Origin of the sequence: Rahnella victoriana, assembly GCF_004330295.1 — a bacterium.
GTDB classification, from domain to species: Bacteria; Pseudomonadota; Gammaproteobacteria; order Enterobacterales; family Enterobacteriaceae; genus Rahnella; species Rahnella victoriana.
The window spans coordinates 57,435-115,105 of record NZ_SJOJ01000018.1 but is presented as its reverse complement, the minus strand read 5'-3'; the positions used below and the strand labels follow the sequence as shown (position 1 = coordinate 115,105).

The window sequence follows — 57,671 nt, the reverse complement described above, 5'->3', positions numbered from 1 at the left end:
GGTGCAGGGATAAATAATCCAGCTATGGAGTCTGTGAGCAGTCAGGGTCCAATCCCAAAAGGTTATTATCGTATAACAGGAGCACATAATACCGTTACGCCTGTCACCATTATATTGGAACCTATTTTGGGGACCAATACATATGGGCGAGACCTGTTCAGAATCCATGGCGGTTCAAGGGGGGGCGGACGCAATGCATCGAATGGTTGCATCATCATTGATGGCGTAAGTAATCGTGAACAAATCATGAATAGCGGTGACACGATTCTGGTGGTCAGATGATGAAAATTTTACTGTCTTTTTTATTAATGTTTTCATTTTCGGCAGCCGCCACGATGCAAAAAACTTCCATGCAGTTAACTTATCAGATAAAAAATCAGGGTGCTCAGGCAGTTATCGCTGATTTATACAAAGATGGTGAATCCCAATGGCAGTATGTGTTGACTAAAATAGGCAGTGGCGAACAAAACTGGTTGGATGTGGCCGAATTATTAGCGCCCGGTAGTGATGCTGATTCAGCGGAGTCGCTTGCTACTGCCGCTGCCACGGCAATTCCACATAATCCCGCAGGTGTGCTATCCCTTCTTAAAGGCGGGGCTTTACCCTTCAGTACCGATAATGTATGTGCTTTACCCTTTTATAGCATCAAAGAACCGGAATTTAACCAATATGTCGTTGATGCAATTCAGGCTCTTTATAAGGTTCCGAACAGCAAAGCGTGTATCGATACTATTGTAAATACTATCGGACAATCAAATGGATTTGTAGAGGACAATTAATATGGGCATTCCTGTTTATATGTTTTTGTATGATGATGGCGGCAATATTATTAAGGGTGGCGTTGACATTCGAGGCCGTGAATACAGTGTGGAAGTGTTAGGACTGCATCACAGTGTACATATACCAACCGATAACCATAACGGTAAGTTCACCGGAACCTGCCAGCACCTCCCATTCCTGATAGAAAAAGAAATCGATTCATCTTCTCCCTATCTCTACAAAGCGCTTTCTACAGGGCAAACGCTTAAGCGTGTGGAACTGAAATATTATCGAATCAACGATGCAGGGCAAGAGGTGGTATATTTTACTATTCTGCTGGAAAACGTGAGAGTCGTTAACCTGATGCCCGTGATGTTTGATATCAAAGATGCCTCGAAAGAAAGATTTAATCATATGGAAATCGCAGAATTCCGTTATGAGAAAATCACCTGGAAGTATGTGGATGGTAATATCCAATACGCAGATGCCTGGAACGAAAGGGCGACGGCATAGCCACAGCACAGCCGATGATGTAAAAAAATCTCACTAAAAAAGGCACATTTTTGTGCCTTTTGTTTTTTGAATTTCTGTAGAGTAGTGCGGCTTGTTATTGCGGGTCGCCGTTGAGCAGGGCGGAGACGCCCTGACGGTAGCGTTGTTCCAGCGTTTCGCGGCTGGTAGCATCGACGTCGAGGTTGCGCAGACGTCCGTCCAGAATGCCGTATACCCAGCCGTGCAGCGTGACTTTCTGGCCGCGTTTCCAGGCCGATTGCATCACCGTGGAGTGACCGAGGTTATACACTTGCTCGACCACATTCAGTTCGCACAATTTATCGAGACGTTTTTCTGGCGACAGTTCGCCCAGCAGGGAGCTGTGTTTGTACCAGATGTCCCGGATATGCAACAACCAGTTATTGATCAAACCCAGTTCAGGGTTTTCAACCGCCGCCTGCACACCGCCACAGCCGTAGTGACCGCAGATAATCACGTGTTCAACTTCCAGCACGTCGATAGCATATTGCACCACGGACAGGCAGTTAAGGTCGGTATGGATGACCAGGTTGGCAACGTTACGGTGAACGAACAGTTCGCCCGGCTCAAGCCCTGTCAGGCGCTCGGCGGGAACACGGCTGTCAGAACAGCCAATCCACAGGAAACGGGGTTTTTGAGATTGGGAAAGCCGCTCAAAGAAACCAGGATCTTCATCAATCATGGTTTTGGACCAGGCTGCGTTATTGCTGATGAGTCTTTCTATGTCGTTCATTGAGGTTAATAGCCTGTATTACGAGCTGACTGCGATGGAGTAATATAGGGCAATGCCCCGACTTTTCAAACTGATTCGGCATCTCCGTCTACTCATTCTTACAACAGGGTTTTCACAAGAAGGTACGCTCCCTTTATGAATTATGCATTGGAACTGGAAAAGTTAACCAAAACTTACGCCGGTGGTGTACAGGCTTTGCGTGGAATCGATCTGCGCGTCGAAGCCGGCGATTTTTATGCCCTGCTTGGGCCGAACGGTGCGGGTAAATCCACCACCATTGGCATCATCAGTTCACTGGTCAATAAAACCGCCGGTAAAGTGCAGGTGTTTGGTTACGACATCGATAAAGATATCGTCAACGCCAAACGTCAGCTCGGGCTGGTGCCGCAGGAATTTAACTTCAACCCGTTTGAAACCGTCATGCAGGTGGTCGTCAATCAGGCCGGATATTACGGCGTGCCGCGTCCGCTGGCGTTGCAACGTGCCGAAAAATACCTGACGCAGCTGGATCTGTGGGGCAAACGCAACGAGCGTTCGCGCATGTTGTCCGGCGGGATGAAGCGCCGTCTGATGATCGCCCGTGCGCTGATGCACGAGCCAAAACTGCTGATCCTTGATGAGCCAACGGCGGGTGTGGATATCGAACTGCGCCGCTCGATGTGGGGCTTCCTGAAAGAGCTGAACGCGCAGGGCACCACCATCATTCTGACCACGCACTACCTGGAAGAAGCGGAAATGCTGTGCCGTAATATCGGCATCATTCAGGGCGGTGAACTGGTGGAAAACACCAGCATGAAAGCGCTGCTGTCGAAGCTGAAATCGGAAACCTTCATTCTGGATTTAGGTGCGAAAAGCCCGCTGCCGGTGCTGGAAGGCTATCGCAGCCAACTGACGGATACCTCAACGCTGGAAGTAGAAGTAATGCGCGAGCAGGGGCTGAACTCCCTGTTCAGCCAGCTGAGTAAGCAGGGTGTGCAGGTATTGAGTATGCGTAACAAGGCGAACCGTCTGGAAGAGCTGTTTGTCACGCTGGTGAACGGCAGTGAGGAAAAGAAATAATGTCGCAATTGTATTGGGTGGCACTTAAAAGTATCTGGATGAAAGAGATCAACCGGTTTGGCCGTATCTGGATCCAAACGCTGGTTCCGCCGGTGATCACCATGACCTTGTATTTCATCATCTTCGGGAATCTGATCGGTTCCCAGATTGGCAGCATGCACGGTTTCACCTACATGCAGTTTATCGTGCCGGGTCTGATCATGATGGCGGTGATCACTAACTCCTACGCCAACGTCGCTTCATCGTTCTTCAGCGCCAAATTTCAGCGCAACATTGAAGAACTGCTGGTCGCGCCGGTGCCAACGCATGTGGTGATCGCCGGTTATGTCGGCGGCGGTGTGGCGCGCGGGATCTGCGTGGGGATCCTGGTCACGGCGATCTCGCTGTTCTTCGTGCCGCTGGTGATCCACTCCTGGTGGATCATTGCGCTGACGCTTCTGCTGACCGCGATCCTGTTCTCGCTCGGCGGTCTGCTGAACGCGGTGTTTGCGACCACGTTTGACGACATCAGCCTGATCCCGACCTTTGTGCTGACGCCGCTGACTTATCTGGGTGGTGTGTTCTACTCGCTGTCGCTGCTGCCGCCAATCTGGCAGGCCGTGTCCAAGCTGAACCCGATCGTCTACATGATCAGCGGTTTCCGCTACGGTTTTCTGGGGATTTCAGACGTGCCGCTGGTGTTTACCATGAGTGTACTGGTGGCGTTTATTGCGGTGTTTTATTTGCTGGCGTGGTATCTGATCGAGCGCGGCAGAGGTTTACGTAGCTGATTTTTCTGTGCTCCCTCCCCTGCGAAGGGGAGGGTTGGGGTGGGGTATTAAGGTCAAAAACTACATTCAAAGTGTGCTTTAACTCTTTGTTTTGTATTTAAAACCCCCTCCCAACCTCCCCCTTCGCAGGGGGAGGAGCAAAACCAAAATCAGTTCAGCGAAGGGGAGGCGTTTTATCAGGCCACCTGAACCGGCACGGCTTTGGCTGTGCGTTTCAGCTGGTTTTCACCCTCGAAATAAGCCACTTTCGGCTGGTGCTGGCGGGCCTGTTCATCTGACATCTGCACGTAAGAACAGATGATCAGCAGGTCGCCGACACAGGCACAGCGTGCTGCCGCGCCGTTGACCGAAATAATACGCGAACCGCGTTCTGCCGCGATGGCGTATGTCGAAAAACGCTGACCGTTATCAACGTTATAAATATCAATTGCTTCGTATTCCAGAATGCCTGAGGCATCGAGAAAGTCCTGATCGATGGCGCAGGAGCCTTCGTAATGCAAATCTGCCTGAGTGACGTGAACCCGGTGCAGTTTGCCTTGCAGCATTGTACGTACCATTGCGTATGACCCTTCGTGCGTAAAAAGTCTGGGGATCCGCCGGTCGGACGGTCTGAAAAGTCCGAAGTTTCCGGCGGCCAACATAGTTGCCCATTTGACCTGCGCTGTCTACTGCGTCAGATCAACCTCCTGATTATCAATCAGCCGCGCTTTACCCAGCCATGCCGCCATCAGGATCACCGCTGAGGTGCTGTCGACGGACAATTCCTGCAAGGTTTTCGCATCACGGATAAACAGTTCGTCCGGTGTGAAGCCCGCTTCGCGAAGCTGCTGCGCGGTTTCCTGCAACATTTCGTCGGTATGGCGTTCACCCTGGCTCAGGCGTTCCGCCAGCGCGTTCATAATTTTGTTCAGTTGCGGCGCAAGCTTACGTTCTTCGGCCGTCAGATAGCCGTTACGGGAACTGAGCGCCAGACCGTCTTTAGCGCGCACAATCGGCACGCCGACAATCTCGATGTCGTAACCCATGTCTTCCACCATGGTGCGCAACAGCGCCAGTTGCTGAAAGTCTTTCTGGCCGAAACAGGCCACCTGCGGCTGCACCAGATTGAACAGCTTGCTGACGATGGTCGAGACGCCACGGAAATGTCCCGGACGGCTCGCGCCTTCCAGAATGGTGGAAATCATCGGCACATCGACCTGCGTCTGCGTCGCCAGCCCTTTCGGGTACACTTCTGCCGGAGAAGGGGCAAACACCAGATCCACACCGCGTTTATTCAGCTTCTCGCAATCTTCCTGCAAGGTGCGCGGGTAACGTTCCAGATCATCCGGACGCTCAAACTGCATCGGGTTAACGAAAATACTCACGACCACCACGTCGCCACGCGCTTTGGCTTCTTCCACCAGCGTCATGTGGCCTTCGTGCAGGTTGCCCATCGTCGGCACCAGCGCGATGCGTTTGTTGTTCTTGCGGAAATCACGGATTTCGCGACGCAGCAGCGCCACGCTGTCAATTATCAGCACCAGCCTTCTCCCGTTTATTTAAAGGAATGTTCTTCGCCCGGATACACGCCCTGCGCGACCTGATCGACATACAAACGCACCGCGCCACGAATATCGCCCGCTTCGCTGAGGAAGTCTTTGGCGAATTTTGGCGTATGGCCGCCGGTGATGCCGAATGCGTCGTGCATCACTAAGATCTGCCCGTCAGTCACATTACCCGCGCCAATGCCGATCACCGGAATGCTCAGTTCTTCGGTCACGCGGCGCGCCAGATCCACCGGCACACACTCCAGCACCAGCAGTTGCGCCCCGGCTTCTTCCAGCATCATCGCATCTTTGATCAGCTGATTGGCCGCCACTTCGTCGCGACCCTGCACTTTATAGCCGCCGAAAATGTTCACTGACTGCGGCGTCAGCCCCAGATGGCCGCACACCGGCACGGCGCGTTCGGTCAGCATACGGACCGTGTCACACAGCCAGCTGCCGCCTTCCAGTTTGACCATATTGCCGCCCGCGCGCATCAGCACGGCGGCGCTTTCAAACGCCTGCTCCGGCGTGGCGTAACTCATGAACGGCAGGTCAGCCAGCAATAACGCCTGAGGCGCGCCACGGCGCACACAGCGGGTGTGATAAGCAATGTCTTCTACCGTGACCGGCAGCGTGGAATCCTGCCCCTGAACGACCATGCCCAGAGAATCGCCGATCAGCATCACTGAGATGCCCTGTTCCGCAAACAACTGCGCGAAACTGGCGTCGTAGGCGGTAATGGTCGCAAATTTATGTTTTTCCTGCTTCCATTGGCGAAGCTGGCTCAATGTGGTGGGTTTCATGACACGTACCTTTGAATAATTCATCGGATGAATATGATGCCGGTATTCTACTGTATGAGCAGGAAGGCAGACAGCAAGTTCGACAGGCGGCAGGGTGATCCCCGTCTTAAGAAGTGATTAAGAAGCGTCGCCTATAATGAAAAAAACGGAGGGAACCATGCGAATTCTACTGATTGAAGACGACAAAATGATCGGCGACGGCATCAGGGCCGGGCTGACAAAACTGGGTTTTACGCTCGACTGGTTTACCGACGGGCTGACCGGCAAGGCGGCGCTCGACAGTGCGCCTTACGATGCCGTGGTTCTCGATCTCAGCCTGCCGGGTATGGACGGCATGGCGTTGCTGCGCGAATGGCGGAAGGCCGGTCGCGATACGCCGGTGCTGATCCTGACCGCGCGCGATGCGCTGGAAGAGCGCGTCAGCGGATTGCAGGCTGGTGCCGATGATTATCTGTGTAAACCGTTCGCGCTGGTGGAAGTGGCCGCCCGATTGCAGGCGCTGATCCGCCGCCGTCACGGCGTGGTGACCCCGAAAGTGACCCATGGCGCGGTGGAATTCGATCCCGCGGCCCACAGTGTGACGCTTAACGGCGAGACGGTGACGCTGACGCCGCGCGAAGTGACGGTGCTGGAGCTGTTTCTCAACAACAAAGGCCGTGTGCTGGCGCGAACGCTGATTCAGGAAAAACTCTACAACTGGGACGACGAGGTCAGCAGCAACGCGGTGGAAGTGCATATCCACCATCTGCGCAGCAAACTCGGCAAAGGCTTTATCCGCACCGTGCATGGCGTGGGATATACGCTGGGCGACGCACCGGCAGGAGAACCGGCGTGAGGGAACTGAGAAACCTGAGTCTGCGCCTGCGCCTGATCCTGCTGTTTTCGGTGCTGGCGCTGCTCACCTGGCTGATCGCCAGCGGTGTGGCCTGGCATCAGACCCGCAAACACATCAACGAAGTCTTTGATACCCAGCAGATGCTGTTCGCCAAGCGACTGGCGGCCACCGGTCTGGGCGACCGCCTCAACCTGCAAAAAGATGCCGAACTGCCGGACACCAAAAAAATGGTCCGCAAAGGCTCGCGCGGTCATACCGATGACGATGCGCTGACCTTTGCCATCTTCAATCTTCAGGGGCGGATGCTGCTCAATGACGGCGAAAACGGCAAGCGCATCCGCTTTGACGGTGACACGCAGGGCTTTAGCGATGCCGGGCTGAGAGGAGACGACGATGCCTGGCGCATGGTCTGGCTGACCTCGCCGGACGGACAATATCGCGTCGCCGTCGGGCAGGAGCAGGATTACCGCAATGACATGGCATGGAGTCTGGTCAGCGGCCAGCTGACGCCGTGGCTGGCCTCGCTGCCGGTATTGTTACTGGCGCTGATTGTGATGGTGACCCTGGAACTGCGGCCGCTGCGCCGCGTGGCGGAAGGACTGCGTCAGCGTTCGCCTGAAGACGCCACGCCGATTGATGCCGCAAAGCTGCCCGGTGAAGTGTTGCCGCTGGCGAACGCGCTGAATTCCCTGTTTGACCGTACCCGTGAAATGCTGGTGCGCGAACGCCGGTTTACCTCGGACGCGGCGCATGAGCTGCGCAGCCCGCTGGCCGCCTTGCGGGTGCAGACGGAAGTGGTGCAGCTTTCCGGCGACGATGCCCTGATGCGCGAACATGCGCTGGAGAACCTGACCACCAGTATTGATCGCGCCACGCGGCTGGTGGATCAGTTGCTGACCCTGTCGCGTCTGGAAAGCTTTTCCCGACCGGAAGAACTGGAACGTATCGACTGGTCAATGCTGATCGCCCAAAGTCTGGCAGAGCAGGATCACCGCGCCCACCGTAAAGGCATCGAACTGCGGTTTGAAGATCAGGGCGTGCCGTTCCCGGTGCGCGGGCAATCGCTGCTGCTGTCGCTGATGGTGCGCAATCTGCTGGATAACGCCATCCGCTATTCTGCGGCCGGAACCTGCGTCACCGTGCGGCTGGACGGGCAGGGGATCACCGTGGAAGATCAGGGGCCGGGCATGAGTGATGAACATCTGGCGCGTCTGGGAGAGCGTTTTTACCGGCCACCGGGACAGGAGCAAACCGGCAGCGGATTAGGGATTTCGATCGTGCAACGGATCGCGCAGTTACATCATCTGAAGGTGGTTTATAAAAATAAGGCAGAGGGCGGACTGGAAGTGCGGGTAAGTCGCTGAGCGACTTACCATGTCGTCAGGCCATTCAGCGGAACGCGGGCAAGCAGGCTTTGCAGCGTTTCGCCATCCGGAAACACCAGTTCAGGTGCCAGATCGGCCAGCGGATACAGCATAAATTCGCGGTTTTTCATGTCGTAATGCGGCACCGTTAAACGCTCGGTGTTGATCACCTGATCGCCGTAAATCAGCATATCCAGATCCAGCGTCCGGGGTCCCCAGCGTTCAGCCTTGCGGACCCGGCCCTGATTTTGCTCAATCCCCTGTGTGCAATCGAGCAATTCTTCCGGCGGTAATAACGTATCCAGCGCCACGACGGCATTCAGATAGTCGGGTTGATCTTGCGGCCCCAGCGGTTTACTGCGGTAAAACGGGGATGCGGCCACAAAGCGGGTGCGCGGCAAATGTGCCAGCGCCTCCAGCGCACAGTTTACCTGGTCAAGCGGACGGGCAAGATTACTGCCCAGCGCCAGGTAAACGCGGATCATTGACCGCCGTCCTTACGCGGAGCCCGTTTACGCGGACGGCGCGTGCGTGCACGGCGTGCCGGTGCCGCGTCGTCACCGAGCGTACCGAGCATGTTTTTCTGCGAAGCCGGTGTCGCTTCCTGGAACTCGCCCCACCATTGCGCCAGACTCTGCAATTCGCGGTGTTGTTCGACTTCAGCACGCAGCACCAGTAAATCATACGCCGCGCGGAACTTAGGATGTTCCATCAGCTTATGCGCACGTTTGCCCTGACGACGTGACAGACGCAGTTGCAGCGCCCAGATGTCACGCACCAGTGTGGTAATACGTTTCGGAATCGCCAGCGTACGGCACTGCTCGTCGAGTACATCGTTCATCGCCAGTGCGAACGCGTCGTAATAAGTCAGTCCGCCTTCCTGCGCCAGTTTCTGAGCATGCTCAATCACCGGATACCACAGCATGGCCGCAAACAGGAACGCCGGATTCACGCGCTGATCGTTATGCAAACGGTGGTCGGTGTTTTTCAGCACCTGCAGCAGAATATGTTCCATCGGGCTGTCACCCTGCTCAGTAAACTGGCGGGCAATCAGCGGGAACAACGGCTGGAACAGCTGGTATTCGCAAAGCTTTTTATAGGTTTCCAGACCGTAACCGGACTGCAACAGCTTCAGCGATTCTTCAAACAGACGTGCCGGCGGGATTTCCTGTAACAGCGTCGCCAGACGTGGGATCGGCCCGGCTGTTTCCGGACTGATGGTCATGTTCAGTTTGGCTGCGAAACGCACCGCGCGCAGCATACGCACCGGATCTTCGCGGTAACGGGTTTCCGGATCACCGATCAGACGGATGATGCCATTTTCCAGATCGCGCAGACCGCCGGTGTAATCGCGCACGGTAAAGTCCGCGACACCGTAATACAGGCTGTTGATGGTGAAGTCACGGCGCTGGGCGTCGTCTTCAATGGTGCCGAAAATGTTGTCGCGCAGCAGCATACCGTTCACGGCCTGCTGGGAAACGTTTTTGTCTTCGGTTTCTTCGTGTTGTTCGTGGTGACCACGGAAAGTGGCCACTTCGATGATTTCCGGGCCAAACATCACGTGAGCCAGACGGAAACGACGACCGACCAGACGGCAGTTGCGGAACAGTTTACGTACCTGATCCGGCGTGGCGTTGGTGGTGATATCAAAGTCTTTCGGTTTTTTATCCAGCAGCAAATCACGCACGCCGCCGCCGACCAGGAAGGCTTCAAAGCCAGACTTGTTCAGACGGTACAGGACTTTCAGGGCGTTTTCGCTGATATCGCGACGAGAGATGTTGTGCTCATCGCGGGGAATAATGGTCATCGCGCGGGTTTCACCGGCGTAATCAAATGACGGGCGCGGTTTCTGCACATGTTCGACAGAAGAACGCGGGGCACGCGGTTCGTTGCGCCCGGCACGCGGATCGTTATGACGATCGCCACGGGCGTCAGTGCGTTCGCCACGCGGCTGATACGTCGAGGAACGGCGGTTGTTATTGTTGCGGCGCTCACCGCGGTTCGCATTGTCTTCCCGACGGCCGCGGTTTTCACGGCGTTGTTCGTCGTCACGACGTTCAGGATTTTTTGCCTTCACATTGCCTTCGGCCACAGGAGACGGATCACGACGGGAATTCTCCTCGCGACGGGGTTCTCCTTGAAGCGCGGCGTCGTCATGAACAGCCTTTTCTTCACGAACGACTTTATCTTCACGAACTAGCACCTTACGGCAAAAATTGGCTACTCGGGTAAAAATGGTACACCTCGATAGTGACTGAAAAAATTGGCGTGACGCAAAAACAGCGGCTAATCATAGCTCACGACAGGCGCTTTGAGAATGCCGAAGTCACATCTGCTGCGCATTAGCGCGCTGACGGGGTATCTGCGACGGCGTCCAGTGCGTTGTTGCCCAGCGTAATAATAAAGGCAAAGTGTGATCCTGCCAGTTTTCCGGCAGCGTTTGGCCTAAAAATTTCAGGGCGTTAACGATCACCGGTCGCGGATCGCCTTCGGGCAGCGCAGGCGCGTGATTTTGCTTGGAAAGCTTGTCGCCATGCTCATTAAGCGCCAGCGGCAAATGCAGATAGCCCGGCTGCGGATAACCCAGATGCTGATACAGCGACATCTGGCGCACGGTGGGTTCAATCAGATCCGCGCCGCGCACGATATGATTGACGCCCTGAAAATGGTCATCGACCACCACCGCCAGATTATAGGCAAACAGCCCGTCGCGGCGGCGGATAATAAAATCTTCTTCAGCCAGTCTGGCATTGGCCTGCAAATGTCCCTGAAAATCATCATCAAAACCGTATACCGGCAAGGTCTGGCGCAGGCGGATGGCGGCGTTTTGCGGGCTGAGGTTCAGGTCACGGCAGTGGCCGTCATAAGTGCCGCCGGTCTGCGCAATACGCTGGCGGGTGCAGGTGCAGTAATAGCTTTTCTGCTGCTGAAACAAGTCGTCGAGCACGGCGCGGTATGCGTCGTGGCGTCTGGATTGCCATACCACTTCGCCATCCCATTCCAGCCCGTAGCGTTCCAGCGTCGCCAGAATACGGTCAGCAGAGCCGGGGATTTCACGCGGCGGATCGATATCGTCAATACGCACCTGCCAGATGCCATTTTGCGCGCGGGCATGCAGATAACTGCCAAGGGCGGCGATCAGGGAACCAAAGTGCAGGTCACCGGAAGGTGAGGGAGCGAAACGGCCTGTGTAGTGTTGTGCTTGCGGCATAAGAATGGGGGACAGCGTTTAAAAGGGAACGCGGTGCATGACGCACCGCGTGGAACCCGGGACTTAGCCAGCCATCTGCTTTTCGCGGATTTCTGCCAGAGTCTTACAGTCGATACACAAATCAGCAGTCGGACGTGCTTCAAGACGGCGGATGCCAATCTCAACGCCACAGGAATCGCAGTAACCGAAATCCTCGTCTTCCACTTTTTTCAGTGTTTTTTCAATCTTTTTGATCAGCTTACGTTCACGGTCACGGTTACGCAGTTCGAGGCTGAATTCTTCTTCCTGAGCGGCACGGTCGACCGGATCAGGGAAGTTCGCAGCTTCGTCCTGCATGTGCGTAACGGTACGATCCACTTCATCCCTGAGCTGATTGCGCCATGCTTCAAGAATCTTTTTGAAGTGAGCCAGCTGAGCGTCGTTCATGTACTCTTCGCCCGGCTTCTCTTGGTATGGCTGCACCCCAGCAATAGCGAGAATGCTCAAGGACGACGTCTTACGGGTTTGGCCTTCTTGCATGATGCTTCTCCTACATAACACGCACTATGTTCATCCGCTTTTTATGCCGCATATGACTGCAACATGCAGGCTTCGAACATTTCGATCCCCAACGGGGGAAAAAATCAGGCCGCTATAAATAACAGAAGGCAACGAGGTTGGCAATTATTCCTCGCAGGTGCTTGACAAGCCTGTGAGGAAAAGCGTATTCGCGACCTGTTTTTTATGCCGCCGACAGGTTAATACAGGGTTATCCGTTCAATGATGTCGTCACCAGCGGTAATCTTTTTGTGAGGCGGATACCCTCAGCAGAAAGTTCAGCACCGTAGCACATCACTTCAACACCCTTCTTTTGAACATACGTCAGTAATTCGGTATAACGCGGATCAATATGGTGTGCTGCGGACACGCTTTCAATGCCTGAATGTAAAACAGCGAAGAAAAGTACCGCCCGCTGCCCCTGTTCTGCCATCGACTGTAATTCGCGTAAATGCTTCTGACCGCGCAGTGTGACTGCATCGGGGAAAAATCCCCCTTCCTGTTGCAGTAACGTGACAGATTTCACTTCAATATAGCAGTCAGGTTGATTTTCTGCCTGTAACATCAAGTCTATACGGCTGTTTTCCGCGCCATATTTTACCTCTGCGGTTAATTTACTGTAACCGGATAATTCCGCTATTCGCTGCTCAAGAATCGCCTCGCGCACCAGCTGATTTGCCCGCAGCGTATTGACGCAAATCCAGTGATTTTGCTGGGTTTCGGTCAGTTCCCAGCTGTGCGGATATTTGCGTTTGAGATTGTCGGAAGTGGAATACCAGACGGTGTCGCCCGGTGTGGCACAACCGGTCATTGCGCCAGTGTTGGCGCAGTGCAGGGTCAGTTCCGTGCCGTCGGGCGTGATCACATCCGCGAGAAAACGTTTGTAACGTTTGACCAGAGTGGCAGGTTGAAGCGCAGGCTCGAAGTGCATGAAAGTTTCCGTGTGAAATCTTTGAATAAAATGAAGCAACGTCAGGCGGACGACGTTTCGCCCAGCGGCCAGGATTGCAGGCAGCGGTAACGGGTACGCCCCCGCTCAAACAGGGATTCGTACAAACTGAATTCAGTGGCTTCCAGTGGCCAGCCGGGCGTGGTCGGGGGAATGGCGACCGGACGCGTCGCGCTGCGGTACAGCGACACATGCGGATGAAACGGCAGTGTACTCTGATGGCAACCGTTGCGTGCCGCGTGAGATCGCAAAACGGACGCCAGCTGCAATAAGGCGTTGGGCGCGCGCTTTGTGCCAATCCACACCACGCCGGATCCCGGCCAGTGGCCGATATCATCGAGTTGCAGGCTGAATTTCTGCCCCTGAATGCGTCCCGCCACGCGGGTCAGTGCGGCTTCTTTGATGGCGCTGACTTCCCCGAGAAACGCCAGCGTAATGTGCAGATTGGCCGCCGCGACCGGACGCCCTGTTTCAGCCGGAAACTGATCCGCACGCCATTGAATCACGTGTTTCTGCAATTTTGCAGGCAGTGATAAAGCAAAAAACAAGCGGCGTTCGGCAGACATAGCGTTTCCTGGGCAGACAAATCACGGCAACATGCCGGATGTGGGGCTAAATGCTACAATGCCCGCCGTTTAATGTTAACTCTCATGGAGAATTCATTGTCTTCTTTGCCGGTCAGCGCCGTACTCGAACCGCTTTTAGCCGCCCTGCAACAGTCACCCCAGGTCCTGCTGCTGGCACCGACCGGTGCCGGTAAATCCACCTGGTTGCCGTTGCAGTTGCTGAAACAGGCTAACCTGCCGGGCAAAATCCTGCTGCTTGAACCGCGCCGTCTGGCGGCGAAAAACGTCGCTTTCCGTCTGGCGCAGCAACAGGGGGAAACGCCGGGGCAAACGGTGGGATATCGCATGCGTGCCGAAAGCAAAACCAGCAGCGCGACCCGCCTCGAAGTGGTGACGGAAGGCATTCTCACCCGCATGGTGCAGGCGGATCCGGAACTGTCCGGCGTATCGCTGGTGATCCTCGATGAATTCCATGAGCGCAGTTTGCAGGCCGATCTGGCGCTGGCGCTGTTGCTCGACGTGCAAAATGCCCTGCGTGATGATTTGAAAATCCTGATTATGTCGGCGACGCTCGACAACCTGCGTTTGTCCTCCTTGCTGCCGGATGCGCCGGTGATCGAATCCGCAGGCCGCAGTTTTCCGGTGGACCGCCAGTACCTTTCTCTTGCCACGCACGAACGGCTGGACGAAGGCGTCGCGCGCGTGGTCAGCCGCCTGATGAGTGAAAATCACGGCTCGATGCTGCTGTTTTTACCGGGCGTGGCGGAAATCACCCGCGTGCAAAATTTACTGACCGGCAGGCTGGCGCAGGATGTCGATCTCTGCCCGCTGTACGGCGCGCTGTCGTTAGAACAGCAGCAAAAAGCCATTCAGCCTTCCCCCGCCGGACGCCGCAAAGTGGTGCTGGCGACCAACATTGCCGAAACCAGTCTGACCATCGAAGGCATCCGTCTGGTGGTCGACAGCGGTCTGGAACGCAGCGCGCAGTTTGATCCGCGCAGCGGCCTGACGCGGCTGGTGACGCAGCGCATCAGTCAGGCCTCGATGACCCAGCGCGCGGGCCGTGCCGGACGTCTGGAGCCGGGCATGTGCTGGCATTTGTTCAGCAAGGAGCAGGCGGAACGTGCCAGCGCGCAGGCGGAAGCCGAAATCCTGCAAAGCGATCTGAGCAGTTTCTGGCTGGAATTATTGCAGTGGGGCTGTCAGGATCCGGCACAACTTCAGTGGCTGGATACGCCACCGGCCGCCGCGCTGTCAGCCGCCAAAAACCTGTTACAGCAACTTGGCGCGACCGGTGCGCAGGGCAAACTCACCGCCGCCGGACAGCGTATGGCGCAACTGGGCTGTGAGCCACGGCTGGCGGCGATGCTGATATCAGCCGCTGCACAAAGCCCCGATGCGCTGGCCACGGCGGCGCTGCTCGCGGCCATGCTCGAAGAACCGCCACGCGGCGGATTGCCGGATCTGGACTACTGGTTCAGCCGTCCGCAGGGCAACTGGCAGCGGCGGGCAAAACAGCTGGCGCAGCGTACCGGTGCAAAAAGCGGTGAGCCGGATGCCTCGCTCGCGCCGTGGTTACTGGCGCGGGCATTCAGTGATCGTATTGCGCAACGCCGCGGTGAAGACGGCCGCTATTTACTGGCGAACGGACTCGGCGCCTCGCTGCCGCAGGATGACGGATTAACCCGGGCGCCGTGGCTGGTCGCGCCGCAGTTATTGCAGGGCAACAACAGCCCGGATGCCCGCATTTTGCTGGCGATGGCGCTGGACATCACACAACTGCCGTCGCGCCTGCCCGATGTCGTTAAAGAACAGACGGCGGTGGAATGGGATGAGGAAAAAGGCACGTTGCGCGCCTGGCGACGCTGGCAGATCGGACGGCTGGTGCTGAAAGCCAACCCGCTGGCAAAACCGGACGATGAGGAGCTGCAACAGGCGCTGATCGACTGGATCCGCACGCAGGGTTTAGAGGCGCTGAACTGGTCGGTGGCAGCAGAACAACTGCGCGTGCGGCTTCTCTGCGCCGCAAAATGGTTGCCGGAAGCGGACTGGCCAGCGGTTGACGAGCAGGCTTTGCTCGACGGTCTGGAACGCTGGTTACAGCCTTCTTTACAGGGCGTCCGCTCGTTAAAATCGCTGCAACAGGTTGATTTACATGATGCCTTATTAAGGTCGCTGGACTGGCAACAGCGTCAGCGTCTGGACAGCGCGTTACCGACCCATTACACCGTGCCGACTGGCAGTCGTCTGCCAATCCGTTATCATGCAGACCAGCCACCGGCACTTTCAGTGAGAATGCAGGAGATGTTCGGCGAGCAACGCAGCCCGCAACTGGCGGAAGGCCGCGTAGCCGTGGTACTGGAACTGCTGTCTCCGGCACAGCGTCCGTTGCAGATCACTGCCGATCTGGCGGCGTTCTGGCAGGGCTCGTACCGTGAAGTGCAGAAAGAAATGAAAGGGCGCTATCCGAAACATCCGTGGCCGGACAATCCGGCGCAAGCGCTGCCGACGCGGCGCACCAAGAAGTCTTCAGCACCCTGATGAAATGTGCATGAAAAGCACAATTTTTCAGACATTTCTTCTGTGCGAAATCTAAAGCGGGGCACAGAGTAAGCGCCTTGCGGCCTGAATTCAGGCCAGAGAGATTATCTGTTTGAAATATCGCGTTTTTTGAATGCTAAAATGAAAATGACTCAGCTAAGCAGAATCATTATGACGAACACAGCAGCACGTTGGGAGATTGACTGATGTCTGGCGATGATCGCGAGCCGATTGGCCGTAAAGGTAAACCTGCCGGGCGCAAGCCTGCGCGGGCTCGTCCCGTTCGCCGTAGCCGTCGGGATGACGACTATGAAGAATACGAAGAGGAAATCGATGACGAGTATGAAGATGATGATGACTACGAAGAAGAACGGGAGTCGCGCATGAGCCGTAAAGCGCCGCCGCGTAAAGCGAGTAAAGGCGGCAAGAAAAGCAAGAAGCGCCGTCTGTTCTGGTTGTTAGTCAAACTGTTTGTCGTCTTCCTCATTTTGCTGGGGATTTACGCGGTTTATCTCAACAAGCAAATTCACGACCGTATTGATGGCGGTAAAGTCTGGCAACTGCCTGCGGCGGTGTATGGCCGTCAGGTCAACCTTGAGCCGGATATGTCGATCAGCAAAGCCGAAATGGTCGGCCTGCTGGAAGGCACGCAATACCGCGAAGTGACGCGCATCACCCGTCCGGGCGAGTTTACGGTGCACGCAAATTACATCGATTTGCTGCGTCGTCCGTTTGATTTCCCGGAAGGGAAAGAAGGGCAGGTGAATGCCCGTCTGATGTTTGACGGCAACAGCCTGTCAGAGATCAAAAATCTGGATAACCAGCGTGATTTCGGGCTGTTCCGCCTTGATCCGCGTCTGATCACCATGTTGCAGGCATCTAATGCCAACGGTGAACAGCGTCTGTTCGTGCCGCGTTCCGGTTTCCCTGATTTGCTGGTCGATACCCTGCTGGCGACGGAAGACCGTCATTTCTATGAACACGACGGCATCAACTTCTATTCCATCGGCCGTGCGGTGCTGGCGAACCTGACCGCCGGTCATGCGGTACAGGGCGGTTCAACGCTGACACAGCAGCTGGTGAAAAACCTGTTCCTGACCAACGAGCGTTCACTGAGCCGTAAAGCGCGTGAAGCGATTATGGCGATCCTGCTGGATGCGGATTACAGCAAAGACCGCATTCTTGAGCTGTACCTGAACGAAGTGTATCTCGGCCAGAGCGGTTCCGATCAGATCCGCGGTTTCCCGCTGGCGAGCCTGTATTACTTTGGCCGTCCGGTGAACGAACTGAGTCTGGATCAGCAGGCGTTACTGGTCGGTATGGTGAAAGGCGCGTCGCTGTATAACCCGTGGCGTAACCCGCAGATGGCGCTGCAACGCCGTAATCTGGTGCTGCGTTTGCTGGTCGAGCAGAAAGTTATCGATCAGGAACTGTATGACATGCTGAGCGCGCGTCCGCTGGGCGTACAGCCGAAGGGCGGGGTGATTTCGCCGCAACCGGCGTTTATGCAGATGGTCCGTCAGGAACTTCAGGCGAAACTGGGCGATAAAGTTCAGGACATGTCCGGGGTGAAAATCTTCACCACGCTGGATCCGATTTCTCAGGATGCGGCGGAAAAAGCGGTCGAGGAAGGCATTCCTTTACTGCGTAAGAAAAGCGGCCTGAATGACATTGAAACGGCGATGGTCATTGTTGACCGTTATACCGGCGAAGTGCGGGCGATGGTCGGCGGCGCGGAAACGCAGTTCGCGGGCTTCAACCGTGCGATGCAGGCACGCCGCCAGGTTGGCTCACTGGCGAAACCGGCGACCTATCTGACCGCGTTGTCTCAGCCGGATAAATACCGTCTGAATACCATTCTTGCCGATCAGCCGCTGACCCTGAAACTGGCGAACGGCCAGACCTGGTCGCCGAAAAACGATGACCATCAGTTCCGTGGTCAGGTGCTGCTGGTGGATGCGTTGGCGCGTTCGATGAACGTCCCGACGGTTAATCTGGGGATGGCAGTCGGGCTGGATAACATCACCAAAACGCTGATTGATTTGGGGATCCCGAAAGAATCCCTGAACCAGACGCCGTCGATGCTGCTGGGTGCGATTGCGCTGACGCCGATGGAAGTCGCGCAGGAATACCAGACCATTGCCAGCGGCGGCAACAAAGCGCCACTGTCTGCGGTGCGCTCGGTGATTGCGGAAGACGGCACGGTGCTTTATCAGAGCTTCCCGCAGGCCATCCGTGTGATCCCGTCGCAGGCGGCGTATCTGACGCTGTATGCGATGCAGCAGGTGGTGCAGGAAGGGACATCCCGCGCATTAGCTAACAAGTTCCCGAAACTGCATCTGGCGGCGAAAACCGGGACCTCCAACGAACTGCGTGACAGCTGGTTTGCCGGTATCGATGGCAATCAGGTGGCGATCACCTGGGTTGGCCGCGATAACAACGGCCCGTCTAAACTGTGGGGTTCTACCGGTGCGCTGGTGCTTTACGGACGCTATCTGGAAAACGGCACGCCTCAGCCGCTCGACCTGCAAATGCCGGAAGGCATCAATACGATGAATATTGATGGCAGCGGTAACTTTGTCTGCGGCGGCGACAGCGGCGGCTTGCTGGGCGGGAGTGGCGCGGTGCGTTCAATTCCGGTCTGGACTGATTCACCGGATGCCATGTGTCAGGCGTCAGTGAGCGCGGTTCAGCAACAGCAGCAACAACAGATGCAGCAGCAGCAACAGCAACAGCAACAACAGCAGCAATCCGGGCAACAGCCTCAGTCTCAGGATGAGAAAAAAGACAGCAACGGTGTGGCGGGCTGGATCAAGGATATGTTTGGCTCAGGCAACTGATAAACGATTGATTCAATAAACCTAAAAGGCGCAATGAGAATTGCGCCTTTTTTATTTGCCGGTCTTCATCCCAATTTACCCGCCATAATTTACATTTCCCGCAAGCTTGTCACATTCATTCCCGTTTAATTTATAGGCGTTTTTACCCATGTTTAACATGGGGATACTTTTTATTCATTCGGACAATCTATGCATTAAATAGGCTTGCAGCCGCGTAAGCATTGAGCATAATATGCGACGGTCATAATAATAATTATCGTTTACATTCCCATTACTCCTCCAGAGATTATGCAATGGCTTCTCAACGCTCGCTTTCAAACTCAGTCCAAAAAGGCGCATTCAAGCGTCGGACGTTAGCTTTAACCATTACCGCAGCACTCAGCGCCACCGCGTTCTACGCAGGTGCCGCGACCACAGCGCCTGCCACTGAAGACACCATCAACGTGACCAGCTCGGCAATGGCCGAAGCGGCACCCGAATCTGCGTGGGGGCCGGCGGCCACTATCGCGGCAAAACACAGCGCGACCGGCACAAAAACCGACACGCCACTGGTGAAGACGCCACAATCTATTTCCGTGGTCACCCGCGAAGAAATGGACATGAAGCAGCCTGTCACCGTGAAAGAAGCGCTGGGCTACACAGCCGGTGTGTTTGCCAGCCGCGGCAGCTCTAACACCATTGATGCCATGGCAATCCGTGGCTTCACTTCTGTGAACACCAACCAGTATCTCGACGGCATCAAACTTCAGGGGGATAACTACTCCGAAGTCTCGATGGATCCGTACATGCTTGAGCGTGTTGAACTGCTGCGCGGACCGTCTTCTGTCCTGTACGGCAAAAGTAACCCGGGCGGCGTTGTCAGCATGGTCAGCAAGCGTCCGACCACCGAACCGCTGAAAGAAGTGCAGTTCAAAATGGGTACAGACAACCTGTACCAGACCGGTTTTGACTTCAGCGATGCCATTGATGACGCAGGCGTCTTTTCCTACCGTCTGACCGGCGTGGCGCGCAGTCAGGATGCACAGCAGGAAATGGCGAAAGAAAAACGCTATTCGATTGCGCCGTCTTTCTCATGGCGTCCTGATGATAAAACTGACTTCACCTTCCTGAGCAATTTCCAGAACGATCCGGATGCCGGATACTATGGCTGGTTGCCGCGTGAAGGCACCGTGGTGCCGTATTACGACGCCGACGGGAAAGCCCACAAGTTGCCGACCGATTTCAACGAGGGTGAAGCGGGTAACCGGATGTCCCGCACTCAGAAAATGGTCGGTTACAGCTTCGCACATCAGTTTGATGATACGTGGACGGTTCGTCAGAACCTGCGTTACACCAAACTTGATACTGAATATAAATCTGTCTATGGCTTCGGTTACCTCGGTAACGGCAACATTACGCGCAGCTATGTTCAGTCCAAAGAGAAGCTGGCGAACTTTGACGTCGATACACAGGCTCAGGCTAAATTCGGCACCGGCGATGTTGATCACACCCTGCTGGCTGGTGTTGATTACATGCGTATGCGTAACGATATTGACGCAGACTACGGCAGTGCAAGTAACCTGAATCTGGCGAATCCGCAATATGGTAACGGCAACGTGTCCCTGTACTTCCCGTACGAAATCCTTAATCGTCAGGAACAAACCGGTCTGTATGTGCAGGATCAGGCAGAGTGGAATAAGTGGATCCTGACTGTTGGCGGTCGTTACGACTTCGCGAAAAGCTCAACCTTTACCCGCACGACCAACAGCGCGTCGCAGATCAACGATGAGCAGTTCACCTGGCGTGGCGGTCTGAACTACCTGTTCGACAATGGTATTTCTCCGTACTTCAGTTACAGCGAATCCTTTGAACCGACCGCAGGCGCGACCAAAGAAGGGAAGCCATTCGATCCTTCAATGGGCAAACAGTACGAAGCCGGGATCAAATATATCCCGAACGATCGTCCGATCAGCCTGACGGCAGCGGTATACCAACTGACAAAAGACAAAAACCTGACGGCCAATCCTGCTGATGCTGCCTTCAGCGTTCAGTCCGGTGAAATTCGTTCGCGTGGTCTGGAACTGGAAGCCAAAGCGGCGGTTAACGCCAACATTAACGTGACGGCGTCTTACACCTATACCGATGCCAAATACACGCATGACACCAATTTCGAAGGCAAACGTCCTGTTGAAGTGCCCGCAAATATGGCCTCTCTGTGGGCGGATTATACCTTCCACGAAACGGCGCTCAGCGGTCTGACCCTCGGTTCCGGTGTGCGTTATGTCGGTGCCAGCTCCAGCTTCTACACCACCAATGGCGTAAATGCAGACAAAGCCAATGAAGCCTTCAACGTCTCTTCCTACACGCTGGTGGATGCGACGGTGAAATACGATCTGGGTCGCTTCGGCATGCCGGGTTCTTCCGTTGGCCTGAACATTAACAACCTGCTGGATCGCGAATATGTCGCCAGCTGCTACCGCGATTACGCCTGTTACTGGGGTTCGGATCGCCAGGTCGTAGCCACCGCCACATTCCGTTTCTGATATCCGTTGTACTTCAGGCTGCAGATGCGTTGACGGCGTTCGTTCACCCCGGTCACTTAGTTGACTCAGCGCCCGGGGATTCGCGCACTTGTCGCCTGTCTGCAACCAGAATTACTGAGGATATCGATGGAGTCGTAAGCACCAAAATCCGGGCACGCAGGTCGTGCCCGTTTCCTGTTCTCAACCAGATGTCGACGTAGAAAATCTTATGCCTGATCACAACGTACATCCGTCTTCCCCGCTGCCAGACAGCGTCTTCCGCCTGCAGGACGTGAGTTTCAGCGTCCCGGGACGCACGCTTCTCGCGCCATTATCCCTGACCTTTGCGCAGGGCAAAGTGTGTGGTCTGATCGGTCACAACGGATCGGGGAAGTCGACGTTGTTAAAAATGCTCGGGCGGCATCAGTCCGCGACATCCGGAACGATTTATCTCAATGAAACGCCGCTGGCGCAGTGGGACAGCAAAGCCTTTGCGCGTCAGGTGGCGTACCTGCCACAGCAACTTCCTGCCGCAGAAGGCATGACCGTGCAGGAACTGGTGGCGATTGGCCGCTACCCGTGGCACGGCGCGCTCGGGCGTTTCAAACATCAGGATAAAGAAAAGGTCGAAGAAGCCATTGCGCTGGTCGGCCTTAAACCCTTCGCGCACCGTCTGGTGGACAGCCTCTCCGGCGGCGAACGTCAGCGCGCCTGGCTGGCGATGATGGTGGCGCAGGACAGCCGTTGCCTGCTGCTGGATGAGCCGACGTCTGCGCTGGATATCGCGCATCAGAAAGACGTGCTGGCGTTGATCCAGCGTCTGAGCCGTGAAAAAGGCTTAACCGTGATCGCGGTGCTGCATGACCTGAACATGGCCGCCCGTTATTGCGATCAGCTGATGGCGTTGCGCGGTGGCGAAATGATTGCACAGGGCGCGCCGGAAGAGATGATGCGCGGCGATGTGCTTGAACAAATTTATGGTATTCCGATGGGTATCCTGCCGCATCCTGCGGGTGGCGCGCCGGTGAGCTTCGTATACTGATATGTCTGATATTTCAAACTTTTCCGGATTAACCCGTCGCCGTCTGTTGCAGATGATGGCGCTTTCCCCGTTGCTGACGTCGCTGCCTGCGCTGTCGGCGTCGCGCCCCGATCTCAGCCGCATTGTTACCCTCGAATGGTTGCCCACCGAGTTGCTGATAGCACTCGGCGTGATGCCGCTGGCGATTGCCGATATCCGCAATTACAACACCTGGGTGGTTGAACCGCCGCTGGCACCGGGCGTGATTGACGTCGGTCAGCGTACTGAACCGAACATGGAACTGATCCAGCAACTGAAACCCTCGCTGCTGCTGATCACCACCGGTTACGGCCCGACCATCAGCCAGCTTGAATCCATCGCGCCGGTGCTGGGCGTTAAAGCTAACGACGGCTCGGCAAAACCGCTCAATCTGGCGATCAGTTCCCTGCATAAACTGGCCGATACCCTCGGTTTACAGGATCGTGCGGAAACGCATTTGCAGCTTTACCGCGACACTCTGGCGCAGACCCGCGAGCAACTGAAGCCCGTCGCGCAGCAGCCGTTATTGCTGATCACCTTTATCGATACGCGTCATGTGCTGGTGTTTGGTGTGGGCTGCATGTTCGATGAAGTGATGAGCGAACTCGGACTGACCAACGCCTGGCAAGGCGAAGGCAGTTTCTGGGGCAGTGTCTCGGTCGGCGTCGAGCGCCTGACCAGCATTAAAAATGCCCGCGTATTGTGTTTCGAACACGACAACGCCGACATGATGGCCGCCGTCGCGAAAACGCCCCTCTGGCAATCCATGCCGTTCGTGCGCGCAAACCAGTTCAGCATCGTGCCTGCCGTGTGGTATTACGGCGCCACTTTCAGCGCGATGAATTTCTGCAAATTGTTAACCCGCACCCTGGGGAAACCCCTATGAGCCGCCGTTCGCTCAGCGTGTCGCTGATCCTTCTGATTATTCTGACGCTGGCCGCCGGTGCGCTCAGCATTTACAACCTGCATCAGCAACTGCCTTATGCGCAGTGGCGCGGCGCATTGTGGCAGCCGGATATCGATAACGTTCAGCAGATGCTTTTCCACTACAGCCTGCTGCCGCGCGTCGCCGTGGCCTTGCTGGCGGGGGCCGGACTGGGGCTGGTCGGTCTGCTGTTTCAGCAGGTTTTACGCAATCCGCTGGCGGAACCCGCGACGCTTGGCGTCTCGGCGGGCGCGCAGCTCGGCCTGACCGTCGCCACGTTGTGGGCGCTGCCGGGCGGGATGATCACTCAGCAGTTTGCCGCCATGGCCGGGGCAGTGGTCATCGGTGCGCTGGTGTTTGGTATCGCCTGGGGCAAACGTATGTCACCGGTCACGCTGATCCTCGCCGGTCTGGTGCTCGGCTTGTATTGCGGTGCGGTGAACGGCCTGATCGGCATCTTCAACTATCAGAACCTGCAAAGCCTGTACATGTGGAGCAGCGGGGCGCTGAACCAGCAGGACTGGGATGTCGCGAATTTCCTGCTGCCGCGCCTGATTATTGTCTGGCTGCTGGCGTTTCTGTTGCAGCGGCCGATGACCCTGCTGGGGCTGGATGACGGCGTCGCCAAAAACCTCGGTCTCGGGCTGTCAGCGGCGCGTCTTGCTGTCCTGACGCTGGCGATCCTGATGAGTGCGCAACTGGTCAATGCGGTGGGCATCATCGGCTTTATCGGCCTGTTTGCACCGCTGCTGGCAAAAATGCTCGGCGCGCGTCGTCTGCCTGCGCGCCTTATTCTGGCACCGGTGATCGGTGCGCTGCTGTTGTGGCTCACCGATCAGGTGATGCAGTTTATCACCCCCTTCTGGATGGAAATTCCGACCGGTGCCGCCACGGCGCTGGTGGGCGCGCCGCTGCTGTTATGGCTGCTGCCGCGTCTGCGCAATAACATGACACCGCCGCCGATGGATCAGGGCGACCATGTGCCCGATGAACGTCAGCATCTGGTGCGCTGGGTGTCGCTGGCGCTCGCCGTGCTGTTCCTCGGCCTGATGGTCGCGCTGATGGCCGGACGCAACGCGACCGGCTGGAGCTGGTCAACCGGTGCCGATTTACAGGCGCTGCTGCCGTGGCGCTTACCGCGCGTGCTGGCGGCGCTGGCGGCGGGCGTGATGCTGGCCTCGTCCGGCGTGCTGATCCAGAAACTCACCGGCAATGCGATGGCCAGTCCGGAAGTGCTGGGGATCAGTTCCGGCGCGGCGACCGGCGTGGTGGTGATGATGTTTATCGTGCCGGGCGATGCGTTTGTCTGGCTGTTACCGGCAGGCAGTGCCGGTGCGGCGCTGACGTTGCTGGTGATTATGGTCACCTCGGGATTGCGCAGTTTCTCTGCCGAACGCATGTTGCTGACCGGTATCGCGCTCAGTACCGCGTTCACCACGCTGATGACGTTATTGCTGGCGAGCGGCGATCCGCGCATGGGCGGCCTGCTGACCTGGCTCTCAGGTTCGACTTATTCTGTCACTGCCGCCACCGCGTGGCGCACGCTGGCTCTGGCTGCGGTCACCATGATGATTGTGCCGTTCTGCCGACGCTGGATTAACATCCTGCCGCTGGGCAGCGTGACGGCGAGATCGGTGGGTCTGGCGCTGACACCCACCCGGGTGGCGATCCTGTTGCTGGCGGCGGTGATGACGGCTGCCGCGACACTGACGGTCGGGCCGCTGAGTTTTGTCGGCCTGATGGCACCGCATATGGCCCGAATGATGGGGTTCCGCAGGGCAATCCCGCAGTGGATGGTCGCCAGTGTGCTTGGCGGTTTGCTGATGGTCTTTGCGGACTGGTGCGGACGGATGATCATCTTCCCGGATCAAATCCCCGCCGGTTTGCTCGCCACTTTTATCGGCGCACCGTACTTTATTTATCTGCTGAGAAAGCAGGCGAAATAGAAAGTTTCAGCGAATAAAAAAGGGAGATGTTGAGAACGGCTCTTTCTTTGGAAGTGGCTTTTTTCCTCCCCTTCGCAGGGGAGGGAGTTAATCGTGTTTTGCACTCAGCTGCAATAAAACCTGAACTGATTTTGGTCATGCTCCTCCCCCTGCGAAGGGGGAGGTTGGGAGGGGGTTTTAAATACAAAGCAATGAGTTAAAGCACACTTTGAATTTGGTTTTTGACCTTAATACCCCACCCCAGCCCTCCCCTTCGCAGGGGAGGGAGCTGATCGGGCGACCTTTACTCTTTCGTGTTGAATTTACTGTTTATCAAACATCTCTTTTCTCAGTAACACGATCTCTTCTGCCAGATCACGGCACAGCATGGCGGTCATCAGATGGTCCTGCGAGTGCACCATGATCAGATTCACCGGAATTTTGCCCACGCCTTCATCCAGGCCGATCAGTTGCGTCTGAACTTTGTGCGCGACACGCGCTGCGTCGTCCGAGGCTTTCAGCATCGCATCGGCCTGTTCCCACTCTTTTTTACGTGCGTGCTGAATGGCCATCATGGCGTTAGAACGTGCTTCTCCGGCGTTGATCAATAACTCCATCACCGTTTGCTCAAGATCGAATTCCATCGAAAACTCCAAATTGGTATACCAGAAAAGTGTGAATTCATCATATTGGAATTCCAATATTCACATGTGAGAACGCTGTCACAGAAATTAATTCGTATTCCGCTATTTTTTGGCATGCCACATTACGCATTTATTCCCGAAATATGGCCGACAGGATGATTTACAGAACCGGAATCTGACTCAGCTTCGTGCGACACCTTTAATTCCTCATTCAATATAAAAGGTGAAGACGAAACCAACACCTGTGAAGTATAGAAAAAAGAAAATGAGGTGCTGTCATGTCACTGAAAGACCGTTTTATCGATTCTCTCGGGGGATTCGCCAATACCTTTAATAGCTTCAGATACATCATGGCTATTAAGGCGTCTTTTATCACGTTAATGCCCGTCATTATTGTGGGGGCATTCTCAGTTTTAATTTCAAATATGGTGATGGATCCGAAAAACGGATTAGCGCATTTTGAAATGTTCTCCTGGCTGGCAACCCTCAAGCCAATCATGAGCAGTATTAACTACGCCACGCTGAGTTTTCTTACCATCGGCGCGGTGTTTTTAATTGGTATTGAACTCGGGAAAATTAACGGCTCGCGGTCGTTATTTCCCGGCCTGCTGGCGGTGATTTGCTTTATTGCCGTTACGCCAACCACCGTCGATATGATGGTTAACGGCCAGATGCAGGAAGTGAAAGATGTGCTGGCAAAGCAGTTCTCTGATACCAAAAGTCTGTTCCTCGGCATGTTTATCGCCATCCTGTCGGTGGAGATTTATTCCCGTCTGGAACGGGTGAACGGCCTGCGCATTAAAATGCCGGAAAGCGTACCGCCAAACGTGTCGGCGTCCTTCTCGGCGTTAATCCCCGCCATCATTACCGTGGTGCTGGTGGCCACATTCGGCTTTGTTTTCCATCGTGTCACCGGCATGTATTTGTACGACGCGGTGTATCAGGTGATCCAGCGTCCGCTGGAATCGGTGATGCAAAGCCTGCCGGGCATTCTGCTGCTGATGTTTGTCGCGCAGTTGTTCTGGGTGATTGGGATCCACGGCAACCAGATGATTAAGCCTATCCGCGAACCGCTGTTGCTCGGTGCCATCATGGTGAACATGACGGCGTTTGAGCAGGGTCACGAGGTGCCGAACATCATCACCATGCCGTTCTGGGATGTGTATATGAGCATCGGCGGCTCCGGCTGCACCATCGGTTTGCTGCTGGCGGTGATGATTGCCACCCGCCGCAAAGAGATGCGCGAAATCGCTAAATTGTCCCTCGGGCCAAGCTTCTTCAACATCAATGAACCGGTGATTTTCGGCATGCCGATCATGCTCAACCCGATCCTCGCCATTCCGTTCATCATCACGCCGCTGATCACCGGCACCATCGGCTATTTTGCCACCAGCCTCGGGTTCGCCGGGCGCGCGGTGGTGATGGTGCCGTGGACCACGCCGCCGGTGATCAACGCCTGGTTGTCGACGGCCGGTTCCATGGGCGCGGTGATCACGCAGATTGGCTGCATTGTGGTGGCGGTACTGATTTATCTGCCCTTCGTGAAAGTGGCCGCGCGTCGTGCCGATCAGGCGCAACTGGAAGCCCTGCAACAGAGCCAGAAACAGGCCGCCACGGCGTAAACCATCCGCAAAAAGAGGGACGTTATGAGTAAGGTTTCCATCGCCATTCCTGACGGATTTATTCTCGGTGCCGCCGCCTCGGCGTGGCAGACCGAAGGCTGGAGCGGCAAAAAAGACGGCCAGGATTCGTATCTGGATCTCTGGTACAAGAACAACCGCCATGTCTGGCATAACGGTTACGGTCCGGCGAAAGCCACCGATTTCATCAACCGTTATCAGGAGGACGTGGCGCTGATGAAAGCCAGCGGGCTGAGCCATTACCGCACGTCAGTCAACTGGTCGCGTTTTCTGACCGACTATGAACTGGGTACGGTCGATGAAGAGTACGCGGCCTATATCGACGACCTGCTCGATGAGATGAAGCGCAACGGCATCGAACCGATGTTGTGCCTGGAGCATTACGAATTACCGGCGTTTCTGATCGAAAAATACGATGGCTGGAGCTCGAAAAAAGTCGTCGACCTGTTTGTGCTGTACGCGGAAAAAGTCTTTGAACGCTTTGCCGGAAAAGTCAGCCGCTGGTTTACCTTCAACGAACCGGTGGTGGTGCAGACCCGCGTGTATCTGGATGCGATCCGCTGGCCGTTCGAGCAAAACACCGCGAAATGGATGCAGTGGAATCATCACAAAGTGCTGGCGACCGCCAAAGTCGTCGAGCTGTTTTACCGTAAGGGATACAACGCCTCAGGCACGGTCGGTGTGATTTTAAATCCGGAAGTGACTTACGCCCGCTCAACAGCGGCGCACGATCAGAAAGCGGCACATTTATACGATTTATTCTATAACCGCGTCTTTCTGGACCCGATGATCAACGGGGAATATCCGCAGGAGTTGCTGGAATTACTGGAAAAACACGGTGTGCATTTTGAGTATTCAGAATCGGAACTGGCGGTTATCCGTAATAATACGGTGGATGAAGTGGGGATTAATCTCTATTACCCGCACCGCGTGAAAGCGCCGTCCCGTGAGTGGAATAAAGAGACGCCATTCCACCCCGCGTATTACTACGAACACTTTGAATTACCCGGCCGCCGGATGAATAAATCGCGTGGCTGGGAAATATACCCGAAAATTATTTATGACATGGCGATGCGCATAAAAACGGATTACGGAAATATTTCGTGGTTTGTGGCCGAAAACGGTATGGGTATCGAAAATGAGGGGCAATTCCGCGATACAAAAAGCGGGGAAATTCAGGACGATTATCGTATTGAATTTATTGCCGAGCATCTTTACTGGACGTTAAAAGCGCGCGAGGAGGGCGCCAACTGTCAGGGATATATGCTCTGGGCCTTTACCGATAATGTGTCGCCGATGAATGCCTTTAAAAACCGTTACGGTCTTATTGAGATTGATCTTGAGAACAACCGTGATCGCCGTCAGAAGAAATCATCTCACTGGTTTAAATCGCTGAGTGAAAGTGGTGTGTTGTCTTTAACACTCGATGATCAGGAAAAATAACCTAAGGAAAACACTATGAAACGAATCGTTTTAGCCTGTTCGGCAGGGATGTCCACGTCGCTGGTGGTCACCAAAATGGAAAAAGAAGCCGCTGCCCGGGGTATGGAATTCCAGATCTACGCCATCCCGGAAAACAATCTGCGCGATGAACTTGAGGCGTACGGGCGGGATATCGTCGCCGTGCTGCTCGGACCGCAGGTGCGCTTTAAGCTGGCAGAGAATAAAAAACTGACGGATGAACATGGCATCCCGATCGCCGTGATCGACATGGTGGCGTACGGCACGTTAAACGGTGCAAAAGTGCTGGATCAGGCGCTATCTCTGATACAGTAACATCCGGTCTTTTTTGTTTTTTGCATCAGGGTGATTGTGTGGAAAAAGGTGTGGTTTCGCAGGACAGAAAGCAGTATCAGGAAATCGGGCACGACCTGCGTGAGCAAATCAAGCAAGGGCATTTCGCTGTAGGATCCCGCCTGCCGCCCGAAAGGAACATGGCGGAAACCTACGGTGTCAGCCGGACAATTGTGCGCGAAGCCTTACTGATGCTGGAACTGGAAGGCACGGTGGATATCCGTCAGGGTTCCGGTGTGTACGTGATCCGCATTCCTTCTCAGGAAGAAGGCGAAGACGAACTGATGTATCAGGGGCAGATCGGCCCCTTTGAAATCTTGCAGGCGCGGCAGTTGCTCGAGAGCAATATTGCCGCGTTTGCCGCCAAAATGGCCACCAAAGCCGATATCGAAAACCTGCGCCGGACGCTGGAGCAGGAACAAATCGCCATCGTCGCCAATGACGAAAGCGGCGATAACGACCGGTTGTTTCACCTGCTGATTGCCGGTGCGACGCAAAACCAGATGCTGCTCGATTCGGTGAAAAATATCTGGATGCACCGGGATTCCAGCCCGTTGTGGAAACAGTTACACAGTCATATTGCCACCCGCGGTTACCGGCTGAAATGGCTGGCTGATCATCAGAATATTTTGGCCGCACTGCGCCGCCGCGACGTCATGGGCTCGTATCAGGCGATGTGGCAGCACATGGAAAACGTCAAAAATACCCTGATGGAATTGTCGGATGTGGATGCGCCGGAATTCGACGGCTATCTGTTTGAATCCGTGCCGATTTTTCAGGGTAAGCTGGTCTGAACAGGATGCAGATTATTAACCTGAGCGAACGCCCTGAATTTCAGGATGCGGTGACAGACTGGCTGTGGCAGGCGTTTGGCAGCGAAAACAGCCGTGAATTCTTTGCCAGCGTGGTGAAAAGCGGTCTGACCGGCGCGGATTTGCCGCAAACTTTTATTGCCCTTGATGGCGACCGGCTGGCGGGCACCGTCGGGCTATGGCGATGTGATCTGATCAGCCGTCAGGATCTGACGCCGTGGCTGGCCGCGTTATACGTGGATGAGGCGTTCCGCTCACGCGGGCTGGGGCAGCAGTTACAGGCCTTCGTTCTGGAACAGAGCCGCCGCAGCGGCTTCCGTGAACTCTATCTGTACGCTGAATTTACCGGCTATTACGAGCGTTTTGGCTGGAACTACATTGGCGATGCGCTGGATTATCCGGACAAGCCGGTACGCGTCTATCACCAGTCACTCTAGGAGTTTGACGGGCTGCTGACCGAGTGACGGCGCACCAGCGTCGGGCTGAACATATGGGTGGTTTCCGGCAAAGGCTGACCGTTTGCCAGTGCCAGCGCCAGTTGCGCGGCCTGATTCGCCATCGCCACCACCGGATAACGCACCGTGGTCAGACGCGGGCGCAGGTAGCGTGAAATCAGCACATCATCAAAGCCAATCAGCGAAATCTCGCCCGGCACATCAATACTGTTATCGCTTAATACCGACAGCGCACCGGCGGCCATCGGGTCGTTGTAGCAGGTCACCGCCGTAAACCCTTTCCCCAGTCCCAGCAGATCCGCCATGGCTTTTTCGCCCCCGATTTCATCCGGTTCCGCGTAAGCAATCAGCTTGTCATCGACAGGAATGTTGTGCTCGGTAAGGGCGTCGATATAGCCCTGCAGGCGGTCACTGGCATCGGAAATGCCGTGGTTGGAGCATAAAATCGCGATGCGCTGATGTCCGGCCTGGATCAGATGACGTGTCGCCAGCCAGGACCCGTAGCGGTCATCAAGTGCGATACAGCGTTGCTCAAAGCCCGGTAAGGTGCGGTTAATCAGCACCATGCCCGGAATTTGCTGCATCAGGCTGGTCAGTTCATCCTCCGGCAGCATTTTGGCGTGAACCACTAACGCCGCGCAGCGGTGACGGATCAGTTGCTCAATGGCCTGACGTTCTTTTTCAACGTTATGGTAGCCGTTACCAATCAGCAGAAAGTTACCGGTGGCGTAGGCCACCTGTTCGACCGCCTTCACCATTGCGCCAAAAAACGGATCGGAAACATCGGCCACGATCAGCCCCAGCGTTTCCGTCGCCTGTTGGGCGAGGGCACGGGCGTTGGCATTCGGATGATATTGCAGATGCTGCATGGCGTTCTGTACGGCTTCCCGCGAACTGTCACTGGCTTTCGGGGAATGGTTGATCACGCGTGAAACGGTCGCAACCGATACGCCAGCCAGTTTTGCTACATCCTTAATTGTCGCCATAACACTTCCGTTTTCCGTGAGGGTAATCGTTTACACCAACCAGTTTTGCGGAAAAGAGCGGTGGCTGCAAGGAGGATGATCGCAACTTTGGGATGCAAGAACGATGTAACAGAAAAAATTCGTGCAGCTTTTACGCCCCGCCGTGCGAAAGGGCGGCGGGAGCGGGGGAGATGGCGAAACGCGTGGCCCACGTAAACGTCATTCCCCTTGCTTCTGACTACACCTTTCCTTCTTCCTTAATCCACTGCATAAAATCATCGATAAACACTCTTGTTTTAAGCGGCAGCAGTTTATTGGGCAGGGTGATGGCGTAGGTGTTGCGCGGCAGAGGATTCTCCACCCGCCATTCAGGCAGGACGCGACGTAATTTACCATTAGCGATATAGCGGTTGGCGATGAAGGTGGGGATCAGCGCAATGCCGACACCTTGCAGGATGGCATCAATCATGGCGTCGCTGTTATTGATCATCAACCGTGGAACCAGCGTCACAGTCTCCATGATTTCATTGTGCCAGAAGCGCCAGGGACCGCGAAATTGCCGTTCATCGGGGAAAAAAATATTGTGTTTGATGAGACCTGCCGGGAAATCCGGCAGCACTTCGTCGTAATCCGCAGCACAAACCAGCACGTAATCGATAGGCATCAGGGCGCGGGCGACCATGTTCTCCGGCGGGCTTTCGGTGACGCGCAGTGCCAGATCGTAAGCGTCCTGCGTCAGATTAGTGACGCGATCGGTCAGCGACAGCTCGACATTTATTTCGGGATAGCGGCGTAAAAACGCGGGCAAAAAAGGGGTGAGGAGGATCTTACCCAGGGTGTTAGGCGCGGTGATCCGCAAAACACCCTGAGGGGTATCGCTGAAGCTATCCGCCCGGGAGAAAAGGGTCTGCGTAGCCGAGAGTACCGTCAGCGCCTGCTGGTAAATTTCCAGTCCGACTTCGGTGATGGCGACAGAGCGGGTCGAGCGGGTAAATAACACCACATTGAGGCGTTTCTCCAGCCGGTCAATCATCCTGCTTACCGAAGAGGGAGCCAGCGACGTCTCCCGTCCTGCCGAAGAAAAACTCCCTTTTTCAACCACCTGGATAAAAACGGACAAACTGGGAAGCAGTTCGGCTAACTCATTTGTGCTTTTCACGCATAGCTCTTTTGTTTCTGGAATATCTATCCAAATTATCATCAAGCCGTATGATGTTCAACAGAGGCAATCTTCGGTGCGGATTGGCCATAATAGTCAATTTATTTAGTAGGTTAGCTATGTTAAACCAAACGGTTGTTGAACGGATACGCCAGCATGATGTGCTGAATGTTGGGGTTAGTCTGGGTTTTAAGGGATTGTCGTTTCGTAATGCATTACACAATAGCTGGGAAGGATTCGACATTGATTTAGCCCGGGCGGTCGCGGTGGCAGTATTAGGTGATGTCGGAAAAATTCACTATATGCCGTTGCAGTCCGGTGACCGGTTTCGGGCGCTGCGTGACGGCGTGATTGATCTGGGGTCATTTAATTCCAGCATCACCTTCCAGCGTGAAGCAGAGTCAGACGTCAGTTTTGTTCATCCGATGCTGTTTGATGGCGAAGTGCTGATGACCCCGGCGAGTAATTTGCTCGAACCCGTGGAACAGGCAAGCTATACCCGCGAGCGCCGGATAGCGGCCATGCGCGGATCCACCACTGAAGAGAACCTGAAACGTTACTTTGGAAATTTAAATCTCTCCTGCGAGATCCGCCTGTTTGATTCGCCGACGCAGGCCCGTCAGGCTTATCAGCAAGGCGAATGCAATATCTACTGTCTCGATTCCTATCTGCTGGCCGGTGAACGTGCGCAGCTGAGAGACAAAGAAGCGCATATTATCTTGCAGGATCGCATCTCGCTGGAAGCCATGTCACCGGCAGTGTCCTCTCATGACACGCAGTGGCTGAAAGCGGTGACCTGGATCATGCGTACGCTGATAGAAGCGGAAAACTTGCAGGTCACCAGCAAAAACATTCTTGAAATGAGTCAGGAGGCGACGGGTTACCTGCACACCTTCCTTTATCCGTCCGAGCAGCATTGTAAAAATCTGGGGCTGCGTCCTGATTTTATCCGCGCGATCATTCATCAGGTGGGCAATTACGGAGAAATATTCCAGCGTAATTTGGGGAAATACTCAGAGCTTAACCAGCCGCGTCGTGATAATAATTTATGGTCACAAGGGGGAATGCTGTATTCGCCTTTATTCATCTGATATCTGATTTATCCAGACCCTTTTAATAACAATTTTTTGTGCGTTTATTATTTTAATATTTCTTTGGCAGGAACATCATGAGTGAGTTATTGGCTGAAAAACAGCAAGAGATAGTATTGTCCGGTTCAGTAAAAAAGAATTTCGGTTATTTAGAGACACAGCCTGATAATGTCGATTTTAGCATTATCAAGAATATTATTCTGCACGGTCATCATCAGGGTAATGTTCTGTATATCATCCGTAATTTTGCGAATAAAAAAATCTGTCAGGATGTGGCTGAAAACTTTAATCAGATGGTGAATCGCAACGGGGGCGGAAACCGCGCCGATGACGGTTTTGTTCTGACCAATCAGATTGGCGCCACGCAGTTTTCACGTAACGGTGAAAACTATATGGCGGAAGTGAACCGGGTCAACGCCAGTGTGGCAGAACTGATGTCCGTCGCGGACAGCTATGCCACCGAATCGCTGTTCCTCAACCGCACGCTGGAAGATTTATTCCTTGATGAAGGCATCCATTTTGGTCCGGCGCGTTATAAGAATTCTTACGCCTGTTTTGCCACGTTCCGTCGCTGGCTGGATAACGGTGTCATGTCGCTGATGCCTCATGAAGACCGCGCACAGCTTAAGTTTGCGCAGCAGGATGATTTTGAAATTGCCGATGCCATGACGGTGACCGCCTTTAATGTGTGCCTGGAAGCGGCGCAGGGCGGTGGCGAATTGAAAATGTGGAACCTCGATCCGGATGAGCCCTGCCGCGCCCGCTTTGGCGTGACGGACACCGGTTATCCCTATCCTCCGCAGCTGTTGCAGGGCGTGGAATCACTCTCCGTGCGACTGAATGCCGGGGATATTTACTTCATGAACGCCTGCCATCTGCACGGCGTCAGCAGCGTGAGTCAGGGAAGTCGCCTTACGGCCGGGCGCTTTATTGGCAGACTCAATAATAGCAAAGTGGTGTACTGGACCTAGCGGAAGTGAATTAACCATGGTGATTCATTCTCTCTTTGTCCTGAATTAATAACGAGTCTTATATGGAACATGTTAATCATCTTGCCGCCGGAGGATATGCATTTATTCCCGGCAGTTATTATCAAACGTTGCCTGACGTAAATTACGCGAATAAAGATATTTTTCTTTCTGAACTTGAACAGTTAAAACTGGCGTATGAACAACTGACACTGGATCCTTATTCTGCGGGAAATCGCTGGCGCGGTTATGCGCAATGCCGTCGCAATCCGCAGGGTGAACTCAGTTTTGGTCATTTTACGGAATATAAGCAAACTAAAAAATACAATCCGGATACCGGCGGTATTGTTCGCCATTATCCTTTGCTGCCCGAAAATATTACCGCTAACCGCCTGATGCAGGCGATTTTGCAGGATGACATCGCTTTTGTTGAAGCCTACGGGCGTATCGGGCCAATGGAAGAACTGAGTGTCGGCATTCATTTATTCCGCTATGAAGCGCAGTGCGATGCTCCCGCGTACAGCTCGCCTGTCTGGCTGCACAAAGATGATGAGGATGTGGTGTTTGTGCACCTGATCCATGCCTCCGACAACATGCTGGGGGGCGACAATCTGATTGCCCCGAACCCTAAAAATATTGAGCGGGTGCTGCGCCTCGAGGCGTTATTCGACACGCTGGTGGTCAATCACGACAAATACCATGCCGTGACACCCATCGGCTGCCGCCAGCCGGGAGAGACGGCACTGCGTGACATCATTCTGGTGACGTTCCAGCGCACGATGAAGGAAGCAGCATGAGCCTGAAACATAAAGCATTTATCACGGGCGCCTCCAGTGGTATCGGTCAGTCGATGGTGGCGGCCTATCTGGCTGCCGGTTATGCGGTAGAGGGCATTGACTGTTCCCCGTCCGTTTTCGCCAATGAACCTGACTACGTTCATCACCAGCTGGATATTACCGATTCAGTGCGCCTGGATGGCGTGTTTGAAGCAGCAGAATACGCCAGCGATAACAATGTCTTAATAAACTGCGCCGGTACGCGTGAAATCTGCCGTATCGATGAATTATCCCTCTCACTGTGGGAACGTGTTTTTGCCGTCAACGTGACCGCCAGCTTTGTTGCCGGACGTGCATTCTGCCAGCAACTGGTTCGCCATAACCTGCCCGGCAATGCCGTCAATATCGCCTCGGTCTCCGGTCTGATGGGCGAGCCTGACCGCACCGCCTACGTCTCATCAAAGCACGCCGTGATCGGCCTGACGAAACAGCTGGCGCTGGAATACGGCAAACATCACATCCGGGTCAATGCCATTGCGCCCGGCGTTATCCGCACGCCGCTCACTGAACCCTACTATGACAACCCGGCACAGATGGAGAAGATCCAGCGGGGTCAGTTCCTGCCTGTGCTGGGCGAAACGCAGGATGTGGCACAAGCGGCAATGTATCTCACCTCTTCTGATGCGCGATTTGTGACCGGCTCCACGCTGGTGATCGATGGCGGCTGGACGATTGGTAAAGACCTTTAATCCGATGGCCGGCATAACGGCCACAACTGACCTGCAGGAGTTTTACGATGAACAACACCTATATTTTGATCCTTGGCGGCGAGTTTGCTTTACGTGAGCGTGTGCTGGCGGGGGCGTTACGTGCCTCAGGCGGAATGCGGGTACTGACGATGGCAAAAAACCGCACCACGCCGACCATCAAATTTTTCGACGGCTTTTTACCGGGAGATGTCGCCGATGCAGAGGCTGTGCTGCGTGCTGTACAGGCTCATCAACAGGAAACCGGTGAAACCCCTGCGGCGGTGATCCCGATGAACGACTTCACCGTGCGCGCCGCCAGCCTGCTGACGGAGCATTACCAGCTTCACGGCAATGATTGCCAGACAATCACCAACTGCCGTGACAAATTTGTGATGAAGCAAATCCTGCAAGATGCCGGTCTGCCGGTGCCTCGCTTCGCTGCGTTTCGCACCCTCAGCGAGCTGAAAAACCTGATCGCAGAGTTTGGTCTGCCGGTGGTGATTAAACCGCGTGAACTGGCGGGCAGCCTGGGCGTGTTGAAAATCAGTCACGAACAGGAAATCGAAGAAGTGTTTGCCCGCTGCGTTACCGATGTGATTTCACTCAATGGTGAATCCTTTGCGCCGGAAGACTTGTTCCAGGTCGAGGAATATGTCCCGGCCTGGCAGGAAGTCAGCGTGGAGGTGATCAATCAGGGCGACTATCACCGGGCCATGGCGGTTACCGACAAATATCTCGGTGAAGAGCCGAACTTTGTCGAAGTGGGCCACAGTATGCCGTCGCTGCACAGTGACAATCAGGCCCTGCGTGACATCGCTGAACGCGCCTGTCATGCCCTGGGGATCCGTTACGGGGTGGCGCACTTTGAAGCCCGTATTACGCCAGCCGGTGAGATCAAAATCATCGAAGTGGGGGCGCGTACCGGCGGCGACACCATCATGGATCTGGTGGAAAGAACCTACGGCATCAACCCGTATGAACTGCACGTACTCAGCCATCTGAACAAACTCAAACCGCTGCCGGAGACGCTCGAGCCGCGCGGCCTGAGCGCCGTCGCTTTTATTAAAGCCGACGTGGGCGTGATCGAGAAAATCACCTTGCCCGCCAGCCTGCCCGATCATGTGGTGAATATGCAGGTTACCGCTAAGCCGCTTGATTTGTCGAAAAAGCTGGTGTCGTGGAAAACCCGTGAAGGTTCCGTCGAGTATTTCTGGCCACAGCGTGCCGCAGAACCGGGTTTTGACGAGCACTTAACGATTGCTGATCAATACGCCCGTTCGCTGTTTACCCTCCGTCAGGCCTGATATCCCCCGAGCCACCTCATGCGGGGTGGCTCCCGAACTTTTTTTAAGGAAAGCAACGATATGAACAGTGATCGTTTTGGATTAAAACGTTTCGTCTTTTCCCGCTTTGCCGGGTCACTGTGCGATCAGTTTCTGCTGTTTGCCGTGCCGCTGGCGATTTTGAAAGCGACCGGTTCCCTTACCTTTTCCTCGCTGGCATTCGTGATTGAATGGCTGCCGCGCATTCTGTTTTTCCCGCTGTCAGGTTTTCTGGCTGACCGTATTAAGCCCCGTTTTATCTTCTTTAACGTGGAAGCCGGACGCTGCGTGTTAATGGTGGTCGCTTTCCTGACCCTGACCTTTCATCCCGGCGCCACATTTCCGGTGCTGGCGGTCATGATGGCGCTGCTGTCAGTGGCCTATGTCCTGAACTTTGTCGCCACTGAGGCGCTGTTACCGCGCCATATCCCCGCAGAGACGCTGCCGAAAGCCCATTCCATGTTACAGGGTGTCGACCAGACCACGCAGGTTCTCGGCCCGGCGCTGGCAGTGGCCATTTCCGTCTATGGTGGCGTCGGGGCGATTTTAGCCTGTGCCGCCGTGCTGTTTGCCGTTTCTGCCATCAACTATCTGTTCCTAGAAACGCATGACCTTGAAGTGGCAGAGAAGATGAGTCTGCGTTCCATTTTGCAATCCAACATGACGGCGATTCAGGTGCTTAAGCAGAATAAAATCCTGCTGCATCTGTGTGCGCTGACCTGGGTGGTGAATCTGGTCTACGGTGCGGCGCTGGTGGTGAGTGCGGCGGTGATCCTCAAAGAGTTTCATCTGCCTGAGAGTTACTTTGGCGTATTACAGACCTCGGCGGCGCTTGTCACCATCGTGACGTTTTTCTTTGTACCGCGGATTGCCAAACGCTTCGGGCTTTCCACGCTGGGAACCCTGTCGTTTTGCGGCATGATATTGTCAGGTGCGCTGATGTCGCTTTCACTCGATTACGCGATGTATCTGGCCGGTTACGCCTTACTGATGGCGTTTGACGGCGCATTCAGCGTCTACCTGCGCACCTTACGCAGCCAGATTATTCCGCAGAAACATCTGGGGAAAACCATGGGGCTTATTGGTCTGATGAATATGTGTTCGGTCCCCGTGAGCGGTCTGGCGGTGACAGCACTGGCAGGCAGCTTTATGCCGTTGCAAATCATCGCCATCATTTTGATTTTTGCGCTGATCTTAGGATTGATGTTGATCGTCATTGGCCGCCGCGCGTTCGGCTACAACAGCTGGCTGCCGCCGGTCATCGCGCAGCCGCAGGCCTGAAAGGATCATCTCTTTTCAAACGATAAATAATGGGGAGAAAATCCCCTTTTCGGTTTATCCACATTTGTGCTTTGAGTTATCAGCGCACTGAATGGTATTTTTAAGGCCATTTATCTGCGCTGAGAAAAAACAGACATTATGTCGATAAAACGCTATCCGCAACTGGCCCACTGGGGCGCTTATACCGCCGTGGTGGAAGATGGCCGGTTGATCCGCTGCGAGCCTTATCAGGCCGATGCCGATCCTTCCCCTTTACTCGATTCCATTGCGCCGCTGGTTTATTCCGACAAACGTATCCGCAAACCGGCAGTGCGCCGCTCGTGGCTGAAACACCGCGAAAACAGCGATCGCTCGCTGCGTGGCCGTGAAGATTTCGTCGAAGTGGACTGGGATCTGGCGCTGGATCTGGTGGCTGAAGAGAATAAACGCGTACGTGACCGCTACGGTGCGTCCGGTATTTTCAACGGCTCTTACGGCTGGTCATCCGCCGGTCGTCTGCATCATGCCCGTTCGCTGGTGCGTCGTTTTTATTTCACCGGCGGCGGTGGCGTGGATCAGCAGGGCAACTACAGCTGGGGTTCGGCGCAGTTCTTCCTGCCGTATGTTATCGGGACGTTTACCCCGCTGACCGGGCGCGTGACCTCGTGGCCGAGCGTGGTGGAACATGCTGAGATCCTGGTGGCGTTCGGCGGACTGGCGTTGAAAAATGCGCAGGTGGCGTCCGGCGGCGCAGTGGAACATACCCTGAAACCGGCACTGGAACAGCTGGCGAAGAAAGGCACCCGGGTCATTAACATCAGCCCGATGCGCGACGACTGCCCGGAATTCGTTAATGCCGAGTGGATCCCGATCCGCCCGAACACCGACGCCGCGCTGATGATGGCGGTCGCCTATGAAATTCAGCGCCGCGATGCGCAGGACGACGCGTTTCTGGCCAGCCACTGTGTCGGTTATCCGCAGCTTGCCGCCTATCTGCGTGGCGACACAGACGGCATCCCGAAAACCCCTGACTGGGCGAGCGACATCACCGGCGTACCGGCTGAACGTATTGCGCGTCTGGCTGACGATCTGATCGGCGTACGCAGCTTTATCACCTGTTCCTATTCCGTGCAGCGCGCCCACCGCGGCGAGCAACCTTACTGGATGATGATCGCCATCTCCGCCATGCTCGGGCAGGTCGGTTTGCCGGGCGGCGGCTTCTCGTTCGGTCATGGCTCGATGAACAGCGTGGGCAATCCGCGTTATGACACGCCGGGGCCAGCCGTCAGCGCCGGACCGAATCCGTCCGGTTTGTCGATCCCGGTGGCGCGTATCAGCGACATGTTGCTCAATCCCGGCCAGCCGTATGAATTCCAGGGCGAGACGCTGAATTATCCTGATATCCATCTGGTGCACTGGGCGGGCGGTAATCCGTTCCATCATCATCAGCAGCTTAACCGTCTGGTGGAAGGCTGGCAGAGACCGGACACGGTGATTGTGCAGGATAACGTCTGGACACCGGCGGCGCAGATGGCGGATATCGTGCTGCCCGCGACGACCTCGCTGGAACGTAACGATATCGGCGGATCGTCGCGTGACCGCTTCGTGCTGGCGATGCATCAGGCGATAGCGCCTCAGCATCAGGCGCGTAACGATTTTGATATTTTCGCGGATATTGCGGATCGTCTCGGTTATCGCGAGCAGTTCACGCAAGGGCGCAATGAAGATCAGTGGCTGCGCCATATTTACCGTCAGTGCGGTGAGGCACAGAAAGGCACCGGCGTGGAATGGCCGGACTTCGAAACGTTCTGGGAGCGCGGTTTTGTTGAACTGCCGATGCCGGAAAAAGATTACGTGTTCTTCGAGGAATTCCGCAAAAGCCCGCGCGCTAATCCGCTCGGCACGCACAGCGGCAAAATCGAACTGTTCTCTGAAACCATCGCCGGTTACGGTTACAAAGATTTTGCGCCGCATCCCGAATGGCAGCCGCCGGTGGAATGGCTGGGGGCAGAAAGCGCGAAACAGTGGCCGCTGCACCTGATTTCCATCCAGCCGAAAGATCGTCTGCACAGCCAGCTTGATCAGTCTCCGCTGGCGCAGGCGAACAAAACCGCCGGAAAAGAGACGCTGTTTATGCATCCGGAAGATGCGGGCAGCCGTCAGCTGAAAAACGGCGACCGGGTGAAAGTGCACAATACACGCGGCAGTTGTCTGGCGGGCGTGTCGCTGAACGACGGGATCACGCGCGGCGTGGTGCTGATGTCCACCGGCGCCTGGTTTGATCCGGGCTTTGGCGGTCAATGGCAGGAAACCGAGCAAGCCGGCAACCCGAATGTGCTGACGCTCGACATCGGCACGTCGCGTCTGACGCAGGGGCCGAACGCCATGAGCTGCTTAGTCGACGTTGAGGCTGTTTAGCGTCTTTTTAATCAGTTAGGCTCTTTTGAGATAAATCGGGCCTATTTTCACCACTGGTTACATTTTGCGGGATTATGTTTCGATTGCCTGCTGGCGGTAGATCTCATAAACCAGCTAAATTGAACGTCCCAGAGGTATTGATTGGTGAATCATCAACGTGCTCTGCATGTTGATACCGATTAAATTTGCACCAACCTACGCGGATGCGTAGGTTTTTTTTTGCCTCAATTCCGGCACACCGATCAGTTCCCTCCTAAACTCTCTCTGACTGTCGTCATTTTTCAGCGGCTTATAGTATGCTGTTTCCCCAACCTTTTTCTTTCAAGATCAGGGATGACACATAAGGAGATGGCAAACATGTATAACTTTCTTTTCGCCGCGTTCAGGTGGCTTTTCCGTCTGATGTTCAGGGTTACGGTGACCCCGGTGAAAAACAACTTTGATTACCCGCGTTTAATCCTCACGCCTAACCATGTTTCGTTTATTGACGGCATGCTGCTGGTGCTTTTCCTGCCGATCAAACCGGTATTTGCGGTGTATTCCAACATCACGGACAGTTGGTTTATGCGCTGGCTGAAACCCTACGTGGATTTCATGCCGCTGGATCCGACCAAACCGATGGCGATCAAGCATCTCATCCGTCAGGTCGAAAAAGGGCGTCCGGTGATTGTGTTCCCGGAAGGCCGCATCACGGTGACCGGCTCACTGATGAAGATTTATGACGGCGCGGCCTTTGTGGCGGCGAAGTCTGGCGCAACGGTGATCCCGGTGCGTATCGACGGGGCGGAATACACGCCGTTTGGCCGCCTGTTCGGCAGCTTTAAAATCCGCTGGTTCCCGAAAGTCACTATCAACCTGTTACCGCCAACCACCATTCCGATGCCGGAGGCCGCACGTTCCCGCGACCGCCGCGTGCTGGCCGGTGAGCACTTACATCAGATCATGATGCAGGCGCGCATGGACACCCGCGAGCCGCAAACGCTGTATCAGGCGCTGCTGTCTGCGCAAACCCGTTATGGCCGCCGCAAACCCTGCATCGCCGATATCGCCTTCAAAGAAGATTCCTATCAGGGCCTGCTGAAAAAATGTCTCGGTGTCAGCCGCATACTGCAACGTTTTACCCGCGAAGGTGAGCACGTCGGCATGCTGCTGCCGAATGCCACCATCATGGCGGCGGCGCTGTTTGGCGCGTCGATGCGCAACCGCATTCCGGCGCTGCTCAACTACACCGCCGGGGCGAAAGGGCTGCAAAGCGCGATGAAAGCCGCGCAGATCAAAACCATCGTGACCTCCCGCCAGTTCCTTGAGAAAGGCAAACTGACGCATCTGCCGGAAAATGTGCCGGAGGCGAACTGGGTCTATCTGGAAGATCTGAAAGATACCGTGACCACGCAGGATAAGCTGTGGATCCTGTTCCATCTGATCTTCCCGCGCCGTGCGATGTTGCCGCAACAAGCCGACGATGCGGCGCTGGTGCTGTTTACCTCCGGCTCAGAAGGCAATCCGAAAGGGGTGGTGCATTCCCACGCCAGCCTGCTGGCGAACGTTGAGCAAATCCGTACCGTGGCTGACTTCACGCCGCGTGACCGCTTTATGTCGTCGCTGCCGCTGTTCCATGCCTTTGGCCTGACGGTCGGCTTGCTGACCCCGCTGATGACCGGCGCGCGGGTATTCCTGTATCCCAGCCCGCTGCATTACCGCATCGTGCCGGAACTGGTTTACGACCAGAACTGTACCGTGCTGTTCGGCACCTCAACCTTCCTCGGCAATTACGCGCGCTTTGCGCATCCGTATGATTTCGCGCGGTTGCGTTATGTGGTGGCGGGGGCGGAAAAACTGTCTGAAAGCACCAAAGAAATCTGGCAGAACAAATTCGGTATCCGCATTCTGGAAGGCTACGGCGTGACCGAATGTGCGCCGGTGGTGGCAATTAACGTGCCGATGGCGACCAAAGTGAATACCGTCGGTAAGATTTTGCCGGGCATGGAATCACGTCTGATTACCGTTCCGGGAATCGAAGAAGGCGGTCGCCTGCAACTGCGCGGGCCGAACATCATGAAAGGTTACCTGCGCGTGGAAAATCCGGGCGTACTGGAAAGGCCACAGGCTGAAAATGCCGCAGGCGAGATGCAGGCGGGCTGGTATGACACCGGTGATATCGTCACGCTGGATGAAAAAGGTTACTGCGCCATCCGGGGGCGCGTGAAGCGTTTTGCCAAACTGGCAGGGGAAATGGTCTCGCTGGAAAGTGTCGAACAACTGGCGATCAGCGCGTCACCGGATAAACAGCACGCGGCGACCTCACGCAGCGATGCCAGCAAAGGCGAGGCGCTGGTGCTGTTCACCACCGATCCTGAATTACGTCGCGATGCGCTGAGCAAAGCCGCCCGTGAACTCGGGCTGCCGGAGCTGGCGGTGCCGCGTGATATTCGTGTCGTTAAAGCCTTACCGTTGCTGGGCAGCGGTAAACCCGATTTTGTCACCCTGCGCGAGATGGCAGAAAAACCGGAGAGTGAGGCATGAGTCAGCCTTCAGTGGCGGCCGCCGGGCCGCTGATGTCAAAAAGTATGACCGCCGTGATTGTGGCGCAGTTCCTGTCGGCTTTTGGCGATAACGCCCTGCTGTTTGCCGCGCTGGCATTGATCAAACAACAGCTGTACCCCGACTGGAGTCAGCCGGTGTTACAGATGGCGTTTGTGGCGACCTATATTATCCTCGCGCCGTTTGTCGGGCAGTTCGCTGACAGCTTCTCTAAAGGCCGCGTCATGATGGTCGCCAACCTGCTGAAACTGGCAGGGGCGGCGGTGATTTGCGCCGGAATGAACCCGTTCCTCGGTTATACACTGGTCGGCATCGGTGCCGCGGCATATTCACCGGCGAAATACGGCATTCTCGGCGAGATCGCCAGCGGCGAACAGCTGGTAAAAGCCAACGGCCTGATGGAAGCCTCAACCATTGCCGCGATCCTGCTGGGGTCGGTGGCCGGTGGGGCGCTGGCGGACTGGAGCATTCTGGCGGCGCTCGGTATCTGCGTGCTGGCTTACGGCGCGGCGGTAGCGGCGAACTGGTTTATTCCGAAGCTTAACCCGGCGCGTCCGGGGCAGTCGTGGAATCCGGCAAACATGAGCCGGACATTTTTCTCCGCCTGTAAAACACTGTGGCAGGACGGCGAAACCCGCTTCTCGCTGATGGGCACCAGTTTGTTCTGGGGCGCAGGCGTGACGCTGCGCTTCCTGCTGGTGCTGTGGGTGCCGGTGGCGCTGGGTATCACCGATAACAAAACCCCGACGTTGCTCAACGCCATGGTGGCGATCGGGATTGTGCTGGGTGCGGGCGCGGCAGCGAAACTGATCCGTCTGGACACCGTCAAACGCTGCCTGCCCGCGGGCGTTGCCATCGGCATTGCCGTGGTGGTATTTGCGTTACAAACCAGCATGTTGAGTTCCTACATTGTGCTGGTGGTGGTGGGGATCCTGGGCGGTTTCTTTGTGGTGCCGCTGAATGCGTTGTTACAGCATCGCGGGAAAATCTCTGTCGGCGCGGGGAATGCCATTGCCGTGCAGAACCTTGGAGAAAACACCGCCATGCTGCTGATGCTCGGTCTGTATTCGCTGGTGGTGATGGCGGGTGCGCCGGTAGTGGCAATTGGCATCGGATTCGGTGTGGTGTTCGCGCTGGCGATCGCCGGGTTGTGGATCTGGAAGAACATGCAGAAACGCCGTCTGGCGTAATGTTATTTGGCATAAAAGAAAAGGGCGCTCAGCGCCCTTTTTTGTTGCCTGCAATCCGGTGCTTATGGCGCCGGAATGGTGAAGCGTTTGTGGATATTTTCCAGATCCGCGAGGATTTCCGCATCAAGCGTCACATCCTGACTGTCGATGTTGATCTTCAGCTGTTCCAGCGTGGTCGCGCCTAACAGTGTACTGGCGACGAACGGTTGCTGACGCACAAAGGCCAGCGCCATCTGTGAAGGATCCAGATTGTGTTTCTTCGCCAGCGCCACGTATTCGGCAATCGCCGCTTCCGCCTGCGGTGAAGAGTAACGGGTGAAGCGGCTGAACAGCGTATTACGCGCTCCGGCCGGTTTCGCGCCGTTGAGGTATTTACCGCTCAGCGTGCCGAAGGCCAGGCTGGAATACGCCAGCAGTTCCACGCCTTCATGCTGACTGATTTCCGACAACCCGATTTCAAAGCTGCGGTTCAGCAGGCTGTACGGGTTTTGAATGGAAACGATACGCGGCAGATCGTGTTTTTCCGCCAGTTGCAGATAACGCATCACGCCCCACGGGGTTTCGTTCGACACCCCGATATAACGGATTTTACCGGCGCGTACCTGTTCGTTCAGCGCTTCCAGCGTTTCCAGCAAGGTCACCGGAGATTGCTCTTCGGTGTACTGATAGCTCAGTTTGCCGAAGAAGTTGGTCTGGCGCTGCGGCCAGTGCAACTGATAGAGATCCAGATAATCCGTGTTCAGACGTTGAAGACTGGCATCCAGTGCCGCGCGGATATTTTTGCGATCCAGCATCTGAGCCGGGCGAATGGCGTTGTCACTGCCACGGGAAGGTCCGGAGACTTTGCTCGCCAGAACAATTTTCTCACGGTTGCCCCGGGCTTTCAGCCAGCTGCCGATATAGCTTTCCGTCAGACCCTGCGTTTCAGGGCGCGGCGGAACGGGATACATCTCTGCGGTATCAATCAGGTTGATGCCCGCCGCAACGGCGTAATCGAGTTGCTGGTGGGCGTCGGCTTCGCTGTTTTGTTCACCAAAAGTCATGGTGCCAAGTCCCAGTAAGCTCACTTCTAAAGAACTGTGGGGTATACGGTGATATTGCATTGCCGGTCTTCCTTTATATCTGAGAATGTCAGCCTGTTAGAAAAAGCGCCTTAACTGACTATATACAAGGCAGGCAGATGGGGGAAGTGGCAGTGTGTGCGGGAGAAACGGCGCGGGCGGGGGATAAAATGTAAAGAGCCAGTCATGAGAACCGGCTCCCTCAGGGTAAAGAGAAATCCTGCTTAACGCTTCATGACCTGGCTGACATTATCATTGTTGATCTGGCGGTCATTGCCTTGCTCATCTGTATAACTCAGCAGACCGGTGGATTTATCCAACTTGGGTTTGCCGTCGGTCAGGATCATATTGCCGTCTTTGGTTGAGATCACATAGTCGCTGGCACAACCCGCGAGACCCAACACCAGAATCGCAGCACCTGCTGCCATCAACGTTTTCTTCATCATGGTTAACATTCCTTTTTGTCAGTACCGAAGAGAGTCACAATTTAGCGTAGCAAACTATGCCGCAGGCGTCGGAAAATGATATCGGTTAAAGCTGAAAATGCCGGGCCAGCAGCGCGGCGGTGAAACGCTTCTTAAGATAGAAGCCACGCGGCAGCGTCATCACCGGTTGGCCGAATTCGCCGATCGCTTCGGTCAGCGCTTTGCTGTTTGCGGCTTTTGGTCGTATTTGCAGAAATTCCCCGTGACGCGCGGTGATGCTTTCCACTTTGCCCAGCACGATCAAATCCATCAGTTCTTCCCAGTCCTGACGCAACTGGTCGTCTTCTTCCTGCGAGGGTTGCCACAATAAGGGCGCGCCGATGTGGCGCTCCGCCAGCGGGATCTGTCGCTCTCCTTCCACCGGTATCCACAGCACCCGCGCGAGTTTGTGGCGCACATGGCTGTTTTCCCACGTTACGCCGCTGTTGCCGGTTAACGGGGCGACGCAGACAAACGTGGTTTCCAGCGGCCTGCCACGGGAATCAATAGGGATGGTTTTCAGCTCAATACCGAGGTCGGCGAAATCCTGCTCCGGTTTGCTTCCTGCCACCGCACCGAGATAGACCTCGAGCAACATGCCGACCCAGCCTTTTTCCCGTTTCAGGTTTTCAGGAATAGGCAGCCCGGCGTGGGTGGCAAGTTCACCCAATGTATGACCCGCCAGAGATTGCGCGCGGAGCAACAGCGCCTGTTCGTTGTGCGGGGGCAGGGTGGCTGGCAAAGGAATAGACATAAAAAACAATGCTCACTCAATAGATTAAATTTCGTACTGCTTTTGTCGGGCACAGGGAATAAAAACGTATCCCTGTGGAACAATGAAATAATAGCATGATTTGCCTTAGGTTTTTTTTCGCTTTCTGGCCTGTTTTGTTCTCAGATGATTAGGTTGATCACCTGTTGAAGGCGACAATGAACAGGATCTTCCACCTACTTATCCACAGATTTCTTGGATAACCTCGTCTTAATCCGATCACTGGTTCGATTTACAGGCTTGACGCGCGGGGTTTTATCCAATTTTTGGGCTGACCGCGTCAACTTTTAGGCGATCGCTGTGGATAAAAACGACATTGGTGGATCTTTCGCCAGATCACTTTTGAGTGTGAGATAACTCTCATTTTTTGCCCTGGGATAACTGTGTGAAATGTCTTTATCGTTATGTTTTAAAGGGATTTAATGGGATTTAATTTTTGGGATAAAAATAAGTTCCGCAGAGTTTTACCCCGCTTACTATGAAGTTCTTCACATATCTATCCACAGAAAAAGTGAATAAAATCGCGGGTGATTTCAAAAATCTGTTTATAACTTGGCGTATAACTGTGAGTTATCCCATTTTTATTCATGCGGTTCGGCATTAACCAGTGGTTTACCGCCTGTTGGTAGTATGAAACAATCAGAACATCTATGAGTTTAAGCTATTGAGGTAGTCCGGTGATCGATGATGATGGCTACCGCCCGAATGTTGGTATTGTAATCTGTGACAAGCAGGGTCAGGTGTTGTGGGCCAGACGATACGGCCAGCACTCCTGGCAGTTTCCGCAAGGGGGCATCAACCCCGGCGAAACCGCTGAGCAGGCCATGTACCGCGAGCTGTTTGAGGAAGTGGGGCTTGGCCGTAAAGATGTGCGTATTCTGGCTTCAACCCGTAACTGGTTACGTTATAAATTGCCAAAACGTTTGGTGCGTTGGGACACAAAGCCGGTTTGTATCGGCCAAAAGCAAAAATGGTTCTTGCTGCAACTGATGTGTAACGATGCTGATATCAATATGCAGCGCAGCAGTACGCCTGAATTTGATGGCTGGCGTTGGGTGAGTTTCTGGTATCCGGTTCGTCAGGTGGTGTCATTCAAACGCGATGTTTACCGGCGCGTCATGAAAGAGTTTTCCACTACGATTATGCCGATGCAGGAAGTCTCTCTTCCCAGGACATCACCCGCTTATCGTCGTAAAAGAGGCTAAGTCACGAAGAGATGCTCACGCGTTTGCGAGAAATTGTTGAAAAGGTAGCAATGGCGTCCAGCCTCAATGATGCGCTGGACGTACTGGTCAACGAAACCTGCCTGGCGATGGACACAGAAGTGTGTTCCGTCTATCTCGCTGACAATGACCGCCGTTGTTATTACCTGATGGCGACGCGAGGTTTGAAAAAACCTCGCGGGCGGACTATTACGCTGGCCTTTGATCAGGGGATTGTCGGACTGGTAGGGCGTCTGGCAGAACCCATCAACCTTGCCGATGCGCAGAGCCATCCCAGCTTCAAATACATTCCTGCCGTAAAAGAAGATCTTTTCCGATCCTTTTTGGGCGTGCCGATCATTCACCGTCGTCAGCTGCTGGGCGTGCTGGTTATTCAGCAACGTGAACACCGTCAGTTCGACGAGAGTGAAGAGTCATTTATGGTCACGCTGGCGACTCAGCTGGCGGCGATCCTCTCTCAGGCACAGCTGAATGTCCTTTACGGGCGTTTCCGCCAGACCCGCGTCCGCGCACTTGCGGCATCGCCGGGCGTGGCGATCGGTATCGGCTGGCAGGACAGCTCGCAGCCTTCGCTCGACCATGTTTATATGGCGTCCACGCTCGATACCGTGCGTGAACGCGAACGACTGACCCGCGCACTGGAAGATGCCGGTGCGGAATTCCGCCGTTTCAGCAAACGCTTCACCGCCAGCGCACAGAAAGAAAGCGCCGCGATTTTCGATCTCTATTCCCACCTGCTTAACGATGCCCGTCTCAAACGCGAATTGTTCGCCCAGATAGATCAGGGTGCGGTGGCCGAGTGGGCGGTCAAAAAGGTGGTTGAAGAGTTCGCTGCACAATTTGCCAGCCTGCAGGATACCTATCTGCGTGAGCGCGGCAGTGATTTACGCGCCCTGGGCCAGCGTCTGGTATTTCATCTCGATGACACCATTCAGGGCAACACGCAGTGGCCAGAACGTTTCATACTGGTCGCCGATGAACTGACTGCCACCTTGCTGGCGGAAGTGCCGCAAGACAGGCTGGCAGGCGTGGTGGTACGTGATGGTGCGGCCAACTCCCATGCGGCAATTTTAGTCCGTGCGATGGGCGTACCGACCATTATGGGCGCCGACATCCAGCCAGCCCTGCTCAGCCAGCGGCAACTGATCGTCGACGGTTATCGCGGTGAGTTGCTGATTGACCCGGAAGCCGTGCTGGTCACGGAATATAAGCGACTGATCAGCGAAGAAATGGAGCTGAGTCAGAAGGCTGAAGACGACGTTGAGCAACCGGCGGCGCTGAAAAGCGGCGAGCGGGTGAAAGTCATGCTCAATGCCGGTCTGAGTGCCGATCACGAAAAACTGTTTGGCAGCCGCGTTGACGGTGTCGGGCTGTACCGCACTGAAATACCGTTCATGCTGCAAAGCGGTTTCCCTTCCGAGGAAGAGCAGGTCGCGCAATATCAGGGCATGTTACAGCTGTTTCCGCAAAAGCCGGTGACGCTGCGTACGCTGGATATCGGTTCCGACAAACAACTGCCTTATATGCCCATCAGCGAGGAAAACCCGTGTCTGGGCTGGCGTGGCATCCGCATTACCCTCGATCAGCCGGAAATTTTCCTGATCCAGGTGCGCGCCATGCTGCGTGCTAATGCCGCGACCGGTAATCTCGGCATTCTTTTGCCGATGGTCACCAGCCTCGAAGAGATTGATGAGGCGCGGCGTTTAATCGATCGCGCCGGGCGCGAGGTGGAAGAACAGCTGGGTTATGAGCTGCCACGAACCCGCCTTGGCGTGATGATTGAAGTGCCGTCGATGGTCTTTATGCTGCCTGCGCTGGCCGGGCGGGTAGAATTTATTTCGGTCGGCACCAACGACCTGACGCAATATCTGCTTGCTGTCGATCGTAACAATACGCGGGTCGCCGGGCTTTACGACAGCCTGCATCCGGCGATGTTGCGGGTGCTCAAGCAAATCGTTACCAGCGCAGAAGCGGCCGGACTGGATGTCAGTTTGTGCGGTGAGATGGCGGGCGATCCGATGGGGGCTCTGCTGCTCACCGGCATGGGCTTTCGTAATCTCAGCATGAACGGCCGCAGCGTCGCCCGTGTGAAATACCTGCTGCGCCGTATCGAATTGCATGACGCCGAAGAGCTGGCCGGACGGGTATTGCAGGCGCATTTCACCACCGATGTGCGTCATATGACCGCTGCATTTATGGAACGACGCGGACTGGGCGGCCTGATCCGTGGGGGTAAATAAGCGCCGGACGCCACGTTCTGCGCTGCGTTATGCTCATCCTGATGGCCTTGCGACGCAGGATGAGATGATTTTTTACAGAACTTTTCCAGCGGCTTAGCCCCGGAAAACCTTCCGGCTATGCTACTATTCGCTCCCTGCTGGCCCCTGACCGGGCAATAATGATAAACAATTTGTGGTGATAGATGAGCAACAGCTATCTGGCGTTTCCCCAGTTTGATCCGGTGATTTTCTCAATCGGACCGGTATCTCTCCACTGGTACGGACTGATGTATTTAGTCGGTTTTGTCTTCGCGATGTGGCTGGCGGTGCGCCGTGCCAATAAGCCAGGCAGCGGCTGGACCAAAGACGAAGTCGAAAACCTGCTTTATGCCGGTTTCCTCGGGGTGTTCCTCGGGGGGCGTATCGGTTACGTTTTCTTCTACAACCTGCCTCTGTTCCTCGAAAATCCGCTATATCTGTTCAAAGTCTGGGATGGCGGCATGTCCTTCCACGGCGGCCTGATTGGCGTGATCGTGGTGATGCTGATTTTTGCCCGTCGTACCAAACGCAACTTCTTCCAGGTTGCCGATTTTATCGCGCCGCTGATCCCGTTTGGTCTGGGTGCCGGTCGTTTAGGTAACTTCATCAATGGCGAACTGTGGGGCCGTGTGACCACCGATGTGCCCTGGGCGATGCTGTTCCCCGGTTCCCGTCAGGAAGATATCGCCATTGCCGCCGCGGATCCTAAATGGCAGCCTTTGCTGAACCAGTACGGCGTATTGCCGCGCCATCCTTCCCAGCTGTATGAACTGCTGCTTGAAGGCATCGTACTGTTCATCATCCTGAACCTGTTTATCCGCAAATCACGCCCGATGGGCGCGGTATCAGGCTTGTTCCTGATCGGTTATGGCTTATTCCGCATCATCGTTGAACATTTCCGCCAGCCGGATGCACAGCTTGGCCTGTTCGACGGGGTCATCAGCATGGGACAGGTGCTGTCCATTCCAATGGTTGTCATTGGCCTGATTATGATGGTCTGGGCATATCGCCGTCCGCAGAAACAATTGTCGTGAGGTAACATGAAACAGTATCTGGATTTAATGCAGAAAGTGCTCGACGAGGGCACCCCTAAAGCCGACCGTACCGGTACTGGCACGTTGTCGATTTTTGGTCATCAGATGCGTTTCAACTTGCAGGAAGGCTTCCCGCTGGTCACGACTAAACGCTGTCATTTGCGCTCCATCATTCATGAACTCCTGTGGTTCCTGAAAGGCGAAACCAACATCGCCTATCTGCGTGATAACAATGTCAGCATCTGGGACGAATGGGCTGACGAAAATGGCGATCTCGGACCGGTTTACGGTAAGCAATGGCGCGCCTGGGGCGCTGCTGATGGCAAGCAAATCGACCAACTGGCAAACGTGGTTGAACAGCTGAAAAAAGACCCGGATTCGCGCCGCATTATCGTGTCTGCATGGAACGTGGGCGAACTGGATCAGATGGCGCTGGCGCCATGCCATGCGTTCTTCCAGTTCTATGTGGCCGACGGTAAATTATCCTGTCAGCTGTATCAGCGTTCATGCGATATCTTCCTCGGCCTGCCGTTTAACATCGCCAGCTATGCGCTGCTGGTGCATATGATGGCGCAACAGTGTGATCTGGAAGTCGGTGACTTTGTCTGGACTGGTGGCGATACGCATCTCTACAGCAACCACATGGACCAGACCCATCTGCAACTGACCCGTGAGCCACGGGCCTTGCCAAAACTGGTGATTAAACGCAAACCTGCCTCCTTGTTTGATTACAACTTCGAAGATTTTGAGATTGAAGGGTACGATCCGCATCCTGCGATCAAAGCGCCTGTCGCGATCTGATTCTCCGTTGTTTACCGCCTGACCCTGTCGTCAGGCGGTGATTTACCTCTCTTCACGTTTCCTGCTGCACTTTTTACTCTTTTTCCTGACGAATCCCACTCCGATTTTCATCCGGATGTTATCCCTGCGAGGCATCACGCAAACTTTCTGTCGCGTGCGTTTTGTTGCAGCGATTGCTCTGAAGACATCCTGGAAAAAATGCTTTTGCCGCTGGCAGTAAAAATCTAAACGCCTATTTTGACCGCATGAAAACAGATAAGCGTGCAGGAGAGCAGGGAATGTCGCTGGTTGAAATGATGGTCGTGGTGGCGCTGGTAGCCATGTGTACATTATGGGGAATCCACAGCTGGCGCAGTTATCAGCAGGCCCTGACGCTCGAACAACATGCCCAGCAGTTGCGGATGTCACTGTATGGCACTCAGGCTGAAGCCAATCATTACAATCGCTCTGCGGTGTTATGGGCGGTCGAAGGGCGCGCCGGATGCGTGGGAACGGGAACCCGACCTGCTGATTGTCATCATGCGACCGGTAAAATCTTTACCCTCACTGATCCGGATATTGAGTTGCTCGATTTTACCAACAAATCGATGGGTTTTTACGGGCTGCGTAACGCGGCAATGGCCGGACATCTGACCCTGAAAAATTCAGCCGGAAGCCTGCGGGTAGTGCTTTCCGCCAGAGGCCGGCTGCGCATATGCAGTGAAAATCAGCCTTTGCTCGGTATCGGGGTATGCCAGTGATGACTTCGCGCTGTCAGGGATTCACCTTACCAGAGGTCATGATTGCGATGGGGATTGGCAGCATGCTGATGCTCAGCGTTGCGCAGCTCTATCCGCTGATACGTCAGAGAAGTCAGAGCCTGGGAAGGCATTATCAGCTGGAACAACTGCTGCGTCAGACGCTTTTTACCGTCGCGAAAGATCTCCGGCGAGCGGGTTTCTGCAACGGCGACTGTGACGGCAAACCGGTCATTATCGGTAACGCTGCCGGTGAAGCCACCGGTTCATGCGTTATTGTTCAGTATGACCTGAACCGCAACGGACGCTGGGAAAAACAAGACACTGCGGAGTCTGAGTATTTTGGCTATCGCCTGCATCAGGGGAGCATTGAAATCCAACGCGGGGCGGGGGACTGCAGCAGTTCCGGCTGGGAAAAGCTTCTCGATACGTCAGAAGTTAAAGTCACAACCTTTAGGGTGACGGAAACGGCGGGAATTTATCCGGGTAGCCTTTACACCCTGCAACTGGGAGCCAGCTGGAGCAACGAGCCGTTAATTCACCGGCAGGTCACCGACGTGCTGGCCGGGCATGCTTTATGAGCCGCAGAACGCGCACTGACATGCAAAGTGTTGGCCTGCTACGACAAAAGGGGAGTGCCATGATATTGAGCGTGATGGTCATGATGGGATTGGGTCTGCTTGCCCTCAACGCCCTGCAACAGCAGCTTTCAGCGGGGCTGGCACTGACATCAAATCAGCACCGTTATGTAATTGCCTGGGAAAATGCCGCGTCAGCCTTATCCTGGGGCATCCGTCAGCCCTGGAGAAATGTGCAGGAACCACAATGGCAATGTCTGAATGTGGCATCGGGCGTGGTGGTCACGGGAAAAGGCAGAGCCTGTGTCAGGCCGTCATTGCGGAAAGACATTTTTCTGGTGCGCGGCGAGGGGCGAATGACGGAAGACAGCGAACCGGTCATGCTTTATCAGCAGGTGAGCAGGGAGGAACAGGCCGACGGCAGTTCGGGCTTTTTACCGCTAAAGCAGGGATGGCTGGATTTTTGCCCTGAAGCAGATGAGCGAATCTGCAATGAATAATCGCAACGCAACGCAGCACGGATTCAGCATGGCGGAAGTATTGATCGCGATGCTATTGCTGTCCGTTTCGCTGCTGGGATTACTGAATTATTACCAGGTACTGACCTATGGATTTATGCGTCAGTGGCAGGTTCAGCAGGCATGGGAAGATGCACATTCACAGCTTGAAGCCTGTTCAGTAACAGGAAAGGGCGCAGAGATTTTGGCAAAAGGCTGGGATTATCAGCTGTCTGATGCTTTCGCCGGAAAATCGTGCGGGCTGGTCAGTGTAGTCGTCCAAACCCCTGCAAAATATCAGGCGGGGTTGCAGCGCTTTTACTGCAGATAACTTCTCAGAATAAGAGATGGTGAACCGCTAAATGTAGGGCAAAAATAGCGTTAAGCCCCTTGCAATGGTGGGCTAACAGCTTAGAGTGGTTTAACAGGGTGATTTTTCCCTCTCGGGAGCATTTGACTTTATGGCATGGGTTGAATGAAATCTCAGACAGGGCAGCCCGATGGATTTTTTACAACTATCCTGTCCCGGCGGGGTCTGAACAGAGTCAACCGCAGAAAATGGCAGGTTGAGGTTCATGGATAACTGAACCGCTTATTTTATTGCCCGTGTGGCACGTTTATTCGATTGAGGGAGAGTGGCAATGTTGAAACAGGTTACCCGAATTTACGGGTTACTGTTGTTATTGACCTTTTGGGCCCCTGTTGTCTCTGGTGCAGCCGAATGGCAGCCATACGCACAAGCTATCAATAAAAGTCAGAACGACCCGCGTCAGTATCAGGCCATCAAACTGGCCAATGATATGACAGTCTTGCTGGTGTCTGATCCTCAAGCTCCCAAGTCACTCGCCGCACTGGCTATCCCGGTCGGCTCGCTGGAAGACCCTGATTCTCAGCTGGGTCTGGCCCATTATACTGAGCACATGTTGCTGATGGGGTCGAAGAAATATCCTCAGCCGGAAAGCCTGTCAGAATTCCTGAAGAAACATGGCGGCAGCCATAACGGCAGCACGGCGTCTTACCGCACCGCGTTCTATCTCGAGGTGGAAAATGACGCTTTGCCGGAAGCCGTCGATCGTCTTTCGGATGCCATCGGTGAGCCTTTGCTGGATCCTGCCAACGGTGACCGCGAACGTAATGCTGTTAACGCCGAACTGACAATGGCCCGTTCGCGGGACGGCATGCGCATGGCGCAGGTTCGTGCTGAAACCTTAAACCCCGCGCATCCGGCTGCCCGTTTTTCCGGTGGTAATCTGGATACATTGAAAGATAAGCCGGGCAGTAAATTACATGACCAGCTGACCGCGTTCTATCAACGTTACTATTCTGCCAATCTGATGGTGGGCGTGATTTACAGTAATAAACCCCTGCCGGAGCTTGCTGATCTGGCCTCAGAAACGTTCGGGCAGATCGCCAATCATCACGCGGTAGTACCGGCGATAACGGTACCGACATTAACCGCTGCGCAGAAAGGTGAGTTCATACACTTTGTTCCCGCACAGCCGCGTAAAGAACTGCGCGTGGAATTTGCCATTGATAACAACAGTGCAGATTTCCGCAGTAAAACGGATACCTATATCAGTTACCTGATTGGTAACCGCAGCCCGAACACTTTGTCTGACTGGTTGCAGAAACAGGGGTATGCCGACGGGATCAGCGCAGGTGCTGACCCGATGGTTAACCGCAATATGGGTGTATTCAATATATCCGTTTCCCTAACGGATAAAGGCCTGGCGGAACGGGATACCGTTATTGCGGCTATTTTCAATTACCTCAATGAGATCCGCGCGCAGGGCATAAAAAAATCCTACTTTGATGAAATCGCACATGTCATGGCGCTCGACTTCCGCTATCCGGCGCTAACCCGCGATATGGATTACGTCGAATGGCTGGTGGATACCATGCTGCGCGTGCCTGTTGAACACGTTCTCGACTCGCCTTATCTGACCGACCAGTATGATCCTAAAGCGATAGAATCTCGCCTGACGGAAATGACGCCACAAAATGCGCGTTACTGGATCATCAGCCCGAACGAGCCGCACAATAAGGTGGCGTACTTTGTGAATGCCCCTTACGAGACAGATAAGGTGCCGCCAAAAACGTTTGAGCGATGGGCTACGCTGGAGAATGGCATTTCGCTGTCTTTGCCTGCGCTCAATCCTTACATCCCGGACTCTCTGGCGCTTGTCACCAAAGATTCCAAAGCGACAAAACCTGAGTTACTGGTTGAAGATAAAGGGCTGCGTGTGTTCTACATGCCGAGCCGTTATTTTGCTGACGAGCCTAAGGCGAATGTGACGGTGTCCTTCCGCAATGAGCAGGCACTCAGCACGGCTAAAAATCAGGTGTTATATGGCCTGACGGATTACCTCACCGGCGTGGCATTTGATCAGCTGAGCTATCAGGCCTCCATTGGTGGGATCACGTTCGGGACCTCGCCGGACAACGGTCTGCAATTTACCGCCACCGGTTTTACCGAGTGCCTGCCGGATTTACTGGCGGCGCTGGTGGATAACTATCCCGAGTTTAAACCGACTCAGGAACAGCTTGATCAGGCCAAGTCCTGGTATCTGGAACGGCTGGCGTCGGCGGACAAAGGCAAAGCCTTTGAACTGGCGCTGCAACCTGTTCAGCTCCTTTCCCGCGTGCCTTATACCGAGCGCAGCGAGCGTGAGAAGCTGGTTTCCGCCATCACGCTGGATGATGTGAATGCTTACCGTGAACAGCTGGTTCATCATGCGGCCGTGGAAGTGATGGTCGTGGGCAATATGACGGCTGATCAGGTTAAGGCGATGTCTCAGCAGATCATGCAAAAGCTGGGTGCGCACGGGACGCAGTGGTGGCGGGGTAAGCAGGCAGAAGTCACAGAGCCGCTCAAAGCCAATATCCAGCGTGTCGGTACCAGTTCAGACTCCGCGCTGGCGGCGGTGTATGTACCTACCGGTTACGATGAAGTACAAAGCATGGGCTACAGCGCGCTGCTCGGGCAGATTATTCAGCCGTGGTTCTACAGTCAGCTTCGCACACAGG

Annotated in this window: 53 protein-coding genes (2 of these 53 cut by a window edge); 36 read left to right on the top strand and 17 right to left on the bottom strand. The window is 55.0% G+C overall.

Annotated elements, in window-relative coordinates:
- The 3 genes in view from EYY67_RS24900 to EYY67_RS16150 are tightly spaced (at most 1 nt apart) and all read left to right on the top strand, a layout consistent with a single transcriptional unit that may run on beyond the window.
- Positions 1 to 282, top strand: partial view of a tlde1 domain-containing protein gene (locus EYY67_RS24900; RefSeq protein ID WP_341352857.1) — the 3' portion only. Its footprint begins 135 nt before the window's first position; the window shows 282 of its 417 coding nt (coding positions 136-417); its start codon lies off the left edge, out of view; its stop codon occupies positions 280 to 282.
- Complete coding sequence (locus tag EYY67_RS16155) at positions 279 to 779, top strand: hypothetical protein (RefSeq protein WP_233432895.1); 501 nt, start codon at positions 279 to 281, stop codon at positions 777 to 779. Before EYY67_RS24900 ends, EYY67_RS16155 begins: the two co-directional genes overlap by 4 nt.
- 1 nt (position 780) lies before the next feature.
- Entirely contained in the window at positions 781 to 1,272 is a 492-nt protein-coding gene (locus EYY67_RS16150) for an Hcp family type VI secretion system effector (protein WP_095924693.1), read from the top strand.
- Positions 1,273 to 1,366: 94 nt separating this feature from the next.
- On the opposite strand, the gene can is transcribed toward EYY67_RS16150, so the two are convergent.
- Complete coding sequence (gene can / locus EYY67_RS16145; protein WP_095924694.1) at positions 1,367 to 2,023, bottom strand: carbonate dehydratase; 657 nt, start codon at positions 2,021 to 2,023, stop codon at positions 1,367 to 1,369.
- Between the two features lie 135 nt (positions 2,024 to 2,158).
- On the opposite strand from can, the gene EYY67_RS16140 reads away from it, so the two are divergent.
- The gene (locus EYY67_RS16140) at positions 2,159 to 3,082 is read left to right on the top strand and encodes an ABC transporter ATP-binding protein (protein WP_095924695.1); all 924 of its coding nucleotides are present in this window, start codon (positions 2,159 to 2,161) and stop codon (positions 3,080 to 3,082) included.
- Entirely contained in the window at positions 3,082 to 3,852 is a 771-nt protein-coding gene (locus EYY67_RS16135; protein ID WP_095924696.1) for an ABC transporter permease, read from the top strand. Before EYY67_RS16140 ends, EYY67_RS16135 begins: the two co-directional genes overlap by 1 nt.
- Before the next feature lie 176 nt (positions 3,853 to 4,028).
- On the opposite strand, the gene panD is transcribed toward EYY67_RS16135, so the two are convergent.
- From panD to panB, 3 genes are all read right to left on the bottom strand, one after another.
- The gene (panD, locus tag EYY67_RS16130; RefSeq protein ID WP_015698614.1) at positions 4,029 to 4,409 is read right to left on the bottom strand and encodes an aspartate 1-decarboxylase; all 381 of its coding nucleotides are present in this window, start codon (positions 4,407 to 4,409) and stop codon (positions 4,029 to 4,031) included.
- A 108-nt stretch (positions 4,410 to 4,517) separates the two neighbouring features.
- Complete coding sequence (panC, locus tag EYY67_RS16125; RefSeq protein WP_131693872.1) at positions 4,518 to 5,372, bottom strand: pantoate--beta-alanine ligase; 855 nt, start codon at positions 5,370 to 5,372, stop codon at positions 4,518 to 4,520.
- Positions 5,373 to 5,386: 14 nt separating this feature from the next.
- Positions 5,387 to 6,181 carry a 3-methyl-2-oxobutanoate hydroxymethyltransferase gene (panB, locus tag EYY67_RS16120; RefSeq protein WP_119827057.1) on the bottom strand — a complete coding sequence of 265 codons (795 nt, stop codon included), beginning with the start codon at positions 6,179 to 6,181 and terminating at the stop codon, positions 5,387 to 5,389.
- Positions 6,182 to 6,338: 157 nt separating this feature from the next.
- On the opposite strand from panB, the gene qseB reads away from it, so the two are divergent.
- Complete coding sequence (gene qseB / locus EYY67_RS16115; protein WP_131693871.1) at positions 6,339 to 7,016, top strand: quorum sensing response regulator transcription factor QseB; 678 nt, start codon at positions 6,339 to 6,341, stop codon at positions 7,014 to 7,016.
- A gap of 5 nt (positions 7,017 to 7,021) precedes the next feature.
- On the top strand, positions 7,022 to 8,380 hold the full coding sequence (gene qseC / locus EYY67_RS16110) for a quorum sensing histidine kinase QseC (protein WP_165497968.1): 1,359 nt from the start codon (positions 7,022 to 7,024) through the stop codon (positions 8,378 to 8,380).
- A gap of 5 nt (positions 8,381 to 8,385) precedes the next feature.
- On the opposite strand, the gene folK is transcribed toward qseC, so the two are convergent.
- From folK to thpR, 6 genes are all read right to left on the bottom strand, one after another.
- The gene (gene folK, locus EYY67_RS16105; RefSeq protein ID WP_095924700.1) at positions 8,386 to 8,865 is read right to left on the bottom strand and encodes a 2-amino-4-hydroxy-6-hydroxymethyldihydropteridine diphosphokinase; all 480 of its coding nucleotides are present in this window, start codon (positions 8,863 to 8,865) and stop codon (positions 8,386 to 8,388) included.
- Complete coding sequence (pcnB, locus tag EYY67_RS16100) at positions 8,862 to 10,187, bottom strand: polynucleotide adenylyltransferase PcnB (protein ID WP_205948428.1); 1,326 nt, start codon at positions 10,185 to 10,187, stop codon at positions 8,862 to 8,864. The genes folK and pcnB overlap by 4 nt, the downstream gene beginning before the upstream one ends.
- A 519-nt stretch (positions 10,188 to 10,706) precedes the next feature.
- Positions 10,707 to 11,591, bottom strand: coding sequence for a tRNA glutamyl-Q(34) synthetase GluQRS (gene gluQRS, locus EYY67_RS16095; protein WP_131693869.1), 885 nt, complete (start codon positions 11,589 to 11,591; stop codon positions 10,707 to 10,709).
- 63 nt (positions 11,592 to 11,654) lie between these two features.
- On the bottom strand, positions 11,655 to 12,110 hold the full coding sequence (dksA, locus tag EYY67_RS16090; RefSeq protein ID WP_095924702.1) for an RNA polymerase-binding protein DksA: 456 nt from the start codon (positions 12,108 to 12,110) through the stop codon (positions 11,655 to 11,657).
- 229 nt (positions 12,111 to 12,339) lie between these two features.
- Positions 12,340 to 13,059 (bottom strand): DNA/RNA nuclease SfsA, encoded by a 720-nt coding sequence (gene sfsA / locus EYY67_RS16080; protein ID WP_095924703.1) that lies wholly within the window; start codon positions 13,057 to 13,059, stop codon positions 12,340 to 12,342.
- A 41-nt stretch (positions 13,060 to 13,100) separates the two neighbouring features.
- Complete coding sequence (thpR, locus tag EYY67_RS16075) at positions 13,101 to 13,643, bottom strand: RNA 2',3'-cyclic phosphodiesterase (RefSeq protein WP_131693868.1); 543 nt, start codon at positions 13,641 to 13,643, stop codon at positions 13,101 to 13,103.
- A gap of 96 nt (positions 13,644 to 13,739) precedes the next feature.
- On the opposite strand from thpR, the gene hrpB reads away from it, so the two are divergent.
- The 6 genes from hrpB (at position 13,740) to fhuB (ending at position 25,456) form a co-directional block, all read left to right on the top strand.
- A complete protein-coding gene (hrpB, locus tag EYY67_RS16070) occupies positions 13,740 to 16,184 on the top strand; it encodes an ATP-dependent helicase HrpB (protein WP_131693873.1) in 2,445 nt (814 codons plus the stop codon).
- 206 nt (positions 16,185 to 16,390) lie between these two features.
- Positions 16,391 to 19,024, top strand: coding sequence for a bifunctional glycosyl transferase/transpeptidase (mrcB, locus tag EYY67_RS16065; RefSeq protein WP_119827045.1), 2,634 nt, complete (start codon positions 16,391 to 16,393; stop codon positions 19,022 to 19,024).
- 293 nt (positions 19,025 to 19,317) lie between these two features.
- Positions 19,318 to 21,546 (top strand): ferrichrome porin FhuA, encoded by a 2,229-nt coding sequence (gene fhuA, locus EYY67_RS16060; RefSeq protein WP_131693867.1) that lies wholly within the window; start codon positions 19,318 to 19,320, stop codon positions 21,544 to 21,546.
- A 208-nt stretch (positions 21,547 to 21,754) separates the two neighbouring features.
- A complete protein-coding gene (gene fhuC / locus EYY67_RS16055) occupies positions 21,755 to 22,567 on the top strand; it encodes a Fe3+-hydroxamate ABC transporter ATP-binding protein FhuC (RefSeq protein WP_131693866.1) in 813 nt (270 codons plus the stop codon).
- Between the two features lies 1 nt (position 22,568).
- The gene (gene fhuD / locus EYY67_RS16050; protein ID WP_095924709.1) at positions 22,569 to 23,471 is read left to right on the top strand and encodes a Fe(3+)-hydroxamate ABC transporter substrate-binding protein FhuD; all 903 of its coding nucleotides are present in this window, start codon (positions 22,569 to 22,571) and stop codon (positions 23,469 to 23,471) included.
- Positions 23,468 to 25,456: a Fe(3+)-hydroxamate ABC transporter permease FhuB gene (gene fhuB, locus EYY67_RS16045; RefSeq protein ID WP_131693865.1), complete on the top strand. Its 1,989-nt coding sequence runs from the start codon at positions 23,468 to 23,470 to the stop codon at positions 25,454 to 25,456. Before fhuD ends, fhuB begins: the two co-directional genes overlap by 4 nt.
- On the opposite strand, the gene EYY67_RS24515 is transcribed toward fhuB, so the two are convergent.
- Positions 25,425 to 25,595, bottom strand: coding sequence for a hypothetical protein (locus EYY67_RS24515; RefSeq protein ID WP_165497967.1), 171 nt, complete (start codon positions 25,593 to 25,595; stop codon positions 25,425 to 25,427). The two genes, fhuB and EYY67_RS24515, sit on opposite strands and share 32 nt — an antisense overlap.
- A 163-nt stretch (positions 25,596 to 25,758) precedes the next feature.
- Entirely contained in the window at positions 25,759 to 26,079 is a 321-nt protein-coding gene (locus EYY67_RS16040) for a PTS lactose/cellobiose transporter subunit IIA (RefSeq protein WP_095923263.1), read from the bottom strand.
- A 278-nt stretch (positions 26,080 to 26,357) separates the two neighbouring features.
- Here EYY67_RS16040 and EYY67_RS16035 point away from each other — a divergent pair, with 278 nt between their 5' ends.
- The 5 genes from EYY67_RS16035 to EYY67_RS16015 are packed head-to-tail and all read left to right on the top strand — an operon-like array spanning position 26,358 to position 30,762.
- Positions 26,358 to 27,701 carry a PTS sugar transporter subunit IIC gene (locus EYY67_RS16035; protein ID WP_095923262.1) on the top strand — a complete coding sequence of 448 codons (1,344 nt, stop codon included), beginning with the start codon at positions 26,358 to 26,360 and terminating at the stop codon, positions 27,699 to 27,701.
- A gap of 24 nt (positions 27,702 to 27,725) precedes the next feature.
- Positions 27,726 to 29,162 carry a glycoside hydrolase family 1 protein gene (locus EYY67_RS16030; RefSeq protein WP_131693864.1) on the top strand — a complete coding sequence of 479 codons (1,437 nt, stop codon included), beginning with the start codon at positions 27,726 to 27,728 and terminating at the stop codon, positions 29,160 to 29,162.
- 15 nt (positions 29,163 to 29,177) lie between these two features.
- Entirely contained in the window at positions 29,178 to 29,495 is a 318-nt protein-coding gene (locus EYY67_RS16025; RefSeq protein WP_095923260.1) for a PTS sugar transporter subunit IIB, read from the top strand.
- A gap of 38 nt (positions 29,496 to 29,533) precedes the next feature.
- The gene (locus EYY67_RS16020; RefSeq protein WP_095923259.1) at positions 29,534 to 30,307 is read left to right on the top strand and encodes an FCD domain-containing protein; all 774 of its coding nucleotides are present in this window, start codon (positions 29,534 to 29,536) and stop codon (positions 30,305 to 30,307) included.
- 5 nt (positions 30,308 to 30,312) lie between these two features.
- On the top strand, positions 30,313 to 30,762 hold the full coding sequence (locus tag EYY67_RS16015) for a GNAT family N-acetyltransferase (RefSeq protein ID WP_095923258.1): 450 nt from the start codon (positions 30,313 to 30,315) through the stop codon (positions 30,760 to 30,762).
- On the opposite strand, the gene galR is transcribed toward EYY67_RS16015, so the two are convergent.
- Together galR and EYY67_RS16005 are read right to left on the bottom strand one after the other, a co-directional pair.
- Positions 30,759 to 31,766 carry an HTH-type transcriptional regulator GalR gene (galR, locus tag EYY67_RS16010; protein ID WP_131693863.1) on the bottom strand — a complete coding sequence of 336 codons (1,008 nt, stop codon included), beginning with the start codon at positions 31,764 to 31,766 and terminating at the stop codon, positions 30,759 to 30,761. The two genes, EYY67_RS16015 and galR, sit on opposite strands and share 4 nt — an antisense overlap.
- Before the next feature lie 217 nt (positions 31,767 to 31,983).
- A complete protein-coding gene (locus EYY67_RS16005) occupies positions 31,984 to 32,904 on the bottom strand; it encodes a LysR family transcriptional regulator (protein ID WP_119822841.1) in 921 nt (306 codons plus the stop codon).
- Between the two features lie 119 nt (positions 32,905 to 33,023).
- Between EYY67_RS16005 and EYY67_RS16000 the strand changes: the two genes are divergently transcribed.
- The 9 genes from EYY67_RS16000 (at position 33,024) to lplT (ending at position 45,219) form a co-directional block, all read left to right on the top strand.
- Entirely contained in the window at positions 33,024 to 33,995 is a 972-nt protein-coding gene (locus tag EYY67_RS16000; RefSeq protein ID WP_119822840.1) for an amino acid ABC transporter substrate-binding protein, read from the top strand.
- Between the two features lie 77 nt (positions 33,996 to 34,072).
- Entirely contained in the window at positions 34,073 to 34,966 is an 894-nt protein-coding gene (gene hilA, locus EYY67_RS15995; RefSeq protein WP_119822839.1) for an L-isoleucine 3(1)-dioxygenase, read from the top strand.
- Positions 34,967 to 35,028: 62 nt separating this feature from the next.
- Positions 35,029 to 35,760 (top strand): 3(1)-hydroxy-L-isoleucine 4-dioxygenase HilB, encoded by a 732-nt coding sequence (gene hilB / locus EYY67_RS15990; RefSeq protein WP_095923253.1) that lies wholly within the window; start codon positions 35,029 to 35,031, stop codon positions 35,758 to 35,760.
- Positions 35,757 to 36,488: an SDR family NAD(P)-dependent oxidoreductase gene (locus EYY67_RS15985; RefSeq protein ID WP_015696055.1), complete on the top strand. Its 732-nt coding sequence runs from the start codon at positions 35,757 to 35,759 to the stop codon at positions 36,486 to 36,488. The genes hilB and EYY67_RS15985 overlap by 4 nt, the downstream gene beginning before the upstream one ends.
- Before the next feature lie 47 nt (positions 36,489 to 36,535).
- Complete coding sequence (locus tag EYY67_RS15980) at positions 36,536 to 37,792, top strand: ATP-grasp domain-containing protein (protein WP_095923251.1); 1,257 nt, start codon at positions 36,536 to 36,538, stop codon at positions 37,790 to 37,792.
- A 60-nt stretch (positions 37,793 to 37,852) separates the two neighbouring features.
- Entirely contained in the window at positions 37,853 to 39,091 is a 1,239-nt protein-coding gene (locus tag EYY67_RS15975; RefSeq protein WP_131693862.1) for an MFS transporter, read from the top strand.
- Between the two features lie 138 nt (positions 39,092 to 39,229).
- Positions 39,230 to 41,488 carry a molybdopterin guanine dinucleotide-containing S/N-oxide reductase gene (locus EYY67_RS15970; RefSeq protein WP_131693861.1) on the top strand — a complete coding sequence of 753 codons (2,259 nt, stop codon included), beginning with the start codon at positions 39,230 to 39,232 and terminating at the stop codon, positions 41,486 to 41,488.
- 357 nt (positions 41,489 to 41,845) lie between these two features.
- Positions 41,846 to 44,011: a bifunctional acyl-ACP--phospholipid O-acyltransferase/long-chain-fatty-acid--ACP ligase gene (gene aas / locus EYY67_RS15965; RefSeq protein WP_095923248.1), complete on the top strand. Its 2,166-nt coding sequence runs from the start codon at positions 41,846 to 41,848 to the stop codon at positions 44,009 to 44,011.
- Positions 44,008 to 45,219, top strand: coding sequence for a lysophospholipid transporter LplT (lplT, locus tag EYY67_RS15960; RefSeq protein ID WP_095923247.1), 1,212 nt, complete (start codon positions 44,008 to 44,010; stop codon positions 45,217 to 45,219). The genes aas and lplT overlap by 4 nt, the downstream gene beginning before the upstream one ends.
- A gap of 62 nt (positions 45,220 to 45,281) precedes the next feature.
- On the opposite strand, the gene EYY67_RS15955 is transcribed toward lplT, so the two are convergent.
- The 3 genes from EYY67_RS15955 to mutH all read right to left on the bottom strand — a co-directional run bounded on the left by EYY67_RS15955 (position 45,282) and on the right by mutH (position 47,498).
- Positions 45,282 to 46,322, bottom strand: coding sequence for an NADP(H)-dependent aldo-keto reductase (locus EYY67_RS15955; RefSeq protein WP_095923246.1), 1,041 nt, complete (start codon positions 46,320 to 46,322; stop codon positions 45,282 to 45,284).
- Between the two features lie 182 nt (positions 46,323 to 46,504).
- Positions 46,505 to 46,723: a YgdI/YgdR family lipoprotein gene (locus EYY67_RS15950; RefSeq protein WP_162928568.1), complete on the bottom strand. Its 219-nt coding sequence runs from the start codon at positions 46,721 to 46,723 to the stop codon at positions 46,505 to 46,507.
- An 88-nt stretch (positions 46,724 to 46,811) separates the two neighbouring features.
- Positions 46,812 to 47,498, bottom strand: coding sequence for a DNA mismatch repair endonuclease MutH (mutH, locus tag EYY67_RS15945; protein WP_131693860.1), 687 nt, complete (start codon positions 47,496 to 47,498; stop codon positions 46,812 to 46,814).
- A gap of 695 nt (positions 47,499 to 48,193) precedes the next feature.
- Here mutH and rppH point away from each other — a divergent pair.
- The 9 genes from rppH to ptrA all read left to right on the top strand — a co-directional run.
- Positions 48,194 to 48,721 carry an RNA pyrophosphohydrolase gene (rppH, locus tag EYY67_RS15940; protein WP_013574162.1) on the top strand — a complete coding sequence of 176 codons (528 nt, stop codon included), beginning with the start codon at positions 48,194 to 48,196 and terminating at the stop codon, positions 48,719 to 48,721.
- Positions 48,722 to 48,732: 11 nt separating this feature from the next.
- Entirely contained in the window at positions 48,733 to 50,979 is a 2,247-nt protein-coding gene (gene ptsP / locus EYY67_RS15935) for a phosphoenolpyruvate--protein phosphotransferase (RefSeq protein ID WP_095923243.1), read from the top strand.
- A 182-nt stretch (positions 50,980 to 51,161) separates the two neighbouring features.
- On the top strand, positions 51,162 to 52,031 hold the full coding sequence (lgt, locus tag EYY67_RS15930; protein ID WP_095923242.1) for a prolipoprotein diacylglyceryl transferase: 870 nt from the start codon (positions 51,162 to 51,164) through the stop codon (positions 52,029 to 52,031).
- A gap of 6 nt (positions 52,032 to 52,037) precedes the next feature.
- Positions 52,038 to 52,832 (top strand): thymidylate synthase, encoded by a 795-nt coding sequence (gene thyA / locus EYY67_RS15925; protein WP_131693859.1) that lies wholly within the window; start codon positions 52,038 to 52,040, stop codon positions 52,830 to 52,832.
- 245 nt (positions 52,833 to 53,077) lie between these two features.
- On the top strand, positions 53,078 to 53,572 hold the full coding sequence (locus EYY67_RS15920; RefSeq protein WP_267890970.1) for a prepilin peptidase-dependent protein: 495 nt from the start codon (positions 53,078 to 53,080) through the stop codon (positions 53,570 to 53,572).
- Positions 53,563 to 54,150 carry a prepilin peptidase-dependent protein gene (locus tag EYY67_RS15915; protein WP_095923239.1) on the top strand — a complete coding sequence of 196 codons (588 nt, stop codon included), beginning with the start codon at positions 53,563 to 53,565 and terminating at the stop codon, positions 54,148 to 54,150. The genes EYY67_RS15920 and EYY67_RS15915 overlap by 10 nt, the downstream gene beginning before the upstream one ends.
- A complete protein-coding gene (locus tag EYY67_RS15910; protein WP_242675603.1) occupies positions 54,147 to 54,647 on the top strand; it encodes a YgdB family protein in 501 nt (166 codons plus the stop codon). The genes EYY67_RS15915 and EYY67_RS15910 overlap by 4 nt, the downstream gene beginning before the upstream one ends.
- Positions 54,640 to 54,975 (top strand): prepilin-type N-terminal cleavage/methylation domain-containing protein, encoded by a 336-nt coding sequence (locus EYY67_RS15905; protein WP_095925206.1) that lies wholly within the window; start codon positions 54,640 to 54,642, stop codon positions 54,973 to 54,975. Before EYY67_RS15910 ends, EYY67_RS15905 begins: the two co-directional genes overlap by 8 nt.
- Positions 54,976 to 55,285: 310 nt before the next feature.
- Positions 55,286 to 57,671: the 5' portion of a pitrilysin gene (gene ptrA, locus EYY67_RS15900; protein ID WP_131693858.1), read on the top strand. It continues 500 nt past the right edge of the window; the window shows 2,386 of its 2,886 coding nt (coding positions 1-2,386); the start codon lies at positions 55,286 to 55,288; its stop codon lies beyond the right edge, outside the window.

Bases quoted from the DNA above. Each gene is read 5' to 3' on its own strand.
- EYY67_RS16155 (WP_233432895.1), top strand. From the start codon at position 279: ATGATGAAAATTTTACTGTCTTTTTTATTAATGTTTTCATTTTCGGCA.
- EYY67_RS16150 (WP_095924693.1), top strand. From the start codon at position 781: ATGGGCATTCCTGTTTATATGTTTTTGTATGATGATGGCGGCAATATT.
- can (WP_095924694.1), bottom strand. From the start codon at position 2,023: ATGAACGACATAGAAAGACTCATCAGCAATAACGCAGCCTGGTCCAAA.
- EYY67_RS16140 (WP_095924695.1), top strand. From the start codon at position 2,159: ATGAATTATGCATTGGAACTGGAAAAGTTAACCAAAACTTACGCCGGT.
- EYY67_RS16135 (WP_095924696.1), top strand. From the start codon at position 3,082: ATGTCGCAATTGTATTGGGTGGCACTTAAAAGTATCTGGATGAAAGAG.
- panD (WP_015698614.1), bottom strand. From the start codon at position 4,409: ATGGTACGTACAATGCTGCAAGGCAAACTGCACCGGGTTCACGTCACT.
- panB (WP_119827057.1), bottom strand. From the start codon at position 6,181: ATGAAACCCACCACATTGAGCCAGCTTCGCCAATGGAAGCAGGAAAAA.
- qseB (WP_131693871.1), top strand. From the start codon at position 6,339: ATGCGAATTCTACTGATTGAAGACGACAAAATGATCGGCGACGGCATC.
- folK (WP_095924700.1), bottom strand. From the start codon at position 8,865: ATGATCCGCGTTTACCTGGCGCTGGGCAGTAATCTTGCCCGTCCGCTT.
- pcnB (WP_205948428.1), bottom strand. From the start codon at position 10,187: ATGACCATTATTCCCCGCGATGAGCACAACATCTCTCGTCGCGATATC.
- gluQRS (WP_131693869.1), bottom strand. From the start codon at position 11,591: ATGCCGCAAGCACAACACTACACAGGCCGTTTCGCTCCCTCACCTTCC.
- dksA (WP_095924702.1), bottom strand. From the start codon at position 12,110: ATGCAAGAAGGCCAAACCCGTAAGACGTCGTCCTTGAGCATTCTCGCT.
- sfsA (WP_095924703.1), bottom strand. From the start codon at position 13,059: ATGCACTTCGAGCCTGCGCTTCAACCTGCCACTCTGGTCAAACGTTAC.
- thpR (WP_131693868.1), bottom strand. From the start codon at position 13,643: ATGTCTGCCGAACGCCGCTTGTTTTTTGCTTTATCACTGCCTGCAAAA.
- mrcB (WP_119827045.1), top strand. From the start codon at position 16,391: ATGTCTGGCGATGATCGCGAGCCGATTGGCCGTAAAGGTAAACCTGCC.
- fhuA (WP_131693867.1), top strand. From the start codon at position 19,318: ATGGCTTCTCAACGCTCGCTTTCAAACTCAGTCCAAAAAGGCGCATTC.
- fhuC (WP_131693866.1), top strand. From the start codon at position 21,755: ATGCCTGATCACAACGTACATCCGTCTTCCCCGCTGCCAGACAGCGTC.
- fhuD (WP_095924709.1), top strand. From the start codon at position 22,569: ATGTCTGATATTTCAAACTTTTCCGGATTAACCCGTCGCCGTCTGTTG.
- fhuB (WP_131693865.1), top strand. From the start codon at position 23,468: ATGAGCCGCCGTTCGCTCAGCGTGTCGCTGATCCTTCTGATTATTCTG.
- EYY67_RS24515 (WP_165497967.1), bottom strand. From the start codon at position 25,595: ATGACCAAAATCAGTTCAGGTTTTATTGCAGCTGAGTGCAAAACACGA.
- EYY67_RS16040 (WP_095923263.1), bottom strand. From the start codon at position 26,079: ATGGAATTCGATCTTGAGCAAACGGTGATGGAGTTATTGATCAACGCC.
- EYY67_RS16035 (WP_095923262.1), top strand. From the start codon at position 26,358: ATGTCACTGAAAGACCGTTTTATCGATTCTCTCGGGGGATTCGCCAAT.
- EYY67_RS16030 (WP_131693864.1), top strand. From the start codon at position 27,726: ATGAGTAAGGTTTCCATCGCCATTCCTGACGGATTTATTCTCGGTGCC.
- EYY67_RS16025 (WP_095923260.1), top strand. From the start codon at position 29,178: ATGAAACGAATCGTTTTAGCCTGTTCGGCAGGGATGTCCACGTCGCTG.
- EYY67_RS16015 (WP_095923258.1), top strand. From the start codon at position 30,313: ATGCAGATTATTAACCTGAGCGAACGCCCTGAATTTCAGGATGCGGTG.
- galR (WP_131693863.1), bottom strand. From the start codon at position 31,766: ATGGCGACAATTAAGGATGTAGCAAAACTGGCTGGCGTATCGGTTGCG.
- EYY67_RS16000 (WP_119822840.1), top strand. From the start codon at position 33,024: ATGTTAAACCAAACGGTTGTTGAACGGATACGCCAGCATGATGTGCTG.
- hilA (WP_119822839.1), top strand. From the start codon at position 34,073: ATGAGTGAGTTATTGGCTGAAAAACAGCAAGAGATAGTATTGTCCGGT.
- hilB (WP_095923253.1), top strand. From the start codon at position 35,029: ATGGAACATGTTAATCATCTTGCCGCCGGAGGATATGCATTTATTCCC.
- EYY67_RS15985 (WP_015696055.1), top strand. From the start codon at position 35,757: ATGAGCCTGAAACATAAAGCATTTATCACGGGCGCCTCCAGTGGTATC.
- EYY67_RS15980 (WP_095923251.1), top strand. From the start codon at position 36,536: ATGAACAACACCTATATTTTGATCCTTGGCGGCGAGTTTGCTTTACGT.
- EYY67_RS15975 (WP_131693862.1), top strand. From the start codon at position 37,853: ATGAACAGTGATCGTTTTGGATTAAAACGTTTCGTCTTTTCCCGCTTT.
- EYY67_RS15970 (WP_131693861.1), top strand. From the start codon at position 39,230: ATGTCGATAAAACGCTATCCGCAACTGGCCCACTGGGGCGCTTATACC.
- aas (WP_095923248.1), top strand. From the start codon at position 41,846: ATGTATAACTTTCTTTTCGCCGCGTTCAGGTGGCTTTTCCGTCTGATG.
- lplT (WP_095923247.1), top strand. From the start codon at position 44,008: ATGAGTCAGCCTTCAGTGGCGGCCGCCGGGCCGCTGATGTCAAAAAGT.
- EYY67_RS15955 (WP_095923246.1), bottom strand. From the start codon at position 46,322: ATGCAATATCACCGTATACCCCACAGTTCTTTAGAAGTGAGCTTACTG.
- EYY67_RS15950 (WP_162928568.1), bottom strand. From the start codon at position 46,723: ATGAAGAAAACGTTGATGGCAGCAGGTGCTGCGATTCTGGTGTTGGGT.
- mutH (WP_131693860.1), bottom strand. From the start codon at position 47,498: ATGTCTATTCCTTTGCCAGCCACCCTGCCCCCGCACAACGAACAGGCG.
- ptsP (WP_095923243.1), top strand. From the start codon at position 48,733: ATGCTCACGCGTTTGCGAGAAATTGTTGAAAAGGTAGCAATGGCGTCC.
- lgt (WP_095923242.1), top strand. From the start codon at position 51,162: ATGAGCAACAGCTATCTGGCGTTTCCCCAGTTTGATCCGGTGATTTTC.
- thyA (WP_131693859.1), top strand. From the start codon at position 52,038: ATGAAACAGTATCTGGATTTAATGCAGAAAGTGCTCGACGAGGGCACC.
- EYY67_RS15920 (WP_267890970.1), top strand. From the start codon at position 53,078: ATGAAAACAGATAAGCGTGCAGGAGAGCAGGGAATGTCGCTGGTTGAA.
- EYY67_RS15915 (WP_095923239.1), top strand. From the start codon at position 53,563: ATGCCAGTGATGACTTCGCGCTGTCAGGGATTCACCTTACCAGAGGTC.
- EYY67_RS15910 (WP_242675603.1), top strand. From the start codon at position 54,147: ATGAGCCGCAGAACGCGCACTGACATGCAAAGTGTTGGCCTGCTACGA.
- EYY67_RS15905 (WP_095925206.1), top strand. From the start codon at position 54,640: ATGAATAATCGCAACGCAACGCAGCACGGATTCAGCATGGCGGAAGTA.